Raw genomic sequence first — 56,593 nt, forward strand, 5'->3', positions numbered from 1 at the left:
GTCAAGACCAGCAGGCTGCGGGTGAGCCACGCGTTCCACTCCGCCTTGCTGGATCCGATGCTGGCCGAGTTCGCGGAGATCGCCGCGGGCCTGACCTACCACGAGCCACGGATACCGTTGTGCTCCACGGTTTCCGGCGCCTTCGACGGCGGTTCGGTGGCGACGCCCGGGTACTGGGTCCGGCAGGTGCGCGAGGCGGTGCGCTTCGCCCCGGCGGTGCGGGCCCTGCTCGATTCGGGCGTGCGCCTGTTCGTCGAGCTGGGCCCGGACGCGGTGCTGACGGCGATGACCCGCGCCACGCTGGCGGCGGATCCCGCGGCGAGCGCAGCGGTGGTCGCGGGCTCCCGGCGCACGGTCGACGAACCCGAGCAGCTGGTCACCGCGCTGGCGACCGCGCACTGCGCGGGCCGTCCGGTGCGGTGGGCCGACTACTTCGGAGCCCGGCCGCAGGCCCGGATCCCCTTGCCCGCCTATCCCTTCCAGCACGAACGGTTCTGGCTGCGGCCCGCGGAGACCGCGGCGCCGCTCGCCGGTGCCGACTCCGCCGGCCACCCGCTGCTGCACGCCCAGGTGCACCTCGCCGGCAAGGACGAGTGGCTGTTCACCGGCCGGCTCTCGCTGCACACGCACCCGTGGCTCGCCGACCACGTCGTCTCCGGCGCGGTCCTGGTGCCGGGTACCGGATTCGTGGAACTGGCGCTGGCCGCCGGCGCCCGGCTCGACGTGCCGCGCCTGGCGGAACTGGTGCTCGCGGCGCCGCTGGTCCTCACGGCCGAGGGTGCCGCGGACATCCAGCTCGCCGTGGGCGAGCCCGATGCCGACGGGCACCGGACCGTGACCGTCCACGCCCGCACCGCCGACGCCTGGGTGCCGCACGCCCGTGGCTTGCTCACGCCTGCCGTGCCGGCCGCGGCACCGGGCTGGGCGACGACGTGGCCCCCGCTTGCGGGCGAGGGAGTCGACGGGCCGCAGGTGTACCGCGCGCTCGGCGACCTCGGCTTCGGGTACGGCCCGGTGTTCCAGGGTGTGCGCGCGGCGTGGTCGCGTGGCGAGGAAGTGTTCGCCGACCTGGCGCTCGACTCCGAAACCGCGGCGCGCGCCACCGCCTTCGGCGTGCATCCGGCACTGCTGGACGCGGTGTTCCACGCGGCGGTCGGCCGGCTCACCGAGGACGGGCCCGACGGCCGGGTGCCCCTGCCGTTCGCCTTCGGCGGTGTCCAGCTGGCACAGTCCGGCGCGGGTGCCTTGCGCGCCCGCATCGCCCGCGTCGCACCGGACACCTTCCGCGTGGACGCGGTCGACGCGGCCGGTGCCCTGGTGCTGAGCGTGGAGTCGGTGCGGGTCCGCCCGATCGAGCCGCAGGCGCTGGCCCGGCTGCGGGGCGCGGCACCGTTGTTCGACCTCGAGTGGGTCGCCGTGCCCACTGTCTCCCATGCGGGCGCCGGGCGCGTCGTCGTGCTCGGCGACCCGGCGGCCGTCGAGGCCCCCGAGCCACTGGCAAGCTGCGCCGGGCTCGCGGAACTCGCTGTGCTGCCGGAGGTTCCCGACACGGTGGTGTGGCCCGCGCCCCGCGGCACCGGCGCGGCGGACGTCCACGCCGGCGTGCTGGCGACGCTCGCGCTGCTGCAGGGCTGGATCGGCGCCGAACACCCCGGCCGGCTCGCGATCGTGACGCGCACGGCCGCCGGTCTGCCCGGCGAGGAACCCGAGCTGGCCGGCGCTGCCGTGGCGGGCCTGGTGCGCAGCGCCCAGTCCGAGCACCCGGGCCGGTTCCTGCTCATCGACCACGACGGCGACGCCCTGGCGAGCACGTCGCTCGCCGAGGCCGTGGCCCAGGACGAACCGCACCTGGCCGTCCGCGACGGCCGGCTCCTGGCACCGCGGTTGCGGCCGCTGCCCGCCACCGAACCGGGCGGGCCGCGGCCGTTCGGCCACGGCACGGTGCTCATCACCGGCGGCACCGGCGGCATCGGCGCGATCGCCGCCCGGCACCTGGTGACCGCACACGGCGTCCGACGGCTGCTGCTGGCATCGCGGCGCGGTGCCGCCGCGGAGGGCGCCGCCGAACTGGCCGCCGAGCTGACCGGGCTCGGCGCCGACGTCCGGGTCGTGGCGTGCGACGTCACCGAACGTGCGGCAGTCCGGGATCTGCTGGCCGGCATCGACGGCGACGCGCCGCTGAGCGCCGTCATCCACGCGGCGGGCGTCCTGGACGACGGCATGCTCGACACCCTCACCCCCGCGCAGACGACCCGGGTGCTGGCCCCGAAAGCCGACGCGGCACTGCACCTGCACGAGCTGACCCGCGACCTGGACCTCTCGGCGTTCGTGCTGTTCTCGTCCGCGGCCCCGCTGCTCGGCGGGCAGGGACAGGGCAACTACGCCGCCGCGAACAGCGTGCTGGACGCGCTGGCTCGCGTGCGCCGCAGCGCGGGCCTGCCCGCGCACTCGCTGGCCTGGGGGCTGTGGACCGTCGGCATGGCCGGGGTGCTCGGCGGGGACGACGGCGGGCAGCACGCCCGCCGGATCCGGACCCGGCTGGGCCTGGTCCCGATCGACCCGGAGTCCGGGATGGCGTTGTTCGACAACGCACTCGCGACCGATCGGCCGGCCCCGGTGACGGCCCTGCTGGACACCGCGGCGCTCGCCGACCTGGCGCGCGGCGGCACCCTGCCCGCGGTCCTGCGCGGCATGATCCGGGTTCCCACGGCCGTCGCGGGGGCCGGCGTCAGCTTGGCCCAGCAGTTGGCCGCACTGCCCGACGCCGATCGCGACGGGCTGATCGTGCGCGAGGTGCGCACCGTCGCCGCGGCGGTCCTCGGGCACCGGTCCGGCGACGCGATCGATCCGGACGCGCCGTTCACCGAGCTCGGTTTCGACTCCCTCGGTGCCGTCGAATTCCGGAACCGGCTCGCGCGGCTGACCGGGCTGGCGTTGCCGTCGACGCTGATCTTCGACCACCCGACCGCCGCCGACGTGGCGAAACTGGTGCGCTCACGGATCGAGGAATCCGGAACCGGCGTGGCCGAGCAGGCATCGGCCGGGGTGCGCGGCACGATCACCGACCTGGTGTCGGGGGCGCATCGCCGCGGCGACCTGGCCGGGGCGCTGCCCCTGCTGATCGCGAGTTCGGCGCTGATGACCACCTACCCGGCCGGCGAGGCTGCCGCACAACGCCCCGCTGTGCAGCTCCTGGCCCGCGGTGCCACGGCACCGGCGCTGCTCTGCCTCCCGTCGTTCCTGGCAGGATCGGGCCCGCACCAGTTCGCCCGCCTGGCCCGCGAACTGGGCGGTGAGCGGCAGGTGGGCGCGGTGCGGCTGCCCGGCCTGCGCGCCGGCGACGACCTGCCGGCGACCTGGGCGGCGGCGATCGAGAGCCTCGCCGCGGCCGTCGCCTCGGAACTCGAGCGAAGCCCGGTGGCGCTCATCGGTTATTCGGCCGGCGGTGCGCTCGCCCACGCGGTCGCCCGGCGGCTCGAAGACGACGGCGTCGAGCTCGCGGGCGTCGCGATGATCGACACCTACGCCCCGGAAGACCTCGAACTCAACCGTCTCGTGCTCACCGACGCGCTGGGGCAGATCCTGTCCCGCGACAACGCACTGACCCCCGTCGACGACCACGGCCTGGTCGCCATGGGCGGCTACGTGCGGATATTCCCCGAGCGCGCGGCCGAGCCGATCGCCGCGCCGACGCTGAACCTGCGGGCCACCGTGACGTTGAGCGGCTTCGGAGCCACCGACCCCGTCCCCGCCTGGCAACACCGGGGACCGGTCGAGCGCATCGAGGCCGATCACTTCTCGATCATCGAGGAACAGGTGGCCGAGACCGCCGCACACCTCCGGCGCTGGCTCGACGCACTCGGCGCCCGGTAACAGCCCGCTGCCGCTCTGCCGCTCTGCCGCACCTGGTCGTGAGTGGTAATTCGGGTTAGAACCCTACTTACCACTCACGACCAGGTGTCTGCGCCGGCAGGGGACGCACCGGCCTCCTCAGCCCATCAGCAACACCGCCCACAACCTCCCCCGGGCGGCCAACTCACCACCCGGAACGGCCAACTCACCACCCGGAGCGGCCAACTCACCACGTGCCGGTGAGTTGGCCGTTCCGGTGTGTGAGTTGGCCGCTGCGAGCGGTGAGTTGGCCGTTCCTGCCCCGGTGACAACATAGGTCGACAGAACCCGACCCCCGGCCACGGCAGGACCGTGTGCTTCTTCGGTCAGCGGAACAGCAGCCGTTGCCGGTAGCCGGGGGTGGTGCGGTCGTAGTAGCGGGGGACCCAGCTGTCGTCGGGCGCGAGGTAGGCGACGTCGCGCGGGTCGTCGCGGAGTTTCTGCTGGAGGTAGCGGAAGTAGAAGTGGGTGAACAGCCGCATGAACTCGCCGAGGTAGATGTCGGCGACCCGGGTGTCGCCGCGGATGACGAGCATGTTCTCGTCGTTTTCGTGGACCGAGGCGTCGCTGAAGTTGCCCGAGCCGGTGATGACCAGCGGGTCGTCGCCGAGCGGGTCGACGAGCATGAACTTCGTGTGGGTGTAGCGGACGTGGAAGTTCAGGCCGGTCAGCTGTTCCTTGGTCCAGCGGTCGAGGATGTCGGTGCTCAGCAGTGAGCCGACGGCGACCTTGACGTCGTTGTCGCGGGTGAATTCGACGTCGCCGCTGTCGGGTGGTTCTTCGAGGACCAGGTAGCGCAGCACGTCGGACTCGGCGGCGATGGCGTCGGCGATCTTGTCGTGCACGCCGAACGCCGCGGTCATGAAGAACGACTTCCCGGCGCGCCCGGCAACGCCGGCGTACCAGTCGATCAGGTCGAGGGTGGTCCTCGGGCTGACCACGAGCGAGACCCCGGCGGTTGGTGGCGTGGCCGGGGTGGGCGTGGCGCCGGTGTTGGCGGCCCGGATCCCGGCGTAGTCCGGGTCGGCGGACAGGCGGGTCCAGTAGTCGAGGTACCGGGCGGCGACCGCGGGGTCGCGGACGAGGTGCCCGACGTTGGACTGGCCGAACAGGCCGCCCCAGGTGACGTTGGTCGAGCCGGTCCAGACGGCCTGCGGTGCGCCGTCGTGCAGCAGGATCAGGAACTTGTTGTGCGAGATGGCGCTGCCGGTCTTGCGGGGGACCATGCACGCTTCGAGCCCGGCGGAGGCGATGGCCGGCTCGGACTGCTGCCAGACCTTGGCGCGTTTCGGATCCGTGCTCGCCCGGCCACGACGGTCGTAGATGATCTTGACGTCGGCCCCGCGGTCGGCGGCGGCCTTCAGCGCGTCGAGGACGGGCGGGTAGGAGAATTCGTAGACCGAGCCGCGCAACGCATACCCGGGCCCGGCGGCCGAGCCGATGAACTCCAGCAGTGCTTCTTCGAGGCCCCGGGACAGCCAGTCGTAGGCGGGGTCGGTGCGATCGCCCGCACGCGGTGGCCGCCCGAACTCCTGCGCGTAGGCCTGGCTGGCGGCGACCCCGCGGTTGAAGTGGACCGCGTGGGTGCCGGTGCCGGCGGGTTCGGTGTGGACGGTGATCGTGACCTCGCGGCGGACCACCAGGTTCTTCGGCGTCCCGTAGAGGGCGACGACGCGGTACTCGTAGTCGTGATCGGGCTCGGCGGTGTAGTCGCCCCACTGGAAGGACTGCAGCGGGTGGTCGCGCAGGCTGACCGAGGTGCCGGGCGGGATCCCGCGTGAGGTCGCCTCGAACACTTTGCGGCCGCGCAGCCAGTAGCGTTCCCGCTTGGCGTGATCGGTGCGTTCGATGGCGAACCCGAGGAGGTTCCTGGTGGCCCGTTTCGGCAGGTCGATCCCGAACAGCACGACGTAGGATCCGGCCACGGCATGGACTTGCAACGAATCGGCAGTAGAGCGGCTCCGCATGGTCGTGCCTCCACCCCCGCCGGTCCCGGGAGGGCCACGGCGCACTTCGTGCCGGTGCCTCCGGAAGGCGGCGAATCCATCCCGGCACTCAAGGGTCGCCAGGGGCATGGCGGTCGTTACGCCCTGACCCCGGATTGCCGGGCGAGCCGGCCGGAGATTGATTGCGGGAGCGGGCTTTTCGCGGGCGCGGCGTCGATCAATTGTTCGATTTTGGGATCGTCTCATCAGGACGCTCGTGGTGTCGGGCACACTCGCTGCTTGTCCTTTGAGGACCTTCGGGGCCCGGTTCGGGCGCCATGCCGGAGGAAAATCTGCAGGTCAGCGCTTCGGGTTGCGGGCGGGTGCCGGTGGTTCCCGCCGGCCCGGACCGGAATTCCGCACGACACAAGAGAGTTAAGCTGTGTCCGCTGTTTGGATTTGTGCGGCTTTGGTAATACTCTGTGCGCTGTCGGCCGTGATGGGCCTGACTGGAGTTCCGCTACGGAGGACTGGAATGACGAACAAGGCCCAGCTGATCGAGGCGCTGTCGGAGCGTCTGGGCGATGACAAGAAGGTGGCTGCGCAGGCCGTTGACGGTCTGGTGGACATCATCATCCGGACGGTCAACAAGGGCGAGAAGGTCAACATCACCGGTTTCGGTGTGTTCGAGAAGCGCGCTCGCGCGGCTCGTACGGCGCGCAATCCGCGTACTGGTGAGGCCGTGAAGGTGAAGAAGACCAACGTGCCCGCGTTCCGTGCCGGCACGACGTTCAAGGACGTCATCTCCGGTTCGAAGAAGCTGCCGAAGGCGACTCCGGTCAAGCGCGCCACCGCCGCCGCCGGCACGCGGGCGACGGCCACCAAGACCGCCGCGGCTGCCGCGCCGGCCAAGGCGACGACGACCCGCGCCACCCGGGCGGCGGCGGCCAAGCCGGCCGCGACCCGTCCGGCGACCACGCGGACCCGCGCCACCGCGGCGAAGCCGGCTGCCAAGGCCACCGCGACGGCCACCAAGGCGCCTGCTGCCAAGGTGGCCCCGAAGGCCGCGGCGGCGAAGCCGGCCGCCAAGGCCGCTGCGACCACGGCGAAGGCGACCACCACGCGGGCGAAGACCGCCGCCGCCAAGCCGGCTGCTGCCGCTGCCAAGCCGGCCGCGACCAAGACCGCCGCGGCGAAGAAGCCGGCCGCTGCCAAGGCCCCGGCCAAGCGCACCTCCGCGGCCAAGAAGTAGTACCCGGGTTTCTCCCGAAAGGGCTCCGCACCGATCCGGTGCGGGGCCCTTTCGGCATCCTCCGGCGAGCACGTCCCGACGGACGCAGACCACCGCGGCGTTGCCGACCACGACCACCACGAGCAGCGGGAACACGGCAACCAGCACGCCGTCCACAGTGGAATTGGCGACCACCGCCCGCATGTCTGGGGGCCGGCCGAGAAGATCTTCTCCAGGCTTGCCGTGAACTTCACCGGAACCGGCGCGACCTGGTGCCGGCCCTGCCGGCCGCGGTTGACGTGCGGTCGTTCCGCGCCCTTCGGAAAACCGCGTGTCCGGTTGGCGCCGGGCCCTCGATCGGCCGACACTGGCCGTGGTTCATGCCGCCGGGGTGGAGGGTCGTCCGTTGAGTTCCGAGTACACCGTGATCAAGGCGATCCTCGTGCTCGAGGTGCGGTCCACCGGCGGCGGAGCCACGTCGCTGCGGGCGGACCTCGGGTACGACAGCCGGGAGCCCTACGCGGTCGCTCTGACCCTCCACACCGGACGCGGGCCCGTCGAGTGGCTCGTCGCGCGGGACCTGCTCGTCGACGGCCTCCGGGAACCGGCCGGGCTGGGCGACGTCCGGGTCGCGCCGGGTGCCGATCCCGCCGTGACCGTGGTCGAGCTGCGGTCGCCGAGCGGGCACGTCGTGCTCGACGCGGACACCGCCGAGCTCGTCGACTTCCTCTACCGCACCTGCGAGGCCCTGCCGCGCGGGCAGGAAAGCCGGGCGTTCGACTTCGACCGGGAGCTGGCGAAGCTGATCCACGCCCCGGAATGAGGCGGCCCGGCGCGGGCCGCAGGACCGGATCCGTGGGTCTTCGTGGTCACCGTCCGGAACGGTCCCTTCGTGCACGCTCGCGACCACCAAGGCCGCTGAGCCCCTCTTCCGACCGGCGCACGGGCCGCTCCGCGCGTCCGGACAGGGCGGCGAGGACGAAGTCGGCCACGGCCTCGGGTTCCGGCGTGCCGGGCAGCTCGGCGACGACCAGGGCGGACCCGGACGGTCCGGCCTCCGCCGCCAGTTCCCAGCCTTCGCCGGGTGTCCAGCGCAGCAGGTAGGCACTCGGTTTGCGGTCGCCGGACGCGCCCGCGAAGAGGATCTGACCACCCGCGAAGTCGCCGGTGTGCGAGCGGGTGTCCTCCGGCTGCAGCCCCAGCTCCGCGGCCATCGCCTGCATGCGCGCGGCCGTGGACGGTTCGTCGTCGGTCATGATCCACCCTTCCGTCGCAGCCGGTGACTTACCCGCGCGCGAAGCGGGAAATGCCGGGGCCCGCGGAACCGCACGGGTAGCGAAACGATTCGGCGAGGCTGGCGCGAAGGTCTGCCGGGTCCGTGATCAGGAGCGGAGCGAGGGCTCAGGGCGAACCGGCGACGACGGACAGCATGAAACCTCACTGCAAGGTGTTAACGTTAACATTCGTGCGAGAAAGAGCTTGGACGGCGAGTCCGGAATTGGCAACCGACGTCGATCGACCACGTTCGATGTTATGCGGAAATCTCCGGCGAACCGGTTGCGATCGTCCATTGTGGACGTCGAGGGGGGCTTGACACCCGCCGGTGGTCATTCATACATTCGGTGTCTGTTTGTATGAATGACGGGAGTTGATCCGCATGCGGCTCGGCAAGACCGCCGTCGTCCTCGGAGGCAGTGCCGCCGGTCTGTGCGCGGCCGGAGCGCTGGCCCCGCACTTCGACCGCGTGCTGGTGCTGGAACGCGACGAGCTGCCCGACGGTGCCGAGCACCGCCGCGGCGTACCGCAGAGCAAGCACCCGCACTTCCTGCTCAACTCGGGCCGGCGCGCGATCGGCGCGCTGTTCCCCGGGTTCGAGGACGACCTCATCGCGGCGGGCGGGCTGCTGCTGATGCCGTCCATGGACGCCGCCTACCTCGACGGGCCGGGCTGGTCGGCCCGCAAGAGCAGTGCCATGACGATGGTCTACGGCTCGCGGATCCTCATCGAGCGCGTGCTGCGGGACAAGGTCAGAGAACTGGCCAACGTCGTCGTCCGCGAGGGCGTCGCGGTAGGCGGCCTGACCACCGCGGACGGGGAGATCACCGGTGTCGGCTTCACCGCCGCCGACGGCGAGGAGCACGTCGACGCCGACTTCGTCGTGGACGCGATGGGCCGTGGGTCCCCGGTCTCCGGCTGGCTGGCGGCGGCCGGCTGGCCCGAGCCGGAGGTGCAGACGCTCGACGCCAAGGTCACCTACACCTCGCGCTGGTACGACCTGCCGGCCGAGCGTCCCGCGTCCTGGTGGTGGCGGCACCTGGTGATCATGCCGACGCCGGACAAGGGCGAACACCCCGCCGAGCACGAGTTCCTGGTCAACTTCTTCCCGATCGAAGGCAACCGCGTCATCGCGTGCATGGGGTCGTGGGGGCTGGAGATGCCCAGCACCACCGACGCTTTCGTCGAAACCGCGCGCCGGGTGCGGACGCCGTTGTTCGCCGACGCCATGGACCACTGCGCCCCCGCCTCGCCGGTCCACCTCACGCGCTCGACCGGCAACAAGTGGCGGCGCTACGACCGCCTGCGCACCCCGCCGCGGCGGCTGGTCTTCGTCGGGGACTCGATCTGCGCGTTCAACCCCTTCTACGCCCAGGGCATCAGTTCCGCGTCGGCTTCGGCCCTGCTGCTGCGCGAGCACCTGTCCCGCGCCGGGCGGCTCGACGCGAAGTTCTCCGCGCGTTTCTTCGCCGCGCAACGCGGATTGCTGCGCGTGCCGTGGAGCCTGGCGATGGCACGCGACCAGGGCTACGCGTGCGCGGTGGGCACCGAACAGCTGCCGGAGTGGCGGCGGCGCATCATCGCGGCGATGTCGGCCCCGGCGTTCAGCCTCGTCGTCGGCGCGGCGCGTGAGGACGCCGTGGTCGACGAGCACTTCGCGAAGGTGTTCAACCTGGACGAGTCGCTGGGACAGATGATGCGCAACCCGCGGGTGCTCGCGGGCCTGGTGCGCTACCGCGTCCGCGCGGCGCTGGGCCGCCACCGGGTCCCGTTCGGGTTCGATCCCCAGGCGGAGCCGCCGGCCACGGACTACTCGACGGCGACGGCGAACGCGCGATGAGCACGGCGTGCGGGCCGGACGCCGAAGCCCTCACCCGCGGTCTCGGCTTCGACTGCCACGACGTCTCGCCGGTGGTTTCGGTCCGGCCGCCGTGGGCGCTCGCCCACTGGACGATGCCGCTGCTGGAAGTGCTGATCGTCGGCGGCGCGGTGTTCGCTCTGGTGCACGCGCTGCGCCGCCGCCGCGAGGGCGATCCGGTGAACCTGGCGCTGTGGTGGACTTCGCTGGTCTACCTCTTCGTCACCGAGCCGCCGCTGTACTTCCCCGAGTGGTTCGGGCTCGACCGGCTGTACGGCTTCATCTTCGCCCACAACCTCTTCACCGTGCAGTTCATGGGGGACCGGCTGCCGCTCTACATCGTGGCGTTCTACCCGGTGATCAGCCAGCTCGCCTACGAGCTCGTGCGCTCGCTCGGCCTCTTCCGGCGCGGTGCGCTGCGGGGTTCGGTGGCCGTGGCCTTCGTCTGCCAGGTGTTCTACGAAGTCTTCGACCACCTCGGCCCGCAGCTGAAGTGGTGGGCCTGGAACCCGGCGAACGCGATCGTCAACCACCCGGCGCTGGCGTCGGTGCCGCTGAACAGCATGCTGCTGTTCGCTTCCGTTTCGATGGCCGCCATGACCTACCTCGTGGTGCGCCTGACGGGCGGCCCGCCGCGGCGCGGGCTGACCTGGCGCATCCTGCTGGCCGGCGTCCTGACGCCGCCGACCATGGCGATCGCGGGGATCCCGTCGGGCTTCGCCGGTGACGACATCACCGCGCGTGCCTGGATCCTCGGTGTCGAACTGGGCCTGCTGTGGGTGGCCGGTGGCTGGATCATCGTGGCGCACCTGCGTTCCGGGGAGCGAGGCGAGCCCCTGCAGCCCTTCGCGCGGTTCTACCCGGCCCTTTACCTGGGCGGGATGGCGGTGTGCTGGCTCGGGGCCCTTCCGGCTTACCTGGCCGCGAAGGACGGCGTCACCACGGACGGCACCCCGACCGGAAGCGGGCTGTACGCGCTCGCCTGCTTCGCCGCGGCCGGCCTGCTGCTGGTCGCGCTGTACCGGAAGGATCGCGCCCCTGTCCCGGGCTGATCTCTCTCTCGGGGAAGATGGGTGGCATGGGGCACCACGGATGGCAGGGCAACCCGCCCGGCACCGAAGACGAGGCACGCCGCCGGATCGTCGACGCGGCGACGGCGTGCCTCGACCGGGCCGGCCTGGCCAAGACGAGCCTCTCCGACGTCGCCGCCGAGGCGGGCGTCACCCGGCAGACCGTCTACCGCTACTTCCCGGGGCTGAAGGACATCCTGCGCGCCGTCGCGCTGGCCGGCGTCGAAGAGTTCGCCGGGCGGATGGAGCGGCACCTGGCCGCGTTCGGCACCGCCGCCGAAGCCGCGGTGGAGTCGGTGGTGTTCGCCGTGCGCACCCTTCCCGGGGAGCCCCACATGGGGCTGCTCCTGCAGGCGGGCGAAGCGGACTACTTCACCGACGGCGTCATTTCGCCGCTGGCGTTTTCCTACGGCGCGCGGATCCTCCGCAACCTGCCGGTGGACTGGGCGGGCGCCGGGATCGCGACCGACGAGGAGCTCCAGGGCCTCGCCGAAGTCCTGATGCGGCTGTTCCTGTCGTTCCTGCAGTACCCCTCGAAGCCGCCGCTCACCGAAGACGAGCTGCGCGCCGTGGTCGGCCGCTGGATCGGACCGGCGCTGCGCGGGTGAGTCCGGGAAACGGTGCGCGGAATGCGCTGACAATTCCTGACAACGCGGAGTGTGTGATGCCTCCCACGTTCGGCTCTTCTCAAGCCGACGGCGGTGGCGGGGACGTTCAGCCCCCGCCACCGCCGCTGCGGTGATCTCTCCCCAGTGATCTCCCGGCCACCGGGGTTACTTCTTGGCGGCGGCGACCTTCTTGCGCGGGGCACGCTTGCGCGGCGGGGCGGCGGGCGCCTCGGCCTCTTCGACCTGGGCCTGCTCGTAGGCGGCGATCACCTCGGAGGACAGGCGTCCCCGCTCGGAGACCTCGTAGCCGTTCGCGTTGGCCCAGGCGCGGATCTGCTGGTTGCGCTCGCGGTCGGTGGTGCTCGTGGTGGTCGACTGCCCGGTGGCGACCCGGACCTTGCGGCCGCCGATGCGCCGGCCGGCCCCGACGTAGCGGGCCAGTTCGTCGCGCAGGGCGGTGGCGTTCTCGTCCGAAAGGTCGATTTCGTAGGTGACGCCGTCGAGGCCGAACTGAACGGTCTGGGCGGCGGCGGTGCCGTCGATGTCGTCCAGGATCTCGACGAGGACTTTCTGGGCCACGGGAATGCTCCTCAGCTGGATGTGCGTCCGGGGGAACGCGACGTGTGACAAGTTGCACAATGGTCGGCGTTCTTCGGTGGAGTGTATCCACCCGAGGAGACGTACGGCAATTTCCTCCCGGTAACGCGGAACGGTGGCGGTCCGGGGTGGTCCTGATAGGACCGGCCACCGCCGTTCCGGCCGGGTCGCGGCTTTCGGCCGGCAGCGGCGGCGAAGGCGGCAATACCGGCGCAAATGCGGCCGGGAATCTACGTTCCGGAGGGCGTGGAGCCCTGCTCGCCGTGCTGGTGGGGCGGATCCGTCGCGAGCGCCTCGTCGGCGGCCCCTTCGCCGGGATCGGCCAGGTGCGCCTCCGCGGCGGCTTCTTTCGCCTCTTTGATGAGCTGCCGGCTGTGGGCGAGGTCCGCTTCGGGCCGGTTTTCGTTCTCCGTCATCGCGACTCCCTGCGATCGATTGCGTTCCCTGCGGGACGGCTACCCGCGAAGGCCCGAACGCAACCACCGGCGCTTCGAGGCCGTTCACCCCAACGTGTGGCCCCGGTGAATTCTTCGGCGGCCATCGGCGGATCGGGTGAGCCGGTGTCCGGGACCGGTTCCGGGGCGGGAATCTGCGGCGGGAATCGCCGCTGAAGGGGCGGCGGCCGGTTCCTTTGCCGATGTCCTGTGGGGTGGCTTCGGTGCGCGCCGGGCGAGGATCCGCTTTCGGACCGTGGCCGGCGGACGGCGCTCAAGCCGCCGGAGAGTGGTTCGAAGTCGATCGACGTTCGGTGGGGCCGGGTCGGCCCGGCAAGCCGTGAGGGGCGATCTCAGCCTGCTGTTGCCGGTGTCTTGAATGACTCATTCAGGGCGTCGGAGGTCCTGAATGAGTCATTCAAGGCCTTCGGGCACGCCGCCGCAGCCGGCTGACAGCGGCGGCGCGACCACCCCGCCCGCCCCCAACCAGCCCCGGAAATGCCGGAAGAGCCCCGCACCAGGCAGGTGCGGGGCCCTTCCGATGTCGCCAGAGGGTGTTACTTCTTCTTGGCGGCCGACGTGCGCTTGGCCGGGGCCTTGGCGGCGGCCGGCTTCTTCGCCGCGGCGGTCTTGGTCGCGGCGGCCGGCTTGGCGGCGGCGGCCTTGGCCCGCGTGGTGGTCGCCTTCGCGGTGGTGGGCTTGGCTGCCGTGGTCTTCGCCGCGGCGGCCTTCGGGGCCGCCTTCGTGGCGGGGGCCTTGGTGGCGGTGGCCTTGGCGGCCGGCTTGGCCGCGGTGGCGCGGGTCCGCGTGGTCGCCGGGCGCGTGGCGGCCGGCTTGGCGGCTGCCGCGCGGGTGGTGCGGGTCGTGGTGGCCTTGGCCGGCGCGGCAGCCGCGGCGGTCTTGGTGGCCGTCGTCCGCGTGCTGGTGGCGGCGGCGGTGGCGCGCTTGACCGGGGTCGCCTTCGGGAGCTTCTTGGTGCCGGAGATGACGTCCTTGAAGGTGGTGCCGGCGCGGAAGGCGGGCACGTTGGTCTTCTTGACGCGGACGGCCTCACCGGTGCGCGGGTTGCGGGCGGTGCGAGCCGCGCGGGCACGCTTCTCGAACACACCGAAGCCGGTGATGTTGACCTTTTCGCCCTTGTTGACCGTCCGGATGATGATGTCCACCAGACCGTCAACGGCCTGCGAAGCCACCTTCTTGTCGCCCAGACGCTCCGACAGCGCCTCGATCAGCTGGGCCTTGTTCGTCATTCCAGTCCTCCATAGTGGAACTTAGTCACGGCCCATCTCGGCCGACACTGCACACGGTATTACCAATACCGCACAAAATCCAACCGGGGGTCGAAATATTTCCTTGTACGGGGGCGAGTTCCGCCTCCGAAAGGCCCGTCGCCGGACGCGGACCGGTGTGCGACCCGGACTTCCGCCATGCCTCTGAGCAGGCAAAACCCGGTGCCGGTGCCGTCCACAGTGGTCGTCCATATAGGACCCGAGGCCCTTCCGGAGAACTTTTCCCGCGACACGCCGGGAGCGGGGTCCCGCGGCGGGTGGCCGAGCCCACCCGGGCCCGATCCCGCGCGGCGGCCGGGGATCGCGGGCCCCTCCCGGCGCCGCTTCGCCGTGGTTCCAGGCGGAACCGGAGCGGCCCCACGGGCACGGCGTTGCGGCGCAACCGGTACGCCCCCGGAATGCCTGCGGCGGGTACGAAAGATCCTCCCCGAAGGGTGAACTCACTCGTTCGGCGCAGTCCCGGCCTGCGGCGACGCCGGTGCGGCAACGCCGTGTTGGGCGCGGGACTGTCGGTCCGGCGGGCTAGTCTGCCGCGGTGGAAGACCCCGGCCGGACAGGGAGAACCGTGGACCAGGAGACGCTCACCACCGTGGTCGGACGGGTGGCAGGCACCGAGGACTCGACGCCGCTGCAGTTCTGCGTGGCCATCGATCAGGACGCCTATCTGCAGCTCGACGACGTCGTCGTGACCCGGCGGGAACTGCCCGGGCTCGGCGAAGTCACCTCCTACGGCGTCGTGACGCAGGTGAGCGCGCGGCACGAGGGCGCCAGCTTCGGCAGTGACGTCTTCCTGATCTCCGACGGGGTCCTGCCCGCCCAGGTGCAGGAGATCGCCGAGATCGCCACCACCCGCGTCGAGCCCGAATGCTACGTGCCGCCGCGGCCGGGGGCCGTCGTGTCCCGTGCCGTGGGAGAGGATCGCGCGCAGGCGCTGTACTTCGACAACATGACCCGCCAGGTGGCGGTCGGCCTGGGCCGGGACGGCGAACCGGTCTACCTCAACATGGACTTCCTCGACGGCACCCGCGGCGCGCACGTCAGCATCAGCGGCGTCTCCGGCGTGGCCACCAAGACGTCGTTCGCGTTGTTCCTGCTGCACTCGATCTTCCGCGGGGGCGCCCTGCCCAACGCCCACAACGCCAAGGCCCTCGTCTTCTCGGTCAAGGGCGAGGACCTGCTGTTCCTCGACACCCCGAACGTCCACCTCGACGAAAAGCTCAAGGTCGAGTACGCCAAGCTGGGCCTGCCCGCCGAGCCCTTCGCGTCGACCGGGTTCTTCGCGCCGCCGACGCCGTCGGACACCACGGGGAAGCCTTACGTGACCGGGCGGACCTCGGGTGTCGGCGCGTTCTGGTGGACCATCGCGGAGTTCTGCGCCAACGACCTGCTGCCCTATGTCTTCGCCGACGCCGAAGACGAGCGCAACCAGTACACGATGGTCATCCACCAGGTCGCGAACCGCCTGCGCCTGGACAGCACCCCGGCGGGCAAGGACGGCGCGGCGAACGTCGACGGCGTCCTGTGCCGCACCTACGCCGAGCTCGTCGACGTCATCTGCGAGCGCGTCACCGACGAGGAAACCCGGGCGAGCTGGGCGGGTGCGGTCACCGGCGCGGGCACGGTCAACGCCTTCATCCGCCGCCTCCGGTCCAGCCAGCGCGCGCTGAACGGCCTCATCCGCGGCGACCTCGCCGATCATCCGGCGCGCCGGTTGTCCACGGAGAACCAGCAGGTGACCGTGGTGGACATCCACAACCTCGTCGAGCGCGCACAGCGGTTCGTCGTCGGTGTCACGCTGGCGACGGAGACCGCGCGCAAGGAAGCGGCCGGCCCCGGCGGGCTGCTGTTCACCATGCTGGACGAGCTCAACAAGTACGCGCCGCGGGAAGGCAGCAGCCCGATCAAGGAGGTGCTGCTGGACATCGCCGAACGCGGCCGCTCCCTGGGCGTCATCCTGATCGGCGCGCAGCAGACCGCCAGCGAGGTCGAGCGCCGGATCGTCAGCAACAGCTCGGTCCGCATCGTCGGCCGCCTCGACGCCGCCGAGGCATCGCGGCCCGAGTACGGCTTCCTCCCGGCCAGCCAGCGGGTCCGCGCGACGCTGGCCACGCCGGGCACGATGTTCGTGAGCCAGCCGGAGATCCCGGTGCCGATCGCCGTCGGCTTCCCGTTCCCCGCCTGGGCCACGCGGCTTTCCGAAGCCGGGACGATCCCGGCGGCCACGGGCACGTCGAAGAAAAGCGATCCCTTCGCCGGTCTCCCTTCGCGCGGCAGTGATCCCTTCGGTGACGACCCGCCGCCGTTCTGAGCCCAACCGCGAGCCCACCGCCCACCATCCGAACGGAAGGACGAAGTGTGAAGTTCCTGCACACCTCCGACTGGCACATCGGCAAGACGCTCAAGGGGCGCAACCGCCTCGACGAGCAGCGGGCCGTGCTCGGCGAGATCGTCCGGATCGCGCGGGACGAGCAGTTCGACGCGATCCTCGTCGCGGGTGACCTCTACGAGACGTCGGCGCCGTCGGCGGCCGCGCAGGAACTCGTGGTGCGGGCGCTGATGGCGCTGCGCGAAACCGGTGCCGAGGTGCTCGCCATCGCCGGGAACCACGACCACGCCGCCACGTTCGAGGCGTACCGGCCGCTGCTGCTGGCCGCGGGCATCCAGCTCACCGGCGATCCCCGCCCGGTCCACGACGGCGGGGTCTGCTCGTTCGACGCGCGTTCGACGGGCGAGCGCGTCAACGTCGCCGTGCTGCCCTTCCTTTCCCAGCGCTACGCGGTCCGCGCCGCGGAACTGCTCGCCGGGACCCCGGCGGACAACGTCGGCGAGTACGACCAGCGCGTGCGCGACATCCTGGAGCACCTCAAGACGGGCTTCACGCCCGGCGCGGTCAACCTCGTCATGGCGCACCTGACGGTGACCGGCGGGACGATGGGCGGCGGGGAACGCGCGGCGCAGTCCATCTTCGAGTACCACGTGCCCGCGACGGCGTTCGGCGCCGATCCGCACTACGTCGCCCTCGGCCACCTGCACCGCCGCCAGTCGCTGCCCGCCGCGTGCCCGGTGCACTACAGCGGTTCCCCGCTCGCCGTCGACTTCGGCGAGCAGGACAACACCAGCGTCGTGCTGTCGGTGGAGGTGAGTCCTGCGACGCCGGCGAAGATCACCGACATCCCGCTGACCGCGGGGCGGAAGCTGCGGACGGTCCACGGCACGGTGGCGGAACTGACCGGCCGGGCCGAGGAGTTCGGCGACGACTACCTGCGCGTCTACGTCCGCGAAGCGACCAGGGCCGGGCTGCGGGAGGAGATCCAGGAAGCCCTGCCCAACGCCCTGGAAATCCGCATCGACCCGGAGTTCGCCGCGCCGGTGACGACCTCGAACGGCGACCGCGCGGTCGCGGACCGTTCGCCGGGGGAGCTGTTCGCGAGCTACTGCGCGGAACGCACGGTCGAGGACAAGCGCGTGCAGGCGCTCTTCGCGCGGCTGCACGACGAAGAGACGAGCGGGGTGTGACATGCGGCCAGTGCTGCTGGAGATGACCGGCTTCGCGTCCTTCCGCGAGAAGACCGAAGTCAGCTTCGAGGACACGGACTACTTCGCGCTCGTCGGGCCCACCGGCGCGGGCAAGAGCACGGTCATCGACGCCCTTACATTTGCGCTGTACGGCTCCGTCGCCCGCTGGGACCACGAAGGTCTCGTCGCGCCCGCGCTCGCCCCGACGGTGAACCGCGCGACCGTGCGGCTGGTCTTCGACGCCGGCGGCGCGCGCTACCACGTCGTGCGCGAAGTCCGGCGCAGCGGCGGCAAGAAGCCCACGGTCAGCGTCAAGAACGTCCGTCTGGAGCGGCTGATCGACCCGGCCGCGCCCGGCGGCCCCGAGGACGACGCCGAGGCCGTCGCCGCGGACTCCGAGGTGACCCCGGCGGTCGAACGCCTGCTCGGGTTGACGTTCAAGCACTTCTGCACCTGCGTGGCGCTGCCCCAGGGCGACTTCGCGGAGTTCCTGCACGCGAAGGCCGCCGACCGGCAGAAGATCCTCATCAAGCTGCTGGGCCTGGAGGTCTACGAGCGGATCGGCCGCCGGGCCGGCGTGACGGCGGAGCAGCAGAAGCAGCGCGCCGCCGTCCTCACCGAACAGCTCGGCGGCTACGCCGACGCCACCGAGGAAGCCGTCACCGAATACGCCGCCCGCATGACCGCCCTGGCGGAGCTGGACGCGCGGGTGACCGCGGCCCTGCCGGGGTTGAACGACGCCATCCGCGCGCACGACGAAGCCCGGCACCTCGTCGCCACGCTCACGGCGGAGCTGAAAGTCCTCGACGCGGTAACAATTCCGGCCGGCGTCGAAAACCTCGAAACCCGGCGTCGCGAGACGGCGGACGCGGTCACGACGGCCCGGACCGCGTTGGAGACGGCGGAAACGGCGGACGAAGCGGCCCGCACCGCGCTCGCCGCGGCGCCCGCACGCAGCGAACTGGAACGGATCCGCGCCGAGCGCGCCGAGCTCGAGACGACCGAGAAAGCCCTCCCGCGGCTCGAAGAAGCGGCGAAAACGGCGTTGCGGGCGAAAGACGCCGACGCCGTCGCGGTCACCGAAGCCCTGTCCGTCGTCGAGACGGCCCGGCGCACCCGGGACTCGACGGCCCGTGCCGCGGAGGACGCCGCCGCCGAAGCCGGCCGGGCCCGCCAGGACCGCGACCGGCTGGCCGGGCTGCGGCCGCCCGCGGATCTCGGGGACCTGTCGGCGGATGCGGCGCGCGTGGCGAAGCGCACCGCGGACGCCGCTGCCCGCCTGAGCGCGGCCGAGGCCACCGACGCCGGAGCGCGGGCGGCGCTGGCCGCGCAGCCGGACGTCGCCCCGCTCGCCGCGGCCCGCTCCGACGCCCGCACGCTGTATGCGTTGTGCGAGGCGCAACGGAAGGCCGCGCCCGAGCAGGCCGCGCGGCGGACGGAACTCGAAACGGCGCGAAGCACCTTCGCCCGCGTGGACGCCGAAGTGACGGCGGCGAAGACCGCCGTGACCGCCGCCGAACGGGCCGGGCAGGCGCTGAGCCTGCGCGCCGGGCTCGCCGTCGGGCACCCGTGCCCGGTGTGCGAGCAGGAAGTCACGGCGCTGCCCGACTCCGGCGGCCACGCCCACCTGGCCGAGGCCCGCGAGCGCCTCGAGCGCGCCGAACGGGACCGCACGGCCGCGGAGTCCGCGCTGCGCAAGCTCGAACGCGCGGTGGACCGCGACGCCGACTCGGCCGCGTCGGCGGCCGCTCAGGCGGAGGAACTGCGCGCGGCGCTGGTCGACGGCTCCGGCAGCCAGGACTCCGACATCCGAGGCTTCGCCCCGGGCCGGGGGCGCGGTGATTCGGATCTTCGGGAAGCCGGTGTGGTCGGCTCGCCGGAGTCGGCGCTGCGGCAGGACGAGCCGGACTTCCGAAAGGCGGGCCCGCCGGAGTCGGCGGCGCTGCGGCGGCCGGTCGAGGCCTCCTTCTCCGAGCAGGACTTCGCGGACCTCGTCGCCGCCGTGCGCGAGCGCGGCGAGTGGCTGTCGAAGACGATCGAGGGCCGCGACCGCGTTGCCGAGGCCGCGAACGCCGCGGACGAAGAACTGGCCGCGGCCCGCACCGAACGCGCGGCGGCGCAGCACGAGGCCGACGTCGTCGAAAGGTCCTTCGCGGCGGCCAGGGAAGCGTTGCGGGCCGCGCGCGACCCCCTGGTGGAGCTGGGCGCGCCGGCGGTCGGCGGCGAGGACGTCCCGGCGGGCTGGCAGCGGCTCACCGCGTGGGCGGCGGCCACCCTGGCGGACCGGCGCACCGCGCTGGCTGCCCTCGAAGCGGCCGCCGAAGCCGCGGGCAAGGAAGCCGCCGTCGCGGCGGACGACCTCGCCTCCGCCGAGCGGAACGCCGAGGAGCGGCGGAAGCGGGCCGTCGACGCGGGCCTGGCCGAGCAGGCGGCGGGCACCGAGCTCGCCACCGCCCGGCGCCGGCACGGCGAACTCGTCGCGACGCTCGCCGGCGCACCGTCCGCCGCCGTCGTCACCGAGGAGCTGGCGAAGGTCGCTTCTCTCGAAGCAGCCGCGAAGAAGGCGGACACGGATCTGCGGACCGCCCGGGCGGCCGCGAAACGCGCCACCGAAGCCCAGGCGGGCATCGGCGCCGAGGTCGACGCCGAGCGGCAGCGGCTGTCCCGGGCCCGCGACCCGCTGGTCAGCCTCGGCTCGCCGCCGATCGACGGCGAGAGCCTCCTCGAAGCCTGGACCGCGCTCACGGATTGGGCTGCCGGCCAGGCGAACGACCACCGCGAACGGCTGGCCGTCGCGAAGACCGCCGAGGGCGAAGCCGCCGAAGCGTTGCAGGCGGCCGAACGTGCGGTCGCCGGTGCCGTCACCGCACTCGGGGTCGCGCTGCCGGAGGGCCCGGTGCGCGATCGCGTCCCGGTCGCCGTCGCGGCCGCGCGGGCGCGCGCCGAAGCCGACCACGCCGACCTGAAGCGGCGCGTGGCCCGGGTGGCCGGCCTGCGCGAGGACATCGCGGCCGCGGAGTCCGACAGCCAGGTCGCGCGGTTGCTCGCGGACCTGCTGCGCTCGGACAAGTTCCCGCGCTGGCTGATCGCCGGGGCGCTCGACACGCTGGTCGCCGAGGCGTCGGCGTCGCTGCTGGAACTGTCCGGCGGCCAGTTCGAGCTGACCCACGACAAGGGCGACTTCCTGGTGGTGGACCACAACGAGGCCGACGCCCGGCGCCCGGTGAAGACGCTGTCCGGCGGCGAGACGTTCCAGGCGTCGCTCGCCCTGGCCCTCGCGCTGTCTTCGCAGCTGGGGGCCATGGCGGCCGAAGGCGCGACCCGGCTGGAGTCGATCTTCCTCGACGAGGGCTTCGGGACGCTCGACGAAGCTACCCTCGACGTCGTGGCGTCCACTTTGGAGAACCTCGCCGCGTCCGGCTCCCGGATGGTCGGGGTGATCACGCACGTGCCGGCGCTCGCCGAGCGCGTCCCGGTGCGGTTCCTGGTCACCCGGGACGGCACCGGCTCGCACATCGCCAGGGAGGGCGCATGACGGCGGTGGCCGGGATGAACTTCAGCATCGACGCCTGGGACCCGGGCTACGGCAGCTCGATGGAGGCCGAGGAGCTCGCCAAGTCACAGGCCGAGGTCGAGCTCGACGTCGAGGTCCCGGCGGCCGAGTGGGCGCCGATCGACCCATCGCCGGTGCCGTCGCCGCCGGACGCGGTGCTGTTCGTCGACGGCGTCCGCCGCATCGACGCCCGCGTCTGGATCGACGACCCGGCCGGAGCGAACTCCGCGTCCATCGGGATCTGCGCGTCCTATGCGGCCGGAGTGGTGTGCTGCTGCGAGGGCCGGGCGCACGTGGTCGGCACCGACATCCGGCGAGGGCTGTTCACCGTCGCCTCCGAAGCTTCCGGGATCGCCACCTCGGCGGGGCGGTACGAGGCGTTCCACGCGACAGCCAAGGACGACAAGCCGCTGGCGGTGGTGCTGTCGTCCGCGTTGCAGGAGCAGCTGGCCGAAACCGAGCTGGCCACGGCCACGGAGGCGCGCCGGGCGATCGACGGCCACGTCGGCCGTGACCTGCTCGTCGTCGACGGCCCGCTGAGCGGCCGCACGCACCTGCCCCGGGCCGTCGGGTTCATCAAGAGCCACCAGACGACGTACCTGCCCGGCGAGCTCAACGCGATGGTCGGCCGGCTCGGCCCGCACCAGCGCACGCCGGTGTTCCTGATGGGCACGACCTGGGTCCGGCACTCGTGGTACCTGCGGCTGCCGTCCGCGGGCGGGCCGCCGTGGGAGGGCGTGGTGCGGGTGGAGGCGGCGCCGCACCTCGCGCGCGAAGAGGTGACGGACCTGGCGAACGTCACCCAGTCGGTGCTGGGGCGGTTCGCGTCGGTCCCCTACAAGGACTCGCGCGCGCCGCAGAACCTCTACCCGATCGCCGGCCTGGAGCGCGACCTGCGCCACCGCCTCGGCGACCAGCAGTTCGTCTATCGGGCGCTGCGGCTGGCCGCGGCCCGCTGAAGCACCTTTCCCGGGTCTGCCGCGGCCGGTCGTGAGTGGTAATTCGGGTTCTAACCCGAATTACCACTCACGACCAGCTGCGGCAGACCGGCAGACCGGCGTCCAGGATTGTCCTGGCAGGCTGTCTTCGGCCGCACCGAACAAAGATCTCGCCTTGCAGTACTAGACGTCGAACACGGTGTCGTAGGGATCGTCGTCGGCCGCCGGGGCCTGCCCACGCGGCGGTGGCGGTGCCTGCCGAGGCGGCGCGGCCGGCTGCGGCACCGTCGGCCGATTGGCCGGCCGTCCCCCGGCGGCGACGGCTTCCCGGATGGCCGCGGTGATGGTCCGGCTCAGCGTGACGGCGTCGTACCGCATGGCTTCGGGCGCCAGCCGCACCTCGCTGACCACCCCGCCCGGCCCGGCCAGCACGGTGACACTCCGATCCGGCGAGACGACGGTCGTGTGGTCGCTCCCGGCGATCCCGGCGAGGAGGCGCTGGTTCTCGGCCTTGCGGTCTTCGATCTGCTTGAGCTGCCAGCGCAGTTCCTCGATGAGCTGTGCGTTGTCGCTCACGCGATTCTCCCCGGTTGGTGCGGCGTGAAGACGAACTCGTAGTACTTCCCGACTCGATGGTCGATCAGCGAGTAGCCCCGGCTGTGCAAGACCCGTAGCAGGTCCTCCCGGGACAACCCGATTTCCATCTTCCGGATGTACACCTGGTTCCGGCCGTCGAGCTGTGCGGCCAAGCGCGCCATTTGCTCCTCGCGCGGCTTCGTCGAACGAAGTGCACGGACGATCGTCAAGGTCAGACCGGCGATGACCACCACGCCCATCAAGACGAGGAAGGCCGTACGCATGGCAGGCGACTCGGTCGAACCGGCCGCCACCGTGCTGATCACGACGTTTCCCCGCTCCGGAGACTCCACGCCACCTTGGCCGTCGCTTCGGCCACTGCGGGCCAGGCGTCTTCCGACTCCGCCACCACCGCCAGGATCACCACGGACCGGCCGTCCGGTAAGGGGATCTGGTACTCCGCCTTGATCTGGGTGCGCACATCCCGTTCGGGCAGGTGGAACTCGCCGCCGCTGATCGCCACGATGGCCGGGCCGATCGGGAGGCGCACGGGCTGTACCACCGCGCGCTTGTGGCGGCCCCGGTACTGCTCGGCCATCGCCGCCACCACCGCGTCCCGGTTGCCGGGCGCCGCCTCCGGCCACTGCGCCACGCCGAGCGTCAGGGTCGCGACGTCACCCTTCCGAGGTCCGACGGCGAACTTGCCGAAGACCCGGATGCCATTGGCCTGCATGGCCGGGACCAGCGCCATCAGGTAGCTGCCGAACTCCTCGACCGTCTTCCCGGCGCCGGCTGCCACGTTTTCGGCGACGGTCCAGGCGTGGCCGCGGTTCATCTTGTCGTCGGTCCCCACCGGCATCCCGGCGAACCCGGGCGGCAGGTCGATCTGCAGAGGCATCAGTTCCACACCTCGTCTTCCGCGCGCTCACGACGATGCTCCGGCGCGTTGTCGGCCTGCTCTCCGGCATCGGCCGCGTTCCAAGCCGCGACGCCCACCCACGAGAGCCCCATCCCCCCTACCTGCTCGGCAGTCTTCGGCACCCAGTAATTCTGGAAGTCGTCCCAGGGGCTCTCGAAGTTCTTGCGACCCGCGAGCTCGCCGACCCCCTGGTCCACGAGAAAGCCATAGGTCGCGACCTTGATCGCGGCGTCGGGAAGCACCTTTGCGGCCCCGGCCAACGACGTGACCGCGCCCGCCACGTCGAAGAGCAGCGTCTCGGTCGACACGTCGGCTCCGGCCTCCTTGGCCAGAGCATGACCGCTGAGCGCCGTGAGCCCCAGCCCGGTGGCGATGCCGCTCATCACCGTGCCAGCCGGGGGTGGCACGAGATCGCTCAGCACACCGAGGCCATTGCCCATGTCGCCCACGACGTCCGACAGCTTCGAGAGCACCTCAGCGTGGTCCTGGATGAAGTCCCACGCGTCGTCGACCCCGTCCGCGAGGGTGTTCGACAAGTCGACAAGGGCCCCGCCGACCGCGTCACCCAGCTTGTCGAGCAGGTCCGGTTCGTCCGGCGCCAGCTCCTTCGCCTGCCGCAGCTGCTCGGCGACGCGGGCCGCGGCGTCCGCGTGCTCCTGCTGGAGCTGTTTGGCCGCGTCCTGGACGTTCTGGCAGCCGTCGATGGCGTTCTGGAGTTGCCGGCCCGCGTTGTCCAAGAGGCGCTCGGCGATCTGCAGGGACTGCTGGTCCGGGAACGTCCGGTTGGCCAGCGCCAGGTCCGGGTTCGCCCGCGCCTGCTCGGCCGCCCGGGCCGCCGCTTCCGCGCGGGCCTCCAGGTCGGCCGCGCGTTTCTGCAGGTCACCGAGGGTGTGGACCCAGCCGTCGAGCGCGTCGGCAGCGCGGCTCATCGACTTGGCGGCATCGTCGAGGTACTCCGGCAGCGGGCCGACGCGGCGGGCGAAGGCTTCGCTCGCCTCGCCCTGCCAGATGCCCTGCTTCCGGACGATCCGGCGGAGCGAATCGTCGGCCTCGGTGAGGTCGGCGCCGACCGCGCGGTACTTGCCGGCCAGGTCGGTGCAGCCGTCGAGGTCGCCGGGCGCCGGGTCGAAGCCCAGGGCCGGGAAGTCGCGGGCGCTCACCGGTCGAGGCCGTTCAGGATGTCGGTGATCCCGCCGGTCGCGCCGCCGCCGACCATCCCGCCGCCCGGGTCAGCACCCGGCTCGGCCTTCGACGCGAGGTCGTCGATTCCCGGCACCCCACCGGTGTAGCCACCACCCACCGGGCCTTCGGCCGGCTGCCCGATCCGTGGGTGGTTCCCCTTTACCGCACCCGCGGGTTCACCACCGACGGGACCGTCACCCAGCACCGCCGAACCGAACTTCCCCAGCTCACCGCCGAACTGGGCCTCGATCCGCTCGTACTTCTGCTTCGCCGCCTTCAGCCGCTCCGTCACCTCCGAAGCCGCCTCGCCCAGGCGGCCGATGCCGTATCCCCAGGCCTCCTCGAACTCGACGCCGGCCTTGCCCAGCTCCGCGGTGCCCAGGGACCCGAACGCCCCACCGCCGCCGAGCTTCTTGTTGGCGTCGGCCATCCTGCCCGCCGCCGTGTCGAGGTCGCCGATGAGCTTGCCCAGCTCGTCGACCTTCACCGCGTACCCGTCCACGCCACCCCTCCCCTTGTGGTCCCGTCCACCGTATGACGGCCGTCAACGCTCCGCGGTTCCCTTGTCACCCAAAGGAGTCACACACGAGCAAGGCCACCCCCGGGCGATCCCCGGAAGTGGCCTTGTCGCAGCGGAAACTACTTGCCGAAGACCTGCTCCAGCCAGTCGAGGAAGTCGTAAATCCCGTCCTCGATCGGGTTGCCTGCGCTCGGCCGGAACCGGATCACCTGCGGGTCGTGGTCGCTGGCCTGGTCGGCGAACTCCGCGTTGATGTGGACGACGTCGTAGTCGACCCCGCGCGGCGCCCGCGACGCCAGGATGTGGTCCAGCACCTGGGACTGGCCCTCGAACACGTAGCTGTACCGCTCGGCATCCGGCACCGACGCGATCAGGTCCTTCAGCACGCCACCCGCGGTGAGCGTCTGGACCGCCGGCGAGAACGGGTAGTCGTTCAGGTCACCCGCCACCACGATGTTCGCGTTGCGATCGGCCGCCAGCAGCGAATCGACGAACCCGCGCAGCACCGTCGCCTGCTTCGCCCGCTGCACCTCGGAGCTGCGCACCGGCGGCTGGAACCGGCCGTGCGTCGGCTGGTCGCCGCCCTTGGAGTTGAAGTGGTTGGCGATGACGAACACCGTGCGGCCCTTGAAGACGAACTCGCCGGCCAGGGGCTTCCGGCTGGTCGTCCACGCCTCGTTCGCGGGGTCGACGCGGCCCGGCGACGCGGTCAGGTGCGCCTTGCCGTGCTCGCGCACCACGCCCACCGCCGTCGTCGACGTCCCACCCGGACGGTCCACGAAGGACACGCGCGCCGGGTTGAACAGGAACGCCACGCGGATGTTGCCGCCCGGCTGGCCGCCGTCCTGGTCGTTCACCGGGTCGATCTCGCGCCACTGGTAGCGCGGGCCACCCTTGGCCACGATCGCGTCGGTGAACTTCTGCAGCGTCTGATCGGCCGCGACGGTGCCGTCGTCGGTCGCGCCCGTGTTGTCCTGGATCTCCTCCAGGTTCACGATGTCCGGCGTCGCCAGGTGCGTCACGATCGCCTCGCCGAGCCGGTCGTACTTCGCCTGCGGGTCGCCCGGCGCGAGGTTCTCGACGTTGTAGGTCGCGACCGCGAGCTCGCCGGTCCGCTGCCTGCGCGTGGTCTCGCCCTGCAGCCCGTTGTCCTTTTCGGTCCCCAGCACGCCGGCGAACAGCGTGTAGCCACCGAAGTTGCTGTACTCGACCGGCCCGGACGTGGTGCCGGTCAGCACGTCACCGACGTTGAGCTTCGGGAACGGCCGCTCGGCGAACGGGATCAGCGACGAAACCTTCATGACGCCGCTGTTGAGCTGGTCGTACCCCAGGTAGACGCTGCCGCCGCGCACCGACTTGTGCTGGTCCGGCTTGCTGGTCACGTACAGCTCGTTGAACGAGTTCGTCGGGCCGACGACCCGCGCGTCGGTGACCGAAACGATCTCGCTCTCGTGCGCCTCCCAGAAGTCCAGCGCGTACTTCGCCGGCTCCAGGGCGAGCGGCTCGATGTTGCCGCCGGGCGACGGCGCGTACGTCGTCGGCACGGTGTCCGGGTTCAGCACGGTCGGCGCCGGCAGGGCGTTTCCGTGCGAGTCGACCGTCCACTGTGCACTGCTCAGCTCGGTCAGCGACTGGTAGTTCGACGTCGCGGGCGCGTCCGGGTAGAACTCGCGGACGGTACCGATCGCGGTCACCGCGTCGCCGACCGCGACGGCCGGGCTCGTCGAGCCGGTGAAGACGAACAGGCCCTCGCTGGTGCGCGGGTCGTTGTCCGGATTCGGGTCGGTCAGCCAGAACCCGCGCTGCGAGCCGAACGTCCGGGTCGCGGTGACGACGCCGGTGACGCCGGAGACCTTCTTGTCCTTGAAGGGCGAAATGCGCGTGGTGCCCTGGATGTCGTGGATCTTCGCCGGGGTCGGCGCCGGGCCGGGGTCGCCGCCGGTCGACTCGCCCGCGGTGTTGGTCGGGCTCGGGTCGCCGACGGTGAAGTCGGCGGCGTTGTCGTCGGTGTCGGCGAGCGCCGTGCCACGCGCGACGGACGTCGTGTTCGACGGCGCCGCGGTCGGGTTGCCCTCGCGCACGGTCGCCGTGCCGAACCCGACAAGGTCCTTGATCCGTGCGTCGGCGGCGCAGTCGGCCGCGGTCTTGCAGGTCAGCGCGGTGGTGCCGGAGACGAGGGCGATCGTGCCGGCGGTGGCCGACATCGCGATCGCGCCGGTCGCGTCCGGCGTGGGCAGCGCGACGGTGCCGCCGGAGCCCTTGCCTTCGGCCACGAGGTAGCGCCCGCCCGGCGCGACGCTGCCCGCCAGCGGCGTCACCTGCCAGGCGCTCGACGGGCTCGCCGAACCGGGCAGGTACTGAACGCTGAAGCCGGCCAGGCTCGCGGCCGCGCCCCCGCGGTTGCCGAGCTCGACGAAGTCGCTGGTGAGCGTCGCGCCGGAGTTGCCACCACCGCCGTAGACCTCGGCGATGACCGCGTCGGCGCTCGGCGCGGCGAGCGCGGCCGGTGCCGCCACGCCGCCGAGCACCAGGCCCGACGCGACGGCCACCGTGAAGGCAGCCTTGGATCTGTGGGTCTTGGTCACCCTGAGTCCCCTTTGTGCTTGAACAGTCGTGGCATAGTCCCCCGAGCAGGTGAGGAGGAGGAAGACAAAGATGCAACGATTCGTAACAACTACTTTCGTCGTCACTCATTCGGCAGAGCAGGTTTCGTGATCACGCTCGTTCTCGGCGGAGACGTCGACCTCCCGGCCCGCACCACCCCCTCGGCCGCCTTCGACCGGTTGAATCCGCTGCTCGAAGGGGCCGATCTCCGGTTCGTGAACCTCGCCGGCCCCGTCGACGCGGCGGCGGCCGAGGCGCTGAAGTCGACCGGCATCGACGTCGTCTCGGTCGCCAACGACGCGCCCCACCCGCCGGCGAGCCTCGCGGTCCTCGAGCACGCCGGAATCGCGTACTGCGGCGCGGGCGCGAACCTCGACGCCGCGCACGCGCCCGCGTCGGTCGAGCGATCCGGGAAAAAGGTCGCATTCCTCGCGTACACGTCGCTTCGCCGCCCTTTCGCCGCGCAGCCGGATCTCCCGGTCCTCGCGCAAGCGTTTGCGACGACGGCGTACCAGCCGGATCCGCACGTCGCGGAGATTCCGGGCCGCCCACCGCTCGTCCGCACCATGCCGGTGCCCGAGCACCTGGACCGGCTGGGTGCCGACATCGAACGGGCGAAGAGCGACCACGACCACGTCGTCGTCTCGATGCACTGGGGCCTGCCCGGCGCCGAGCTCACCGAGTACCAGGTCACCTACGGGCGTGCGGCGATCGACGCCGGAGCCGACCTGGTCGCCGGGCACGGGCCGCGCACCATCCAGGCCGTCGAGGTGTACCGCGGCCGGCCGATCCTCTACAGCCTCGGCAACCTCGTCGCCGACCGGCCGGACGGACTGCTGGCCGGGTGCATGTTCGGCGACGAACCGCGGGTCGAGCTCATCCCGGTGCGGCGGACTGCCGGCAACGAGTGCGAGCCGCTCGCCGGGGACGAAGCGGACAAGGTGCTGCGGTACGTCGCGGAGGTTTCGGCGCTGCGCTCCACGACGGTGACCGTCCAGAGCGGAATTGCATCGGTATCCGTTGGCGCGTAACGGATTGCGCCCGTCCTGTGACAGTCGGAGACCGGCGTGTCACCCATCCGGCGCATCTGCCTTAAATGAAGGTCAAGGGCCGGAACAACCTGCGTGAAGCGGCGGTACGGTCTGCGTGAGCCGCCGGAAAAGTGGCACAGACCACTCCCCGACAGCTCTCGGTCGGCACGACACGGGGGGAGGGAGAACGATCATGTGGGGGCTGATTGTTCTCAGCAGCGTGTTCGTGCTGGTGCTGGGGATAGCCGCGGTCGTGGACCTTCGGGACCACGACCGCGGCGAACACCGGGTCTAGCGCACCGCCTGCCTCCCCTGGTAGCGGCCGAGGAGCGTGCGCGCGCCGGCGAGCGCGACCCGCCCGGCACCCTTCGCGCTCGCGGCCAGCACCGTCGTCCAGTCGAAGTAGTCGCGCCAGAGCACGATCCGGCCCGCCTCGACCTCGAACGTGCCGCACACCCAGAATTCCGCCTCCCACGCGCCGCGGCGCAGCACGTCCGTGCGTTCGGTGAGCACGACGTTGCCGTCCGCGGCGATGTGGTGGGTTCGCGCCTCGAACCCGGAGCCGTACTTGGCCATGATGCGCAGCTGCTTCTCGACCGCCGCGACGCCGCGGGCGGGCGGCAACGGCACGTTCTGGTACACGATGTCGCTCGCCGCGAACGTCAGCGCGCGGTCGATGTCGAGGTCTTCGAGAGCCTTGAGGAAACCGGTCACCACTACCTGGGGTTCATCGGTCATGACCCCAGGCTACGGCTCAGAACGGCCGGTCGCCCGCGATGGCGACGCGCTCCGCGATCCGGCCGTGCGGGTGGTAGTCGTTGACCGCGTAGTGCTGCGTCGCGCGGTTGTCCCAGAACGCGACCGAGTTCGGCCGCCAGCTGAACCGGACCTGGAATTCAGGCGTGTGAGCCTGCAGGAACAGGTACCTCAGCAGCCGGTCGCTCTCGGCCCGGTCCAGGCCGACGACGTGCGTGGTGAACGCCTGGTTGACGAACAGGGTGCGCCGCCCGGTCTCCGGGTGCGTCCGGACCACCGGGTGTTCCACCGGCGGGAAACGGTCCTGCCACTGCGCCAGCAGCGCGGGATCGGAGAACCGGTCGAAGCCGGGGAGGTAGTCGTGCACCGCGGTGAGCCCGTCGATGCGGTCGCGGACGTCCGCGGGCAGGTTGTCGTAGGCCGCGGCCATGTCGGCCCACATCGTGTCGCCGCCGACGGGCGGCACCTCGATCAGCCGCAGCACCGAACCCAGCGCCGGTTCGGGCCGCCAGGTGACGTCGGTGTGCCAGACGTTCTCGTACCCGGGCATGGCCGCCGTGCGCTCGAAGCGCGTGACCGCGGCGTCGTCGCCCTGCGGGATGAACGGGTTGGTCTCCAGCTCGCCCCAGTTCGCGGCGAACGCACGCTGCTGCGCCGAGGTGATCCGCTGGTCGCGGAAGAAGAGCACCTTCCACTCGAGCAGCGCGCGGTTGAGCTCTTCGCGCAGGCCAGAACCCACCTCGGCACCGAGGTCGACGCCGTCGATCTCGGCACCGATCACCCGGCCCAGCGGGCGGAGGGTGAACAGCTCGTACTGCTTCCGCTGCGGTTCCCGGAGGATCCGGGGGCCTTCGACGATGCCATCCGCGGGCGTGACGGCCGCACGCAGCTGAATCCGGGCCGGAAGATCTACGGACATGGTTGTGCTCCAAGGGTTTTCGGGAAATCGGACGCCGGGTTCGCGTCAGGCGGGCGGCGAACCCAGGCGGCCGCGGCGCAGCAGGAGCTCCACGACGCCCTCCCCCATCGACCGCGCGAAGGCCCGGATCGGCGTGGTTTCCGAGGTGGCGGACATATGACCATGGTCGCTGTCTTCCCGACGCGCGGTCAAGACGTCCACTTGGTGGAACGCTTACAACGCCGCAGGTCACCGCGATGCGAGCGGCTCGGGAGCATGAGGCAAGATCTTCCACGATCGGGTGAGCGCCCTTGATGACGGAGGTCCCCATGCCGGAAGGCAGAGGCTCGCGGATCGACAGCAGCAACCCGGAGCCTCGCCCCGGGTCCGGGAGCTTCGCCACCCGGAACCCCCCGAAGCGGCCCGACCGGCTGCGTGCCGCCGCCGACCTGCTCGACCAGGCCGCGGCCGCCGACGACAAGGCAGCGGGGCGGTTCGCCGAAGCCCGCGTCGATTCGACGCCGTTCGGCATCTCGCCGCAGGCCCGCGAGCTGGCCGCGCGCTGGGCCACGGCGCTGGCGGCGCGGGAGGCGGACGCGCGCGTCCTCGGCGACGCGACGTCGGACCTGGCGGGCCGGCTGCGGATGGCCGCGGTGAGCACCCGGAGCACGGGTTTCCGGGGGCGGTTAGCGGTGGCACCGTGACCGTCGAGGTCTTCGAACACCCGGCCCTGTCGTCGGCCGCGGCCCAGCTGTCCGCGTTGCGCGCGGCAGCCGGCCGGCTCGGCGTCGCGGACCCGGTGGCGGCGCTGCGGCACCTCGACTGCGCGCCGGCGTCGATCCGCACGTCCGCCTCGGCGGTCGACACCGGCGCGCTGGTGGTGACCTCGGCGCAGGCCGAGTTCCGCGCCGGCGTCGAGCACGCCGAAAACGGCGGCAGCGCGGAGACTTTCGGCACCTGGGCGGACACAGTGGACGGTCAGTACGCCGCGGCGGCGCGGGCGGCCGCGGCCACGGCGGCGCTGGGCGCCCGCATCGCCGACCGGCTGGACGAACTGGCGGAGGCCGCGTCCGAAGAGGTGTGCGCGCTGGCGTCCGCCGCGGCGGCCTCGGTGTCGGCGGTCCTGGCCGGCGACCGCTCGGCCGAAGTGGTGAGCGAGGTCAGCGCGACGTGCTCGGCAGTGATCCGGGCCGTGCAGGAAAAGGTCGCGGCGCTGACCGCGCTGGCGGCCGAGCTGGAGCCGGTGACGGCCCCGGTCGTCGAACTCAGCTGAAGTGCTCGCGGGCCCACTCCTCGAAAGGCCGCGCGGGATGCCCGGTGACCTGGGCGACGTCCAGCGAGACGGGTTCCGGGTCCTCGACGAGTGATGCCCAGTGGTTCACCGCGCTGGCTGCGAATTCCGCGCCCAGGTAAGCACTGAGCTCTGCTTTCGCTTCCTCCGGCGGCTGTTCTTCCCACCTGACGGGCGTGCCGAGCACCTCCCCGATGAGCCGCACCTGTTCGGCGTGCGCGAGGGATTCCGGGCCGGTGACGAGGTAGATCCGCTTCGCGTGGTCCCCGGTGAGCGCTTCGACGGCCATGTCGGCGACATCGCGTTCGTGGACGACCGACCGTTTCGCCTGCCCGTAAGCCGCCCGGACCACGCCGGTGCCGACTTGCTGCGCCCAAGCGAGCGCGTTGGTGGCGAGGCCCGTGACGCGGAGGAAGGTCCAGTCGTCGGTCACCTTCTCGACGGCGGCTTCGACGTCTCCCCAGACGCCGCCGTCTTCGGCGGACATGGCGGAGAGGTAGACGATTTTCTTGCCCCGGAAGGGTTCCACGGCCCGCTCGATACCGTCGGCGGTGAAGAAGGGCCAGAGCAGGTAGACGGCGTCGACCCCGGCGGCGGCTTCGGCGGGATCGGTGATGTCGCCTTGGACGACGTCGACGCCGTCGGGGGCCTTCGCGAGGTCCCGGACGAGGACTCTGGTGTCCACGCCGGCGGCCTTCAGGCCGGCGACGACGTGCCGGCCGGTGTGGCCGGTGGCCCCGGTGACGAGAACGTTCATGGTGCGCTCCTGGTGATCAGCTGGTGCCGACCACGGTCACACTTCAAGAGCCCTTCAAGTCAAGCACGGCTCAGCTCGTCCCGCGCCGCATCGAGGAACGCGACCTTCGGTCCCCGGAGGTGATCCCACAGCGAGCCGTCCTCGAGTTCCTGCCAGAGAACGTGATCCAGCGCCTTCACGTAGGCGCGGGCCAGGCCGTGCAGGTTCGAGGCGAACAGGACGTGGATCATCCGTTCGCAGACCCACAACTCGTCGAGCGCATCCAAGGCCGTCGTCTGCCGCGACGGCGTCTTCTTGCGGTTCTCGGCAGCGCGTTCGGCCTCCTGGGCGACGCGGATGAACTGGCGCAACAGATCCAGCTGCTCCTCGCGCCGCGTCTCGGCACGCGCGGCGGCCAGCCGCCGTTGCTCGCTGCGCTCGTTCCGACGTTGCACGCTGGTCTGCACCAGGTACGACAGGCCACCACCGAGCAGCACCCCGGTCAAGGACAGGACCGCGAGCCACACCTGCGTCTGCATGCCGCACTTCATACCAAAGGACAGCAAACGCCCGGCGCCTTCGAGAGGATCGCCGGGCGTTTGCCGGTAAGAGCGGAACAACGGGGATGTCTTTCAAGCCCGGCACCCACCGAGGTGACCACCATCGGGGGTCCGGGGGCGAAGCCCTCCGGGCGGGGTCTGGGGGTTGCACCCCCGGAAAACACGGCGAGCGAGGTATGTCGACGTTTCCGTCGACATACCTCGCCCACTCGAGAGCGGTGGCGGTGGGATTTGAACCCACGGACGGGGATTAGCCGTCACACGATTTCGAGTCGTGCTCCTTCGGCCGCTCGGACACGCCACCGCCGAGAACAGTACCCGAGCGCCGACGCGGGTCTCACCTGGGGTCGGCGGGCCGGCTGCCGCGCAGCCTGACCTGGGCCTCGCGAACCGCGCGGCGAGCTCGGTGGCGGACGTCCGCCGCCGTCGAACGGAACTGGGCCGACCTTCGCTGGGCGCGGCCCGACGCCTCCAGACGGCGGTTGCCGGTCACCTCGCCGGCCTTCTCGCGAGCGCTGCCCACTGCCTGCTTGATCCGGTGCTTCATCGTCATACCGGAGGAGTACCCAAAAATCAGCGACGCGTCGCGAAGTACGTCTCCAGGAGCCCGGCGCACTCGTCCACCAGGACGCCGCCGTGCACCTCCGGGCGGTGGTTGAGCCGCCGGTCGCGCACGACGTCCCACAACGACCCCACCGCGCCCGTCTTGGGCTCCCACGCCCCGAACACCAGCCGGGTGATGCGGGCCAGCACCAGCGCGCCCGCGCACATCGTGCACGGCTCCAGCGTCACCGCCAGCGTGCAGCCCTCGAGCCGCCAGCCGTCGCCCACCACCTGGGCCGCCGCGCGCAGGGCGAGGATCTCGGCGTGCGCCGTGGGGTCGCCCAGCTCGACGCGCGCGTTGCGGGCCGCGGCCAGCGGGATGCCGTCGGGGCCGAACACCACCGCCCCGATCGGCACGTCCGAGCCCGGGGCGCGCGCCGCTTCCAGCGCCGCCTCCACGGCCTCGGTGTCGGACGGGCGTCTCAGAGCTCGTCCAGGAGCTTGGCGAACTCGCTGCCGAACCCGCAGCGCTGCGCCACCATCTGCAGCTGCTCGTCCGGGTACAGGTCGACCTCGCCGACGATGACCTCCAGTTCCGGCCCGGGCAGCCCGAGGTCGGCCAGGATCCCCAGGTCGCCCTCGGGCCAGACGGAGTCGTCCTCCTCGTCCGGCGGGTCGACGCGCAGGACGTCGAGGACGTCCGCCGCGATGTCGTAGTCCAGCGCCGCCGCCGCGTCCGAGAGCAGCAACGACGGCCCCCGTGGACTCGGCCGGACGATCACGAAGAACTCGTCGTCGACCGCCAGCAGCCCGAAGCTCGCGCCGGTGGAACGTAGTTTGCCCAGTTCAGTGATCGCTGCGTCCAGCTCGGTCAACGCTCCTGGATCGAGCGCACTGCACCGCCACCGACCGTCTTCCCGGACCACAGCCACCGCGAAGCCCGTGACCGGCTCTTCCACCGCCATGCGCACACCGTATTCCGCCGGTCGATCCGGCGCACGCACGGTGCGCCCGAAGCGCCGCATGCGGCACTATCGGGACCATGACCGGCCCCACTGACCTGCCCACCTTGCCCGGCACGCCGTTCGCCGGGCTCCTCGACGACGCGCGGGCCCTGCAGGACCGCACGGTCGCCCTCCGGCGGGCCGTGCACCGCCACCCGGAACAGGGCCTCCAGCTGCCGCGGACGCAGGCGGCGATCCGGGAATCCCTGGCCGACCTGCCGCTGGAGATCATCGAAGGCAAGGCCACGACGTCGCTGACGGCTGTCCTGCGCGGCGGGCGGCCCGGTCCGGCGGTGCTGCTGCGCGGCGACATGGACGCGCTGCCGCTGACCGAGGAGACCGGTCTCGACTTCGCGTCGGAGGACCCGGAGTCGATGCACGCGTGCGGGCACGACACGCACGTCGCGATGCTGGCTTCGGCGGCGCGGCTGCTCGCCGAGCGCCGGGACCAGCTCGCCGGGTCGGTCGTGTTCATGTTCCAGCCGGGTGAGGAAGGTCACCACGGCGCCCGGTTCATGATCCACGAGGGCGTGCTCGACGCGGCCGGGACGCGGGTCGAGCGCGCGTTCGGCGTGCACATCCTGGCCAACGCGCGCAGCGGGCTGCTGCAGCTGCGGCCCGGCCCGCTGATGGCGTCGGCGGACTCGTTCCACGTGCGCGTCACCGGCAAGGGCGGCCACGGCTCCGCGCCGCAGCACGCGATCGACCCGGTGCCGGCCGCCGCGGCGATGGTCGGGGCGCTGCACACGATGATCACGCGCCGGGTCAGCGTGTTTGACCCCGCGGTGCTCTCGGTGACCCGGATCCAGGCCGGCACGACGTCGAACATCATCCCGGAGACCGCCGAGCTCGAAGGCACGATCCGCACGCTGTCCGAGCCGACGCGCGCGCTGGTCCGCGCCGAGCTGCCGAAGGTGTGCGAGCAGGTCGGCGCGGCCTACGGCTGCCGCGTGGTCGCCGACGTCGAACCGGGCTACCCGGTGACGGTGAACGACGACCGGATCGCCGCCGAGGTGCTGGAGCTGGGCGCGGCCGTGCTGGGTCGGGACAACGTCGAACTGCTCGCCGACCCGCTGATGGGTGCCGAGGACTTTTCCTACGTTCTGCAACGCGTGCCCGGCGCGTACGCGTTCCTCGGCGCGTGCCCGCCCGGCGTCGAGCCCGCCGAAGCGGCGGCGAACCACTCCAACCGCGTGCTCTTCGACGAGGACGCGATGCCGAACGGCGTCGCGATGCTCGCCGCCTTCGCGCTCGACGCCCTCCGTCAGGGCCCGGTCCGCGACGGGCGGCCGTCCTCCAAGTGACCGGCGAAGCGGCGACGCCAGCCCGGCGTCTCGAACGTGATGTCGTACCAGCCGTTGCGCGCCGGCACCGGGAAGTCGTGCGCGCCACCGGGCGGGAGGGTGACGTCGTTCAGCGTGACCGGTGACGGTCCGCGGTTGGTCACCGTGACCCGCAGCGCGGGCGTGCCGGCGAAGGTGACGGCCGCCTCGAGGTCCAAGCCGCCCGAAGCCTCGACGACGAAGCCGTTCGGGCCGTGGACGGCGACGTCGTAGGTCCCGCCGTGCGCGACTTCGCCCGTCGTCTCGCTCTTCGGGCCGACGTCGAAGCGTTGCGACGTCCCGCCCGCGTGGTAGGCGTACGCGGCCAGCTGCAGCGCCTGCGTCCCGTGGTTGGCCAGGTGCAGCGTCAAGACACCCGCCTCGGCCGCGACCCAGGCGACCGGCTGGTACGGCAGCGGACGCGCCTTCGCCGTGCCGGGGTCCTGCACCAGCGCGCCCGGCCCCAGCCCGGGCTTCGGCAGCCGCCGCTGCGTCCGGTCGGCTTCGGCGCGCAACGCGTTCGCGTCGGGCAGCAGCGGGATGGTCGTGTCGGGCGCCCGGAAGTCGAAACAGCTGGTCAGATCACCGCAGATGGCCCGGCGCCAGGCCGAGATGTTCGGCTCGCGCACGCCGGTCCACGTCTCCAGGAACCGCAGCACCGACGTGTGGTCGAAGACCTGCGAGTTCACCCAGCCACCGCGGCTCCACGGCGAAACGACGGTCATCGGCACGCGCGGGCCCAGCCCGATCGGGACAGGCGGCCCGGACGGCTCGCCCTTCTCCGGCCGGTTGCCCGGCAGGTACTCGCCGGGTGTGCCGGGCGGCGGCGTCGGCGGGACGACGTGGTCGAAGAAGCCGTCGTTTTCGTCGTAGTTGATCAAGACGACGGTCGATTCCCACAGCGACGGGTTGTCCCACAACGCTTTCAGCATGCGCTGGATGTAGGCGGCGCCGTCGACCGGCCGCGCCGCCGGGTGCTCGCAGTAGCCGTACGGGGCCACGACCCACGAGACCGCGGGCAGTGTCCCGGCCGCGCAGTCGGCGATGAACTCGGCCAGCACGTGGTCGAGGTCCTTCCCCTTCCCGGAGTCGGGCAGGAGCTTCTTGCGCAGGTTCCCGCGTTCGGCCAGCCGGCGCTTCACCGGGTCCATCGAGTACAGCGCGTCGTGGAAGTTCTGGAACAGCCAGAGCGGGTTGTCGCCGTAGTCGCCGACGAAGTGCTCGGGGACGCCGCGCTCCTCGTCGTTCGCGTAGATCCGCCACGAGATGCCCGCGGCCTCGAGCCGCTCGGGGTACGTCGGCCAGCGGAACGAAGGTTCGTAGTCGGGCGCGTTGTGCGTCGCGGGGCCGCCGGCGACGCCGTCCGGGTCGATCGTGCCGGTCCAGTGGTACAGCCGGTTCGGGTGCGTCGGGCCCTGGATCGAGCAGAAGTAGTTGTCGCACAAGGTGAACGCGCCCGCCAGCGCGTGCTGGAACGGCAGGTCGTCGCGCGTGAAGTACCCCATCGTCATCGGGCTCTTCGCCGCGACCCAGCGGTCGTATCCGCCGCCGTTCCACGCGCGGTGCGTGCTGTTCCAGTCGTGCGGCAGCTCGCCGAGGTCCTGACCGTCCACAACGGACGTGTCGACCCGGAACGGCAGCACCGGCCCACCCCGGTCGCCGCGCTGGCGGAAGACGTCGCGCAGGGCCGCGCGGTCGCCGAAGCCGCGGACGCCGGCCATGGTGCCGTAGTACTGGTCGAACGACCGGTTCTCCTGCATCAGGACGACGACGTGGCGGACGTCGTCGATCGTGCCCTTCCTCGGCACGGGGGCACAGGCCGCGGACAGCGCACCGGCAGCCGTGGCCGCGGCCGCGCCGCCGAGCACGGTGCGACGACGGATCCGGCCCATTCCCACCTCCTCGCGGCAGCTTTTCCCACGTCAGCGCTCCGGAACGAGGAGTACCTTCACCGGAGAGAGGTGGTGGCCCCCATGCTCGGCTCCGCGGATCTGGTCGCCTTCGCACCGTCGACCGACCTCGAGCGTTCACGTGCCTTCTACACGGATGTCGCCGGGCTCGAGTTCATCGAGCAGACCCCCTTCGCGTGCGTGTTCCGCAGTGGCGCGACCATGCTGCGCGTCACCGCCGTCGCCGGATTCACGCCGCAGCCGTTCACGGTGCTCGGCTGGGCGGTCGCCGACATCCGGGCTGCGGTGGCCGAGCTGCGTGGCCGTGGCGTGGAGTTCCTCACCTTCGACACGCTGCCACAGGACACCGACAAAATCTGGACCACGCCGGGCGGCCGGATCGCGTGGTTCACCGATCCGGACGGCAACATTCTGTCCCTGACCGAGTTCACTGGTAATTAAACAACAGTGTTGATTTAATGCGTCCATGACCGAAGTCGACCGCCTCGCCCAGCTCGCCGAGCAGGAGGAACGCCTCCAGTTCACGAAGTTCGACAACGAGACCGCCCTCGCCCTCGGCCAGCAGATGCTGACGATCGCCCGGGACCGCGGGCTCGCCGTGACGATCTCGATCCGGCGCAACGGCCAGCGGCTCTTCCACGCCGCACTGCCCGGAACCTCGGCCGACAACGACGCCTGGATCGACCGCAAGAGCCGCGTCGTCGACCGCTACGGGCACAGCTCGTTCCTGATCGGCACGCAGTTCCGCGCGAAGGGCGGCTCGTTCGAGGAGCACTCCCGCCTCGACCTGGACCTCTACGCGGCCCACGGCGGCGTGTTCCCGGTGCTGGTGCGCGGAGTCGGACCGGTCGGCACGGTCGGTGTGTCCGGGCTCCCGCAGGCCGAGGACCACGCCTTCGTCGTCGAGCAGCTGGAGTGGTTCCTGGAGGCCTGAAAAGGGCTGGCGGCCGCTGCTACCGTCGGTTCCATGAAGCGCGCTGCACTGACGACGACGCCGGAGAGTGTCCCGGCGCGCTGAACGACGTTCGAGCCCGGGGCGGGTGCCCCGGGCTTCGTCTTGTGGTCTCCCGCCTCGCCGTCCACGAGGGAGTCCACCATGCACGACCACCGCAAGCTCGGCCGCGAACTCGGCCTGTTCGGCACCGACCCGCTGATCGGCGCCGGCCTGCCCTACTGGCTGCCCGACGGCGCGATCATCCGCCACAGCCTCGAGGAGTACGTCCACGACCTCGAACGCCGCGCGGGGTACCGGCACGTCCATTCGCCGGCGCTCGGCAAACGCGAGCTGTACGAGATCTCCGGGCACTGGTCGCACTACCGCGACGACATGTACCCGCCGATGGACGTCGGCGGCGAGCAGCTCGTGCTGCGGCCGAGCCTGTGCCCGCACCACGCGCTGATCTACCGTTCGCGCGGCCGCAGCCACCGCGAGCTGCCGCTGCGGATGGCCGAGATCGGCGGGATGTACCGCGCCGAGCTGTCCGGTGTGCTCGGCGGGCTGAGCCGGGTGCGCGCGATCCAGCTCAACGACGCGCACATCTTCTGCACCCCCGACCAGGTCGAAGCCGAGGCGAGCGCCGCGCTGGCCCTGATCCGGCGGGCGTACGACGCACTCGGCATCAGCCCGGCGCGCTACCGGCTTTCCCTGCCCGGTCCGGGCGGGAAGTACGTGCCCGGCGACTGGGCGGCCGCGGTGGAGCTCCTGCGTGCGGCCCTCGGCGACCTCCCGTACGACGCGGTCGAGGGCGAAGCGGCGTTCTACGGACCGAAGATCGACGTCCAGATCGCCGACGGAGCGGGCCGCGAATCGACCCTGTCCACCGTCCAGGTCGACTTCCACCAGCCCGCGCGGTTCGGCCTCGAGTACGTCGGCGCGGACGGCGCGAAGCACCGGCCGGTGCTGGTGCACCGGAGCATCATCGGCAGCGTCGAACGCGCGGTGGCCCAGCTGATCGAGGTCCACGGCGGCGCGTTCCCGGCCTGGCTGGCGCCGGTGCAGCTGCGGCTGCTGCCGGTGTCCGCCGCCGAAGTGCCGTACGCACGGGAGGTCCTGGACCGGTGCGGTGAGGTGCGGGCGGAGATCGCGTCGGAAGGCAGCCTCGGCGCGCGGATCCGGGACGGGCGGCTGGTGCCGTTCCAGGCGGTGGTCGGGCCGCAGGAGGTCGCCGCGGGGCAGCTTTCCGTGCGGTTGCGCGACGGACGCCGTCTGGACGCGGCGCCTGCGGCGGAGGTGCTGGCGCGGATCGGGGCTGAGGTCAGACGGCCGTAGCGGCGGTCAGCCGGAGCCTCTCCGGGCTGCCCGGTGCAGGTCAGGCGACCGTAGCCGCCGCCTGCCGCACGACACTCTCCGGCGAAAGTCAGGAAGCCGTAGCCGCGGCCAGCCAGTCGAGCGCCGGCGCCAAGCTCTCCGGGGCCGCCCAGCCGTTGATCACCGCGAGCAGCTCCAGGTACCGCTCGCGGCGGGGATCGTGGACGGCGCCGAGCCAGTTCCGCAGCTCGGCGGGGTCGCGGCCGAGTGCGTCGACGATCGCCGCCGCCTGCGGGGAACCCGGGTCGACTCCGGCCGCCAGTGCCGGCGTGACGGCGGCGCGCACCTCGGCGGCCAGGTCACGGCGCAGGCCGCCGCCATGCCGGTCCGCGAGCCGGCGCACGAGAGCGCGGAAGCCGGCGTCCTGAGTCAGCTCGGCCAGCTCGATCCAGGCGTCGAGCTGGCCGGGGCTCGGGTCCTCAGGGAGTTCCGGGGTCAGCGTGCGGGCGATCCCGGCGAGCTCGGGACGGTCGCCCAGCGCGTCGGCGAGGAAGTCGCCGATCAGGCGCCGGCGCTCCACTTCGGACAGTCGGGCCAGCTGGTGCACGAGTTTCGTCTCCTCGGTGGTCGAGCCGCGGGCGGCGATGGCCGTCCACACCGCCTGCCGCAGGCGCAGCACGCGGATCTCCGTTTCCAGGGCCGCGGCGTGCCTCGCCGCGACGTCGGCGACGGTCGCTTCGCCGTCGACGATCCGGCGGATCGCGGCGAGGCCGAGCCCCAGTTCGCGGAGCGTGCGGACGAGGACGAGGCGGCGGAGCGCGGCCTCGTCGTATTGGCGGTGACCTGCGGTGTTGCGGCCGGACGGCGGCACGAGGCCGTGGTCGGAGTAGTAGCGCACGGCCTTGATCGTCAGCCCGGTCCGGCGGGCCAGGTCGCCGATCGAATAGCGCATGCCGTCAGCGTGGCACCTCCCCTCGGGGGAGGCGCAAGGCTCAGGTTCGCCCGATCGTGTCGATCATGCGTTCGACTTTTCGCGGTAAAGTCGAACGCATGAGCGAACGGACTAGGTCTCCTCCCGGATCCGGGTCACCAGCTGGGTCGGGTTCACGAACCGCAGCGCGACAAGAAGGAGCACGAGCATGGACGCGGTGTAGATGGTCGCCATGGCGTCGACGGACTGGTTGGCGCGGATCCCCGCGGCGAACACGGAGTTGTAGAGCGCCACCACGAGGGTCGTCGAGTCCGGGCCGGCGGTGAGGAACGTCAGCTCGAACATGCCGACCGTGCGCACCAGCACCAGGATCGACGCGGCCAGGATGCCCGGCAGCAGCAGCGGGCCGAGGATGCGGGTGAACACCGAGACGGTCCGCGCGCCGGACATGCGGGCCGCGGCCTCGATCTTCGGGTCGATCTGCTCGATGAACGGCGTCATCGTCAGCACGACGAACGGCACCGACGGCACGAGGTTGGCCAGGATGACGCCGGTGATCGTGCCGGCCAGGTGGAACTTGTACAGCACGGTGGCCAGCGGGATGCCGTAGGTGATCGGAGGGATCAGGATCGGCAGCACGAACAGCAGCATCACCAGGCGCTTGCCGGGGAACGAGCGGCGGGCCAGCGCGTAGGCGGCCGGGACGCCGACCGCCACCGACACGGCGATCACCACGAGCGCGACGATCGCCGTCGTGAGGAGGACGTCCGACAGGCCGAACTCGCGCCAGGCGTCGGCGTACCAGTGGGTGGTGAAGCCGTCCGGGAGCCAGGTGCCGAACCACTGCGTGCCGAACGAGTCGACGACCACCGAGAGCACCACACCCGCGAGGTTGACGAAGAAGAACGCGACGATCGCCCAGACGACCCAACGTCCGGGACGCGTGACCCAGCCGGTCATCCCTTGCCTCCGGTCGCTCCGCGGTACAGCGTGCCGCGCCACGCCATGACCAGGCCGATCACGATCAGCATGACCACCGCCATGAGCATCGCGACGGCCGAGCCCATCGAGTAGTCGTACTCCTCGAACGCGGCGTGGTAGGCGGCGATCGAGATGACGCGGGTTTCGTTCGCGGGGTCGCCGACGAGTTGCGCGCTCGGGAAGACCGAGAACGCCATCACGAACGAGAGGCAGAAGGTGATCGCCAGGCCAGGGGCCAGCAGAGGCAGCGTGATCCGCCGGAAGCGCTGGACGCCGTTGGCGCCGAGCGTCGCGGCCGCCTTCTCCAGAGAGGGGTCGATGCCCGAGAGATAGGACAACGTCAGCAGGAAGGAGAACGGGAAGCCGGTGATCACCAGGGAGAGCAGCACGCCGGTGTAGTTGTGGATCAGCGGCAGCGGCTCATCGGTCACGCCGAGGACGGTGAGCACCTTGTTCAGCCAGCCCGCCGGCCCGCCGTACATGATCAGGCCCTGCGCGGTGAGCACCGTGCCGAGCGTGATCGGCACGACCAGGATCGTGGTCAGGAGGCGCTTGCCGCGGACGCGGCCGCGCATCACGTAGGCGATCGGGATGCTGGCGAGCACGTTGATGAACGTCGCGGGCAGCGCGATGCCGAGCGTCGTCCAGATGGTGTCGCGCAGGTAGGGGTCGCCGAAGAACCGCGCGTAGTTCGCGAAGACCCCGCCCTTGCGCGGTGCGAACGACAGCTGGAGACCGTAGAGGAAGGGGTACAGGAACAGGCAGGCCGTCACCAGCAGGCCGGGCACCAGGAGCAGCAGGGTGCGATCGATGCCGCGTTCGGCAAGGCGGTGCCGCAGCGCCGGTCGCGCGGTGGCCACGGCGGTCATGGCGCGAACACCAAGACCCGCTCGGCCGGGACGCTGATCTTCGCCGTGTCACCGGGGGCGAGGCGCTTGTCCGTCCGGAAGTAGACCGGCACCCCGGTCCCCAGCCGGGCGGAGACCGACAGCTCGCGGCCGTGGTACTCGACGATCTCGACCGTGACGTCGAGGGCGTTCTCCGTTCCGTCGCCGACCACGAAGTCCTCCGGGCGGATCGCCACCTTCGCCGGGCCCTCGGCGAGCGAGCCGCGGCCGGTGAGGCGGACTCCCACGCCCTCCACGGTGATCGAGGTGCCGGCGGTTCCGGTCACCGTCAGGTCCAGGAGGTTGCGGTAGCCCATGAAGGACGCGACGTAGCTGTTCACCGGCTGCGCGTACACCTCCTCGGGCGTGCCGATCTGCTGGACCGCGCCCTCCCGCAACACCACCAGGCGGTCGGCCAGCGACAGGGCCTCCTCCTGGTCGTGGGTGACGTACACCGTGGTCAGGCCGAGCGTCTGGTGGAGGCGGCGGATCTCCATCCGCATCTCGAGCCGGAGCTTGGCGTCCAAATTGGACAGCGGCTCGTCCATCAGGACGACCGGGGGCTCCAGCACGACGGCGCGGGCGATGGCGACGCGTTGCTGTTGCCCGCCGGAAAGCTGCGCGGGGAACTTCGCCGCGTGCTCGGTCAGCTGCACCAGGCGGAGCGCTTCGTCGACCCTTCGCCGGGCCTCGGCGCGGCCGACCTTGCGCATCTTGAGGCCGAAGCCGACGTTCGCGCGGACGGACATGTGCGGGAACAGGGCGTAGTTCTGGAACACCATCCCGAACCCGCGCTGTTCCGGCGGCTGCCCGTCGATGCGGGTGTCGTCGAGCCAGATGCTGCCCGCGGTCAGGGGCAGCAGGCCGGCCAGGCAGTTCAGCGCCGTCGACTTGCCGCAGCCGGACGGCCCGAGCAGGGCCACGAACTCGCCGTGGGTGATGGCGAGGTCGAGGCCGCGCAGGGCGTTCGCGGTGCCGAAGCTGCGCGAGACGCCGTCCAGCCGCAGCTGCCCGAACGTCACTTCTTGCCGACCTTCGAGCCGCCGACCAGCTGGTTCCACTTGTCGAACGCCTTGACCTGCTGCTCAGCGGGCAGGGACGTCTCCTTGGGGTACTGGGCGATCCACTGGTCGTACTCCGGACGCCCGAACTGCTTGATGGTGTCCTGGCTCTTCTGCGGCGCCATCTGCAGCGTGACGTCCTTGACCGCGGGACCGGGGTAGAAGTACCCGTCGTCGTAGGCGATCGCCTGCTGGTCCGGCTTGAGCATCCACGCGATCAGCTGCAGGATCGCCGACTCCTGGTCGGGCGAAAGCCCCTTGGGGATGAGGGCGTACTGGGCGTCGGTGACCCAGTGCATCGGCTGCATCATCGCCGTCTTCACGGTGTTGGGCACCGTACCGAGCTTGCGCGGGTTGAGATCCCAGCCGGTCATCGACGTGACCATGTCCACCGAGCCGGACGCCAGGTTCTTCATCGTCTCGGTCGTGCCGGACGGGTAGTACTTCACGTACTTGCCCAGTTCCTGCAGGAACGCCCAGGTCTTGTCCCAGCCCTTGTCCGGGTCCTTCGGGTCCTTGTCGCCGAGCAGGTACGGCAGACCCATCAGGAACGTCCGGCCGGGGCCGGAGTTCGACGGCTGCGCGTACTGGAACCGTTCCGGATGCGCCTTCGCCCAGTCGAGCAGCTCTTGCGGGGAAGCGGGCGCGGCGGGCACGGCAGCGGGGTTGAACTCCAGCAGCGGGCCGGCCGGAGAGTAGACGAGCTCGATGCCGTAACCGTTGGCCAGCTCCTGCATCTTCGCCGCGGGTTCCTGGTAGTTCTGCACCAGGTTCGGGAACCGGCCGGAGAAGTCCGGGAGGATCTTGGCGAGGGTGCCGTTGGCGATGCCGGCGGAGAGGCCGTCCGTACCGCTCAGCACCAGGTGGGTCTGGGCGACGCCGCCGTCCTGCTCGGCTTTCAGCTTGCCCGCCATGCTCGGCGCGGGCGCCGTCGAATAGGTGACCTTCGCGAGGACTTCCGGGTGCGCGGTCTTGAAGTTCTCGATCATCTGCTTGGTCAGCTGCAGGTTGCCCGCGACGTCGAGGATGTTCAGCTCGACCGGCTTGCCCGGCTTGTCGGGCACGGCTTGGGGATTTGCCGCCTGGCCGCCGTCGCCGCCGGGTGCGCCACAGGCCACCAGACCGGCGGCGAGGCTCACCGCCAGCAACACTCGTCGGAATCGGAAGCCGGTGCAACGGTGCATGGCTGCTCCCTAGGTCCGTGATAATGTTGTATGTCGCATCGTATATCAGATCGGACATGCCAGTGGCGAGCACTTCTTCGGCCCGGAGGCCGCCGCCGCCCGTCTCGCGGACCGATTTCGTCCGCGACGCGATCAAAGAAGCGATCTTGAGCGGGGAGTTCGGGCCGGGGGAAACGCTCGTCGAAGCCGAGGTCGGCGCCCTGCTCGGGGTGTCGAAGACGCCGGTGCGCGAGGCGCTCCGGATCCTGGCCGGTTCCGGTTTGGTCACGATGAGCACGTACAAGGGGGCGGCGGTCCGGGTCATGGACGCCGAGAGCGCGTACGCGGTGTACGACCTGCGCGCGCTGCTGGAGCCCGAAGCGGTCCGGCGGGCCGTCGAGCGGGGTGCGGATTTCGGCGACGCGCGGCAGGTGCTGGCCGGCGTCGAGACCGGCACGGCGGCCGGCGACCGGGCGAAGGCCAGCCTGACCAACCGGCTGTTCCACCGCGCGCTCTACGCCGGGTGCGGCAACCCGCTGCTGGTCGAAGTCCTGGACGGGCTGCGAGACCAGGCCGCGCTGATCACCGTCACCGGCTGGGGCATCAGCCCCACCTGGCAGGGCGAAGCGGCCGAACACCGGGCGATCCTGAACGCCGCCGAGAGCGGCAACGCCCGGCAGACCGAACACCTGCTGCGCAAGCACATCACCGATTTCATCGACCGGGTCGCCTTCGGGCTGCCCGGCGAACGCACCACCGAGACCGGCGATCCGAAGGGGGCCCGATGACGTTCGAGGAGCAGAGGCGGCGGCTGTCCGGGGTGGTGGCCATCCCGGTCACGCCGTTCGACGCCGAGGGCGCCGTCGACGGCCAGACGTACGCGAAGCTGGTGGACCGGCTGATCACCGGCGGCATCGAGGTCGTGACGCCGAACGGCAACACCGGCGAGTTCTACGCGCTCGACGCGGACGAAGCGCGGCAGTGCCTGGAGGTCACCGTCGAGGCCGCGGCGGGCCGGGCGAGCGTGCTCGCCGGGATCGGCCACGACGTCGCGTCGGCGACGCGGGCCGCGGTGCACGCACGGGACGCCGGCGCCGACATGATCATGATCCACCAGCCGGTGCACCCGTACATCTCCGGCGACGGCTGGGTCGACTACCACGCGGCGATCGCCGCGGCGGTGCCGGAACTGGGCGTCGTGCTCTACGTCCGCAACCCGGCGATCGCCGGCGCGCAGCTGCGCGCGCTCGGCGAGGTGGCGCCGAACGTCATCGGCGTGAAGTACGCGGTGCCGGACCCGGTTCGCTTCGGCTCGGTCGCCCGGGACGCGGGCTTCGGCCGGTTCGTGTGGATCGCGGGGCTGGCGGAGCTCTCGGCACCCGGCTACTTCGCCGTCGGCGCCACCGGCTTCACGTCCGGGCTGGTGAACGTCGACCCGGCGATCTCCCTGGAGATGTTCCACGCACTATCCACAGTGGACTACCCGGCGGCGATGGCCGTCTGGGAGCGGATCCGGCCGTTCGAGGAACTCCGCGCCGCCAACGGGAACGCCAACAACGTCAGTGTGGTCAAAGATGCGCTCGGCCAGCTCGGCCTGTGCCGCCCGGACGTCCGCCCGCCGAGCCGGCTGCTGACCGGGGCCGAGCGGGCGCAGCTTTCCGGGCTGCTTTCGTCGTGGGGGCTCTCGTAAATGGCGGCTCGCCGGCGGGTCGGGGCTCGGCGAGGCCGAACCCCGGCTCGTCGACGAGCCACCGATGACAGGAGTTTCCCGGACACGAACCGCGTTGTAGCAACCTGATCGGGCGCCCCGGGCGTCACTCTGCGCGACTGCGGGCGGCTGCTCGCCGGTCGAATGGCCGGCACGGCTGCAAGACGAACGGGTTACGAACCCGGGGTTCAACTCCTGTTCCCCGGCCGGGCGAACCAGCCGGAAGGCCTCGGGTGTGGGGTAGATCACCGTCATCCCGATGTGGCCGACTGTACACCTCTTCGGTGATCAGCGGGGAATTGCCAACGGGAGCGCCGGGTGGGAGGCTGTGAACAGGACGCGGTACCACCGCGACCAGGCCCCAGTGCCCTTTCCCGAACCGGACCCAGACCCCGTCAGGGCTGGAAACCGTTGCTGGACAAGCCTTTACGACTTAGCCAGAGCGGTGCGTTGATGACTTCCACGCAAATTTCGGATACTCCTGCGATGCCCGGCAGCGATTTCGCCGAGTTGTCCCGGCTGATCAAGGACGCGGGCCTCCTCCGGCGTCGGCGCGCCTACTACGCGGCGCGGATCGGCCTCAACCTCGCCGCGTTCGGCGGCGGCTGGGTCGCCTTCGCCTACCTCGGCGACTCGTGGTGGCAGCTGTTCCTCGCCGCCTTCTTCGCGATGGTGTTCGCGCAGCTGGCGTTCATCGGCCACGACGCCGGGCACAAGCAGATCTTCCGCAGCCGCAAGGCGAACGACGCCACCGGCTTGGTCCACGGTGGACTCACCGGGTTGAGCTACGGCTGGTGGATCGGCACGCACGCGCGGCACCACGCCAATCCCAACAACGAAGACGAGGACCCGGACGTCGACATCGCCGCGCTCGCGTTCAGCAAGGCGCAGAGCTCGCGGAAGCGCGGTTTCCTGCGCTGGGTGGCGAAGTACCAGGCGTTCCTGTTCTTCCCGCTGCTCCTGCTCGAAGGCCTCAACCTGCACGTCTCGAGCGTGAAGGCGGTGTGGCGCGGGGATATCCGCAAGCACCGGCTGGAGTCGGCGCTGCTGATCGGACACCTGGTGGCCTACCTCGCCGCGGTGTTCGTCGTGCTGTCGCCGCTGACCGGGATCATCTTCGTCCTGGTGCACCAGTTCCTGTGGGGGCTGTACATGGGCTGTTCGTTCGCGCCCAACCACAAGGGCATGGAAATGCTGTCGGCCGGCCACAAGCTGGACTTCCTGCGCAAGCAGGTACTGACCTCGCGCAACATCCGCGGCGGACGGCTGACCGACTTCGCCCTCGGCGGGCTGAACTACCAGATCGAGCACCACTTGTTCCCGAGCATGGCACGGCCGAACCTGAAGCACGCCCAGGTGATCGTCCGCGACTTCTGCGTCCGGCACGACATCTCCTACGCCGAGTGCGGCTGGGCCCGCTCGTACGGGTACGTGCTGCAGCACCTCCACGCGGTGAGCGCACCCCTGCGGACCGCGAAGGTGACACTGTGACGGCGCCGATGCCCGACGCGCCGGAGGTGCCCCGCTCCGGCACGCAGTGCCCGAACTGCCCCCACCCGCTCGGCACACACGACGCGATCGCCCGCCGCTACTGCACCGCGACCGCGGCCGGCCAGGCAACCGACCGCGGCTGCGTGTGCGGGACCGCTCCTGGCAAAGCCCGCTGAAGCCCGAGCAGGTCAGGCCGCTGTGGCCGAAGTTACTCACGCGTTAACAAGGAGTAAGCGGACAAACCAACGCCGTCAGGACGGCGTTCACGGGTGATCTCCGGGCCCGTCCGCGGGAGTGTCCTGACGGGGTCCGATCCGCCGTGATGCCCGGAGGCACCCGTGACGCTCAGCGAGCTTCTTCCCAGCCTCGGCTGCGAAGCCGCCGATCACCTCGAGCCAGGAGTCTGGCCGCGAAGCACCCGACTCGGCGAAGACGGCGAACTGCTCTTCGCCGGCGCGCCCGTCAGCCACCTCGCCGCCCGCTTCGGGACGCCGTCCTACCTCATCGACGAACAGCAGGTCCGCGACACCGCGCGCGAGTACCGCGAAGCGCTGCCGGACGTCGAAGTCGCGTACGCAAGCAAGGCGCTCTGTACGCGGGCCGTACTGCGTTGGGTCGCCGAAGAGGGGTTGTCGCTCGACGCCTGCTCCGCGGGCGAGATCGCCGTCGCGCGCTCGGTCGGCTTCCCCGCGGAACGCATGCTGCTGCACGGCAACGCGAAGACGCCCGAGGACCTCAAGGCCGCGCTCGGCTACGGCGTCCGGCGGATCGTGGTCGACTCGCTCGACGAGATCGAGCAGCTCGGCGCGCTCGCCCACGGTGCTCAGCAGGTGATGATCCGGGTGACGCCGGGGGTCGCCGCCGGGGCGCACGCCGCCATCAGCACCGGCGCCGAAGGCCAGAAGTTCGGCTTCTCGCTCCTCGACGGCGTTCCCGACAACGTCGACGCCGCCGTCGCAGCCGTGCGAACACAACCCGGGTTGCGGCTCCAAGGCCTGCACTGCCACATCGGCTCGCAGGTGACCGGAATCGACCGGTACGAGGCGGCCGCGCGGCGGATGGCCGAAGTGCTCGTCCGGGTCCGCGACACCCACGGCGTCACGCTGCGGGAACTCGATCTCGGCGGCGGGCACGCGGTGCCGTACGTCGGCGGTGAGCCCGCGTTCGACCTCGGCGGCTACTCGCGGCGCCTGCGGGTGGCCCTCGCCTACGAATGCGCGGCGCACGGCTTTCCCCTGCCCCGCCTGACGATCGAGCCCGGCCGGGCGCTCGTCGGGCCGGCCGGGATCACGGTCTACCGGGTGTGCGCGGTCAAGCGCGGCAGCCGCACGTTCGTCGCGGTCGACGGCGGCATGAGCGACAACGCGCGGCCGTCCCTCTACGGCGCGCGGTACACGACACGCCTGGTCGGACGGCGGTCGAAGGCGAAGCGGGTCCCGATGACCGTGGTCGGCCGGCACTGCGAAGCGGGCGACGTCCTCGCCGACGGCATCAGCCTGCCCGCCGACCTGCACGCGGGCGACCTCCTGGCCGTGCCGTGCACCGGCGCGTACCACCACTCGCTGGCTTCGAACTACAACCAGGTCGGCCGTCCGCCGCTGGTCGGCGTGCGGGGCGGCGTCGCGACGCTGCTGGTGCGCCGCGAGACCGAAGAAGACCTCAGCCGACGCGATCTGGGCTAATGATGCTGTCGCCGCCGCGCGGCACGAACCCGCGCGGCAGGCGGCGGCCGGCGAAGAACTCCCGGCAGGCCCGGTGGACCGCGAACATCAGCGGCACCCCGAGCACGATCGACACCACGCCGATCACCGCGACGCCGCCGATGCCGAACACCGTCGTCTCGCCCGCGTCCGGCCGCGCGTACTCGATCAGCGCGAACACCAGCACGGCCAGGAAGAACACCCCGCCGGTGAACGGCAGCAGCCCGCGCAGCACGAAGTTGCGCACGCTCGCGAAGAGCGTCCGGCGGAACACCCAGACGCAGGCCAGCGCCGTCATCGTGTACTCGATGGCGATGGTCAGCCCGACCGCGTCGACCGAGTCGGCCAGCACGTTGTCGCTGATCAGGGCCAGCAGCACGTACCCGGCCAGCGAGACCAGCCCGAACGCCCAGGTCGCCACGGTGGGCGTCCGGAACCGCGGGTGCACCCGCCCGAAGACCCGCGGCAGGGCGCCGTGACTGGCCATCGACAACGTCGTGCGCGCCGCCGGCATGATCGTCGCCTGGCTGGTGGCCGCACCGCTGGTCAGCACGGAGACGATCAGCAGCACGCCCAGGACCTTGCCCGTCGTTCCGTCGCCGAACACCGCGCCGCCCAGCCCGGCCAGGACGTCCTCGGAGCCGGCCTCGTTCGCCAACCCGATTCCGTCCTCGCCCACCCCGGCGAAGGCCAGCGCGGCGACCGTCACGAGCAGGTAGTTCAGCACCAGCAACACCGTCGACAGCACGGCCGCGCGCCCCGGTGCGTGCCGCGGATCGGCCGACTCCTCGTTGACCGACAGCGAGCTTTCCCAGCCCCAGTAGATGAACACGGCCAGCAGCACCGCCGAAACCGCGGTGCCGGCCGAGACCCCGCCCGGCCACAGCCAGTCCAGCCGCGGCAGCGACGCCTGCGGCCCGGCCGTGCCTTCGAAGACGCGGACCAGCGCGACGACCGAGAAGAGCACCAGGACGGCGAGCTCCACCCCGAGCAGGATCCACTGCACCCGCGCGGACACCTCGATCCCGCGGTGGCAGAGCCAGCACAGCGCCAGCAGCCAGCCCGCGCCGATCGCCGTCGTCACCCACCGGTTGCCCGCCGCGTCGGAGGCACCGAACAGCAGCAGCGTGTACCGGCCGGTGAGCGCGGACTGGCTGCTCATCACCAGCAGCTGCGCGACCGTGACGACCCAGCCGGTGAACCACCCGGCGTGCGAGCCGAACGCGCGCGCCGCCCAGGTGAAGTTGGTGCCGCAGTCGGGTTCCGCGGTGTTCAGCTCGCGGAAGGCGAAGGCGACGAACAGCACGGGAACGAACGAGAGCAGCACGAACGCGGCCGCCTTGAACCCGGTGCCGGCCAGCACGATCAGCCCGAGCGTGGCCGCGATGGAGTACGCCGGCGCGGTCGACGACATCCCGATGACCATCGACGACACCATGCCCAGCGCGCCGCTGCGCAGTCCCTTCGCGGGAACGGCGGGGGCGGCACCGAACGCCACAGCCTCCGACATGCGTTGGTCCTCCTGGGGTTGCCGGGCACAACAGAGCCGCCAGACGGTACCCGGCGTGACCCGGTGTGCGCGTCCGGCTGTGCGCGGGCGCACAAAACCGCCTCGGAAAGCCTCGTCAGGTTCGCCTCTGGCCACCGATTCCTCGGCTGAGCGCAGCGTGCACGTCGAATCGCGCGAAGGTGGCGCGGAGGGCTCGCTTTCTCGGCTGGGGTCGATACGCTGCGCACTTGACAAATCACATGCCGAAACACAGGGAGGGACGGCATGGGTGACGAAACACGTGCGCGCGCGCTGGACAATACGGACAGATCACTGATCGACCTGCTGCAGAAAGATGGCCGGGCCTCGTTCACCGCGCTCGCCAAGGCGGTCGGGCTTTCGGAGGGAGCGGTCCGCCAGCGCGTGCAGCGGCTGCTGCGTGACGACCTGATGCAGATCGTCGCGGTGACCGACCCCGCCAACGTGGACCTGACGCGCCAGGCCATGGTCGGCATCAACGTCGACGGCGTCGATCCCCGCGAGGTCGCGGACAAGCTGTCCGAACTGACGAACGTGCACTACGTCGTGCTGTGCGCCGGGCGCTACGACCTGCTGGCCGAACTGGTCTGCCGGGACGACGACCACATGCTCGACGTGCTCGGCGAAGAGATCCGGAAGATCCCGGGTGTGTCCGGGACCGAGTTGTTCGTGTACCTGAAGCTGGCCAAGCAGAACTACTCCTGGGGCCGGCTCACGGCGTAGCGGTGCGGGGATGACGGGCGCCGCCGCCCGCCACCCCCTCCGTTCGCTACAGGAGTCGCCGGTGCCCGGACCTCACGGGCACCCCGGCCTCGGCGAGGCCGGTCAGCGCCGCCGGGAGCGGATCCCGGTGCAGCACCCCGAGGCGCTGCGTGGCGCGCGTGAGCGCGACGTAGAGCTCGGCCGCGCCGCGCGGGCCCGCGGCCAGGATCCGCTCCGGTTCGACGACGAGCACGGCGTCGAACTCCAGTCCTTTGGCCGCCGCGGCCGGGATCGTTCCCGGCACCCCCGGCGGACCGAGCACGACGCTGGTGCCTTCGCGGCCGGCCTCCTCGCGGACGAAGTCTTCGACGGCACCGGGCAGCTCGTCGCCGGTCACTCGTCTGGACCACGGCCGGACCCCGCACGCACGCACCGATTCCGGCGGCCGCACGGCCGGCGCGAACCGCGCCAGCAGTGCGTTCGCGACGGTCATGATCTCCGCCGGCGTCCGGTAGTTCACGGTCAGCTCCCGGTACAGCCAGCGGTCGCCGACATACGGGTCGAGCACCGCGCCCCACGCCGTCACCCCGGCCGCCGAGCGGCGTTGAGCGAGGTCGCCGACGATCGTGAACGACCTGCTGGGGCACCGCCGCATCAGCACTCGCCAGTCCATTTCGGACAGTTCCTGGGCCTCGTCGACGACGACGTGCCCGTACGTCCAGTCGCGGTCCGCGGCCGCCCGCTCGGCCAGGTCGCGGGGGTCGCGCTCGGTGAACCGGCCGGCCAGGTCTTCGGCGTCGAGGAGGTTCTCGGCCACCAGCGCCACGTCCTCGTCCAGCTCTTCGGCGTCCAGCTTCATCAGCTCCATGACGCCGGAGGCGTACTCGGCCTCCGCTTCCGCCCGCCGGCGCGCGGCCGCACGTTCCTCGGTGTCGTCCCGGCCGAGCAGGTCGACCAGCTCATCGAGCAGCGGCACGTCCGACACGGTCCAGGCCGTGCCGTCCGCGCGGAACAGCGCCGGATCGGCCCCGGCGGCCTCGAGGCGACGCGGAGACCCGTACAGCGGCGCCAGCAGCGTCTCCGGTGTCAGGTACGGCCACAGCGCGTCGAGCGCGGCACCGAAAGTTTCGTCCTCGGCGAGCTCGTCGAGGACGCCGGCGCGCAGATCCGCCCACAGCCCGCGATCCTCCCGCGTCAGCCAGCCTTCGCCGGTCTTCGCCACGGCCCGCTCGGCGACGAGCGCCGCGGCGTGCTCGCGGAAGACCGGGCGGGCTTCGTTGTGCGGCAGCCCGGTCTCGCGTGCTGCGAGCCGGGCCTCGGCCACGAGCTCGGCGTCGAGCGCCACCGTGACGTCGCCCAGGTCGATCGGCACCGGTTCCCCGGGCACCCGCTGGCGGTCGGCGATCGCGGCGGCCAGCACGTCGATGATCCGCCGCGAACCCTTGAGCCGTGCCACCTCCGGCCGGTCCTCGGCCGTGACGCGCAGCCCGGGCACCAGGTCGCCGGTGGTCCGGAAGACGACGTCCGACTCGCCGAGCGACGGCAGCACGCGGCCGATGTGGTCGAGGAACAGCGGGCTCGGCCCGACCACGAGCACGCCGCTGCGGGACATCCGCTCGCGCCGGGTGTAGAGCAGGTACGCCACCCGGTGCAGGGCGACGGCCGTCTTGCCGGTGCCGGGGCCGCCTTCGACCACCAGCACCCCGGTGTGCCCGAGGCGGATGATCTCGTCCTGCTCGGCCTGGATGGTCGCGACGATGTCCCGCATGCCCTCGCCGCGGGGTGCGTTGACGGCGGCGAGCAAGGCCGCGTCCCCGCGTTCGCTGAGACATTGCAGGGGGGACGACCCCCCAGGCCCCCCGAAGTCGTCCGAGCCTGGGCGCCCCAGAACCTCATCGGTGAAATCGAGGACCCGGCGGCCCATCGTGCGGAACTGACGACGGCGACGCATGTTTTCCGGCCGCGCCGCCGTGGCGACGTAGAACGGCCGCGCCGCCGGTGCCCGCCAATCCAGCAGGAACGGTTCGTAGTCGTTTTCCGCGTCGAACAGGCCGACCCGGCCGATATAGCTGGTTTCGCCCGAAAGGGCGTCCAACCGGCCGAAGCACAGACCGTTGTCGGCGACGTCCAGCCGGGCCGCCTCCCGCGACCGGCAGCGGACGTCGGTCTCCCGTTCTCCCGGCGTCACCCCGGTTTGCCCGAGTGCACCGTGGTAGCGGGCCTGCGCCGCCGCGCGCTCGCGGTCGAGCCGCTCGTACAGCGCGGCGACGTAGGCCCGTTCTTCCCGCAATTCCTCGTCGTACCCCTGGTTTGACAAGTTCCCCTCACAGCGGTTAGACTCTTATCAGGTTCGGCGGTTCTTCTGCTTTCTCGAAGAACACGCCGATTTTTTATTGTCCACCCGCTGTCAAGAGGCTCAGCCCAGCATGAATTCACGCGGGTTCAGCGGCCGGTCCACCACCCGCACGTCACCCAGCAGCCCCGCAAAACTCCGGTCGACCTTCCCCTCGTAGGACGACGCACCGACCAGCCACGGCCCACCCGGATCGGCGAGCCCGACCGCGGGCGTGGCCGGGTTCCGGACCACCGGGCAGCCGTCGACGTACATCGTCGTGCGCCGGCCGTCGTTGACCACGGCGACGTGCCACCACTTCTCCACCGGCAGCTCGTGCCCCCAGTTCGTCGAGGTCCGGTCCTGGTTCAGCGGGTACACCGCCCACTGCAGCTCACCACCGTCCGAAAGGGACAGTGTGGCCGCCGACTCCCGCGGGTCGTCGCCGGTCTTGCCCGCGGCCGCGCCGCTGCCCTGCCGGGCGAACAGGCCGCACCAGCCGTGGTGGCCGTCCTTGAAGTTCGCCGGCAGCCGGAAGAACGCCTCGACCGTGTAACCGCGTTCGAACTCGAGCTTGTTGATCGGCGCCGCGTCGACCGTGCGCAGGTACGCGCCCCGGCTGGGATCGCGGCTGCCGTCGAACCGCAGGCTCGCCCGTGACGGCTGCCGCGGCGAGAACTCGTTCGAGTACTTCAAGGCGTCCGGCCCGCTCCCGGGCGCGGTGACGCGCGTGAGGTCGTTGCCGCGGCCGGTCTGATCGCGCACGACGACGTCGTCCGGCACCACCTTGCCGTCCTGGCCGCCTTCGAAACGCCAGTACGCGACAGTTCCGGGGATCAGCAGCTGCCTCGCCGGCCGTCCGGGCGGGACCGGCACCGGTGCGAAGCCACCGAAGCGCTCGGCGAAGTCGATCTCCAGGCTGAAGTAGTCGGCCGATCCGCTGCGCTCGACCTCGACTTGCTGCATTTCGCTCAGGTGGTCCTGCGCGGCGAGCCACGGCGAGACCGTCCGGACGTCGATCACGCCGCGCGCCAGGTCGAACCGGTAGAGCCGGATCATCGCGCTGCCGCCGTAGTAGCGGTCCTGGTAGTTGGCGATGTGGACGTGCACGTCGTGCCCGGCGGCGTTCTTCCGGACGGTCCGCCCGGTCGGCCAGTAGTGGCCGTTGAGCGTGAGGAAGATCTGGTCGTTGCCCTCGACGAGTTCCTGCCACACGTGCTCGCCGAACGTCGAGAACTGCGCCTGGGCGTTGTCGTCGGCCCAGACCAGCTCGTGGATGGTGAGGATCGCCGGCAACCCCGGGTGCTGCGCGAGGACCTGCTTGGCCCAGTTCAGGCCGCCCGCCGACGGGCGCCAGTCGAGAGCGAGCAGCAGCCACTCGCGGCCGCCGCCGCGGAAGACGTGGTAGCTGTTGTAGCCGTCCTTCGTCGCGCCGCGGAACGTCGGCGAGGTGCGCTGACGCTGGGGGCCGAACGCGTCGAGGTACGGCGACGGGCCGCGCTGGTCGTCCTTCGAGCCGTCGATGTCGTGGTTGCCCGCGAGGGTGCTGTACGGGAACCGGCGGCGGTCGAGCGCCTGGAACGACCGGCTGACGCGGGCGAACTCGTCCGCGCGGCCGTTCTGGGTGAGGTCCCCGAGGTGGGCGAGGAAGACAACGTTGTCGTCCGCCTCTTCGAGGACGTATCGCAGCGAGGCGTCCAGCGGGGCCGCGTCGCCGCGGTCCTCGTCGAACAGGTACTGCGTGTCGGGCATGACCACGAGCGTGAAGCGCGGATCTTCGGTGTCCGGGCGGTGCCGCCCGGCGGCTTGGGCGGCCGGCGCGCC

The 56,593-nt window shown here is 71.4% G+C and carries 49 protein-coding genes, 1 tRNA gene and 1 pseudogene (2 of these 51 only partly in view); 23 read left to right on the plus strand and 28 right to left on the minus strand.

All coding sequences use genetic code 11. The features are described from left to right. Nucleotides 1–3,873 (plus strand): annotated as a pseudogene (locus ACLJQF_RS12310) (type I polyketide synthase) (its annotated part extends 7,419 nt beyond the left edge of the window); the annotation flags it as partial. A gap of 344 nt (nucleotides 3,874–4,217) precedes the next feature. Here ACLJQF_RS12310 and ACLJQF_RS12315 read toward each other — a convergent pair. Further along, nucleotides 4,218–5,816 carry a phospholipase D-like domain-containing protein gene (locus ACLJQF_RS12315; RefSeq protein ID WP_410608409.1) on the minus strand — a complete coding sequence of 533 codons (1,599 nt, stop codon included), beginning with the start codon at nucleotides 5,814–5,816 and terminating at the stop codon, nucleotides 4,218–4,220. 535 nt (nucleotides 5,817–6,351) lie between these two features. On the opposite strand from ACLJQF_RS12315, the gene ACLJQF_RS12320 reads away from it, so the two are divergent. Continuing rightward, nucleotides 6,352–7,068 carry an HU family DNA-binding protein gene (locus tag ACLJQF_RS12320; RefSeq protein ID WP_410608410.1) on the plus strand — a complete coding sequence of 239 codons (717 nt, stop codon included), beginning with the start codon at nucleotides 6,352–6,354 and terminating at the stop codon, nucleotides 7,066–7,068. A 385-nt stretch (nucleotides 7,069–7,453) separates the two neighbouring features. Then, on the plus strand, nucleotides 7,454–7,870 hold the full coding sequence (locus ACLJQF_RS12325) for an SsgA family sporulation/cell division regulator (RefSeq protein ID WP_410608411.1): 417 nt from the start codon (nucleotides 7,454–7,456) through the stop codon (nucleotides 7,868–7,870). 46 nt (nucleotides 7,871–7,916) lie between these two features. Here ACLJQF_RS12325 and ACLJQF_RS12330 read toward each other — a convergent pair whose 3' ends face one another. Next, nucleotides 7,917–8,303, minus strand: a complete 387-nt coding sequence (locus ACLJQF_RS12330; protein ID WP_410608412.1) for a DUF6292 family protein — start codon at nucleotides 8,301–8,303, stop codon at nucleotides 7,917–7,919. Nucleotides 8,304–8,704: 401 nt separating this feature from the next. On the opposite strand from ACLJQF_RS12330, the gene ACLJQF_RS12335 reads away from it, so the two are divergent. From ACLJQF_RS12335 to ACLJQF_RS12345, 3 genes are read left to right on the plus strand one after another with little or no spacing between them, the layout of a single operon-like run. After that, entirely contained in the window at nucleotides 8,705–10,162 is a 1,458-nt protein-coding gene (locus tag ACLJQF_RS12335; protein WP_410608413.1) for an NAD(P)/FAD-dependent oxidoreductase, read from the plus strand. After that, the gene (locus ACLJQF_RS12340; protein ID WP_410608414.1) at nucleotides 10,159–11,232 is read left to right on the plus strand and encodes a hypothetical protein; all 1,074 of its coding nucleotides are present in this window, start codon (nucleotides 10,159–10,161) and stop codon (nucleotides 11,230–11,232) included. Before ACLJQF_RS12335 ends, ACLJQF_RS12340 begins: the two co-directional genes overlap by 4 nt. A 26-nt stretch (nucleotides 11,233–11,258) precedes the next feature. Further along, a complete protein-coding gene (locus tag ACLJQF_RS12345; protein WP_410608415.1) occupies nucleotides 11,259–11,858 on the plus strand; it encodes a TetR/AcrR family transcriptional regulator in 600 nt (199 codons plus the stop codon). 165 nt (nucleotides 11,859–12,023) lie between these two features. Here ACLJQF_RS12345 and ACLJQF_RS12350 read toward each other — a convergent pair whose 3' ends face one another. From ACLJQF_RS12350 to ACLJQF_RS12360, 3 genes are all read right to left on the minus strand, one after another. After that, complete coding sequence (locus tag ACLJQF_RS12350) at nucleotides 12,024–12,437, minus strand: histone-like nucleoid-structuring protein Lsr2 (RefSeq protein ID WP_410608416.1); 414 nt, start codon at nucleotides 12,435–12,437, stop codon at nucleotides 12,024–12,026. A 248-nt stretch (nucleotides 12,438–12,685) separates the two neighbouring features. Next, entirely contained in the window at nucleotides 12,686–12,871 is a 186-nt protein-coding gene (locus tag ACLJQF_RS12355) for a hypothetical protein (RefSeq protein ID WP_410608417.1), read from the minus strand. 575 nt (nucleotides 12,872–13,446) lie between these two features. Continuing rightward, nucleotides 13,447–14,139, minus strand: coding sequence for an HU family DNA-binding protein (locus ACLJQF_RS12360; RefSeq protein ID WP_410608418.1), 693 nt, complete (start codon nucleotides 14,137–14,139; stop codon nucleotides 13,447–13,449). 604 nt (nucleotides 14,140–14,743) lie between these two features. Here ACLJQF_RS12360 and ACLJQF_RS12365 point away from each other — a divergent pair. The 4 genes from ACLJQF_RS12365 to ACLJQF_RS12380 are packed head-to-tail and all read left to right on the plus strand — an operon-like array spanning nucleotide 14,744 to nucleotide 22,206. Continuing rightward, nucleotides 14,744–16,486: an ATP-binding protein gene (locus ACLJQF_RS12365; protein ID WP_410608419.1), complete on the plus strand. Its 1,743-nt coding sequence runs from the start codon at nucleotides 14,744–14,746 to the stop codon at nucleotides 16,484–16,486. Nucleotides 16,487–16,533: 47 nt separating this feature from the next. After that, complete coding sequence (locus ACLJQF_RS12370; protein WP_410608420.1) at nucleotides 16,534–17,694, plus strand: exonuclease SbcCD subunit D; 1,161 nt, start codon at nucleotides 16,534–16,536, stop codon at nucleotides 17,692–17,694. Between the two features lies 1 nt (nucleotide 17,695). Then, entirely contained in the window at nucleotides 17,696–21,229 is a 3,534-nt protein-coding gene (locus tag ACLJQF_RS12375; protein ID WP_410608421.1) for an AAA family ATPase, read from the plus strand. Beyond that, entirely contained in the window at nucleotides 21,226–22,206 is a 981-nt protein-coding gene (locus ACLJQF_RS12380) for a hypothetical protein (RefSeq protein WP_410608422.1), read from the plus strand. Before ACLJQF_RS12375 ends, ACLJQF_RS12380 begins: the two co-directional genes overlap by 4 nt. A 162-nt stretch (nucleotides 22,207–22,368) precedes the next feature. On the opposite strand, the gene ACLJQF_RS12385 is transcribed toward ACLJQF_RS12380, so the two are convergent. The 6 genes from ACLJQF_RS12385 to ACLJQF_RS12410 all read right to left on the minus strand — a co-directional run bounded on the left by ACLJQF_RS12385 (nucleotide 22,369) and on the right by ACLJQF_RS12410 (nucleotide 27,967). Then, nucleotides 22,369–22,761 (minus strand): YbaB/EbfC family DNA-binding protein, encoded by a 393-nt coding sequence (locus ACLJQF_RS12385; RefSeq protein ID WP_410608423.1) that lies wholly within the window; start codon nucleotides 22,759–22,761, stop codon nucleotides 22,369–22,371. Next, nucleotides 22,758–23,087, minus strand: coding sequence for a hypothetical protein (locus tag ACLJQF_RS12390; RefSeq protein WP_410608424.1), 330 nt, complete (start codon nucleotides 23,085–23,087; stop codon nucleotides 22,758–22,760). Before ACLJQF_RS12390 ends, ACLJQF_RS12385 begins: the two co-directional genes overlap by 4 nt. After that, nucleotides 23,084–23,659, minus strand: coding sequence for a hypothetical protein (locus tag ACLJQF_RS12395; protein ID WP_410608425.1), 576 nt, complete (start codon nucleotides 23,657–23,659; stop codon nucleotides 23,084–23,086). The genes ACLJQF_RS12390 and ACLJQF_RS12395 overlap by 4 nt, the downstream gene beginning before the upstream one ends. After that, nucleotides 23,659–24,840: a putative T7SS-secreted protein gene (locus tag ACLJQF_RS12400; protein ID WP_410608426.1), complete on the minus strand. Its 1,182-nt coding sequence runs from the start codon at nucleotides 24,838–24,840 to the stop codon at nucleotides 23,659–23,661. The genes ACLJQF_RS12395 and ACLJQF_RS12400 overlap by 1 nt, the downstream gene beginning before the upstream one ends. Continuing rightward, nucleotides 24,837–25,364: a hypothetical protein gene (locus ACLJQF_RS12405; RefSeq protein ID WP_410608427.1), complete on the minus strand. Its 528-nt coding sequence runs from the start codon at nucleotides 25,362–25,364 to the stop codon at nucleotides 24,837–24,839. Before ACLJQF_RS12405 ends, ACLJQF_RS12400 begins: the two co-directional genes overlap by 4 nt. 137 nt (nucleotides 25,365–25,501) lie before the next feature. Then, a complete protein-coding gene (locus ACLJQF_RS12410) occupies nucleotides 25,502–27,967 on the minus strand; it encodes an endonuclease/exonuclease/phosphatase family protein (RefSeq protein ID WP_410608428.1) in 2,466 nt (821 codons plus the stop codon). A 126-nt stretch (nucleotides 27,968–28,093) separates the two neighbouring features. Here ACLJQF_RS12410 and ACLJQF_RS12415 point away from each other — a divergent pair, with 126 nt between their 5' ends. After that, nucleotides 28,094–29,017, plus strand: coding sequence for a CapA family protein (locus ACLJQF_RS12415; protein WP_410608429.1), 924 nt, complete (start codon nucleotides 28,094–28,096; stop codon nucleotides 29,015–29,017). A gap of 291 nt (nucleotides 29,018–29,308) precedes the next feature. On the opposite strand, the gene ACLJQF_RS12420 is transcribed toward ACLJQF_RS12415, so the two are convergent. After that, on the minus strand, nucleotides 29,309–29,755 hold the full coding sequence (locus ACLJQF_RS12420) for a limonene-1,2-epoxide hydrolase family protein (protein ID WP_410608430.1): 447 nt from the start codon (nucleotides 29,753–29,755) through the stop codon (nucleotides 29,309–29,311). A gap of 16 nt (nucleotides 29,756–29,771) precedes the next feature. Continuing rightward, the gene (locus tag ACLJQF_RS12425; protein WP_410608431.1) at nucleotides 29,772–30,692 is read right to left on the minus strand and encodes a TauD/TfdA dioxygenase family protein; all 921 of its coding nucleotides are present in this window, start codon (nucleotides 30,690–30,692) and stop codon (nucleotides 29,772–29,774) included. Between the two features lie 308 nt (nucleotides 30,693–31,000). On the opposite strand from ACLJQF_RS12425, the gene ACLJQF_RS12430 reads away from it, so the two are divergent. Together ACLJQF_RS12430 and ACLJQF_RS12435 are read left to right on the plus strand one after the other, a co-directional pair. Continuing rightward, nucleotides 31,001–31,375, plus strand: coding sequence for a hypothetical protein (locus ACLJQF_RS12430; protein WP_410608432.1), 375 nt, complete (start codon nucleotides 31,001–31,003; stop codon nucleotides 31,373–31,375). Continuing rightward, nucleotides 31,372–31,944, plus strand: coding sequence for a hypothetical protein (locus ACLJQF_RS12435; protein WP_410608433.1), 573 nt, complete (start codon nucleotides 31,372–31,374; stop codon nucleotides 31,942–31,944). Before ACLJQF_RS12430 ends, ACLJQF_RS12435 begins: the two co-directional genes overlap by 4 nt. Here ACLJQF_RS12435 and ACLJQF_RS12440 read toward each other — a convergent pair. The 6 genes from ACLJQF_RS12440 to ACLJQF_RS12465 all read right to left on the minus strand — a co-directional run bounded on the left by ACLJQF_RS12440 (nucleotide 31,937) and on the right by ACLJQF_RS12465 (nucleotide 34,766). Beyond that, entirely contained in the window at nucleotides 31,937–32,719 is a 783-nt protein-coding gene (locus tag ACLJQF_RS12440; RefSeq protein ID WP_410608434.1) for an SDR family oxidoreductase, read from the minus strand. The genes ACLJQF_RS12435 and ACLJQF_RS12440 overlap by 8 nt on opposite strands. A 59-nt stretch (nucleotides 32,720–32,778) precedes the next feature. Further along, entirely contained in the window at nucleotides 32,779–33,237 is a 459-nt protein-coding gene (locus tag ACLJQF_RS12445) for a hypothetical protein (RefSeq protein WP_410608435.1), read from the minus strand. A gap of 237 nt (nucleotides 33,238–33,474) precedes the next feature. Beyond that, nucleotides 33,475–33,562: transfer RNA gene (locus tag ACLJQF_RS12450), tRNA-Ser, on the minus strand. Nucleotides 33,563–33,595: 33 nt separating this feature from the next. Then, nucleotides 33,596–33,811: a CsbD family protein gene (locus ACLJQF_RS12455; RefSeq protein WP_410608436.1), complete on the minus strand. Its 216-nt coding sequence runs from the start codon at nucleotides 33,809–33,811 to the stop codon at nucleotides 33,596–33,598. Nucleotides 33,812–33,831: 20 nt separating this feature from the next. Beyond that, nucleotides 33,832–34,260, minus strand: coding sequence for a nucleoside deaminase (locus ACLJQF_RS12460; RefSeq protein ID WP_410608437.1), 429 nt, complete (start codon nucleotides 34,258–34,260; stop codon nucleotides 33,832–33,834). A 23-nt stretch (nucleotides 34,261–34,283) separates the two neighbouring features. Beyond that, the gene (locus tag ACLJQF_RS12465; protein ID WP_205624177.1) at nucleotides 34,284–34,766 is read right to left on the minus strand and encodes a tRNA adenosine deaminase-associated protein; all 483 of its coding nucleotides are present in this window, start codon (nucleotides 34,764–34,766) and stop codon (nucleotides 34,284–34,286) included. 77 nt (nucleotides 34,767–34,843) lie between these two features. Between ACLJQF_RS12465 and ACLJQF_RS12470 the strand changes: the two genes are divergently transcribed. Then, entirely contained in the window at nucleotides 34,844–36,109 is a 1,266-nt protein-coding gene (locus ACLJQF_RS12470) for a M20 metallopeptidase family protein (RefSeq protein ID WP_410608438.1), read from the plus strand. On the opposite strand, the gene ACLJQF_RS12475 is transcribed toward ACLJQF_RS12470, so the two are convergent. Further along, the gene (locus ACLJQF_RS12475) at nucleotides 36,070–38,019 is read right to left on the minus strand and encodes a phosphocholine-specific phospholipase C (RefSeq protein ID WP_410608439.1); all 1,950 of its coding nucleotides are present in this window, start codon (nucleotides 38,017–38,019) and stop codon (nucleotides 36,070–36,072) included. The genes ACLJQF_RS12470 and ACLJQF_RS12475 overlap by 40 nt on opposite strands. Nucleotides 38,020–38,100: 81 nt before the next feature. Here ACLJQF_RS12475 and ACLJQF_RS12480 point away from each other — a divergent pair, with 81 nt between their 5' ends. The 3 genes from ACLJQF_RS12480 (at nucleotide 38,101) to thrS (ending at nucleotide 40,306) form a co-directional block, all read left to right on the plus strand. Next, on the plus strand, nucleotides 38,101–38,478 hold the full coding sequence (locus tag ACLJQF_RS12480) for a VOC family protein (protein WP_410608440.1): 378 nt from the start codon (nucleotides 38,101–38,103) through the stop codon (nucleotides 38,476–38,478). Between the two features lie 25 nt (nucleotides 38,479–38,503). Continuing rightward, a complete protein-coding gene (locus ACLJQF_RS12485) occupies nucleotides 38,504–38,971 on the plus strand; it encodes a heme-degrading domain-containing protein (protein WP_410608441.1) in 468 nt (155 codons plus the stop codon). Nucleotides 38,972–39,094: 123 nt separating this feature from the next. Continuing rightward, on the plus strand, nucleotides 39,095–40,306 hold the full coding sequence (gene thrS, locus ACLJQF_RS12490; protein ID WP_410608442.1) for a threonine--tRNA ligase: 1,212 nt from the start codon (nucleotides 39,095–39,097) through the stop codon (nucleotides 40,304–40,306). A gap of 88 nt (nucleotides 40,307–40,394) precedes the next feature. On the opposite strand, the gene ACLJQF_RS12495 is transcribed toward thrS, so the two are convergent. The 5 genes from ACLJQF_RS12495 to ACLJQF_RS12515 form a co-directional block, all read right to left on the minus strand. Further along, nucleotides 40,395–41,237 carry a MerR family transcriptional regulator gene (locus tag ACLJQF_RS12495; protein WP_410608443.1) on the minus strand — a complete coding sequence of 281 codons (843 nt, stop codon included), beginning with the start codon at nucleotides 41,235–41,237 and terminating at the stop codon, nucleotides 40,395–40,397. 111 nt (nucleotides 41,238–41,348) lie between these two features. After that, complete coding sequence (locus ACLJQF_RS12500) at nucleotides 41,349–42,176, minus strand: ABC transporter permease (protein WP_410608444.1); 828 nt, start codon at nucleotides 42,174–42,176, stop codon at nucleotides 41,349–41,351. Then, nucleotides 42,173–43,066: an ABC transporter permease gene (locus tag ACLJQF_RS12505; protein ID WP_410608445.1), complete on the minus strand. Its 894-nt coding sequence runs from the start codon at nucleotides 43,064–43,066 to the stop codon at nucleotides 42,173–42,175. The genes ACLJQF_RS12500 and ACLJQF_RS12505 overlap by 4 nt, the downstream gene beginning before the upstream one ends. Further along, on the minus strand, nucleotides 43,063–44,106 hold the full coding sequence (locus ACLJQF_RS12510) for an ABC transporter ATP-binding protein (protein WP_410608446.1): 1,044 nt from the start codon (nucleotides 44,104–44,106) through the stop codon (nucleotides 43,063–43,065). The genes ACLJQF_RS12505 and ACLJQF_RS12510 overlap by 4 nt, the downstream gene beginning before the upstream one ends. After that, a complete protein-coding gene (locus ACLJQF_RS12515) occupies nucleotides 44,103–45,329 on the minus strand; it encodes an extracellular solute-binding protein (protein ID WP_410608447.1) in 1,227 nt (408 codons plus the stop codon). The genes ACLJQF_RS12510 and ACLJQF_RS12515 overlap by 4 nt, the downstream gene beginning before the upstream one ends. 62 nt (nucleotides 45,330–45,391) lie before the next feature. Between ACLJQF_RS12515 and ACLJQF_RS12520 the strand changes: the two genes are divergently transcribed. The 5 genes from ACLJQF_RS12520 to lysA all read left to right on the plus strand — a co-directional run bounded on the left by ACLJQF_RS12520 (nucleotide 45,392) and on the right by lysA (nucleotide 50,189). After that, on the plus strand, nucleotides 45,392–46,096 hold the full coding sequence (locus tag ACLJQF_RS12520; RefSeq protein ID WP_410609007.1) for a GntR family transcriptional regulator: 705 nt from the start codon (nucleotides 45,392–45,394) through the stop codon (nucleotides 46,094–46,096). Then, a complete protein-coding gene (locus ACLJQF_RS12525) occupies nucleotides 46,093–46,998 on the plus strand; it encodes a dihydrodipicolinate synthase family protein (RefSeq protein ID WP_410608448.1) in 906 nt (301 codons plus the stop codon). Before ACLJQF_RS12520 ends, ACLJQF_RS12525 begins: the two co-directional genes overlap by 4 nt. Before the next feature lie 504 nt (nucleotides 46,999–47,502). After that, entirely contained in the window at nucleotides 47,503–48,507 is a 1,005-nt protein-coding gene (locus ACLJQF_RS12530; protein ID WP_410608449.1) for a fatty acid desaturase family protein, read from the plus strand. Continuing rightward, the gene (locus ACLJQF_RS12535; protein WP_410608450.1) at nucleotides 48,504–48,683 is read left to right on the plus strand and encodes an RGCVC family protein; all 180 of its coding nucleotides are present in this window, start codon (nucleotides 48,504–48,506) and stop codon (nucleotides 48,681–48,683) included. The genes ACLJQF_RS12530 and ACLJQF_RS12535 overlap by 4 nt, the downstream gene beginning before the upstream one ends. A gap of 162 nt (nucleotides 48,684–48,845) precedes the next feature. Further along, nucleotides 48,846–50,189, plus strand: coding sequence for a diaminopimelate decarboxylase (gene lysA / locus ACLJQF_RS12540; RefSeq protein WP_410608451.1), 1,344 nt, complete (start codon nucleotides 48,846–48,848; stop codon nucleotides 50,187–50,189). Here the strand turns inward: lysA and ACLJQF_RS12545 are convergent. Continuing rightward, nucleotides 50,167–51,717: an APC family permease gene (locus ACLJQF_RS12545; RefSeq protein ID WP_410608452.1), complete on the minus strand. Its 1,551-nt coding sequence runs from the start codon at nucleotides 51,715–51,717 to the stop codon at nucleotides 50,167–50,169. The two genes, lysA and ACLJQF_RS12545, sit on opposite strands and share 23 nt — an antisense overlap. A 264-nt stretch (nucleotides 51,718–51,981) precedes the next feature. On the opposite strand from ACLJQF_RS12545, the gene ACLJQF_RS12550 reads away from it, so the two are divergent. Next, nucleotides 51,982–52,458, plus strand: a complete 477-nt coding sequence (locus ACLJQF_RS12550; protein WP_086845095.1) for an Lrp/AsnC family transcriptional regulator — start codon at nucleotides 51,982–51,984, stop codon at nucleotides 52,456–52,458. A 46-nt stretch (nucleotides 52,459–52,504) separates the two neighbouring features. Here ACLJQF_RS12550 and helR read toward each other — a convergent pair whose 3' ends face one another. Beyond that, on the minus strand, nucleotides 52,505–54,754 hold the full coding sequence (gene helR, locus ACLJQF_RS12555) for an RNA polymerase recycling motor ATPase HelR (RefSeq protein ID WP_410608453.1): 2,250 nt from the start codon (nucleotides 54,752–54,754) through the stop codon (nucleotides 52,505–52,507). Between the two features lie 99 nt (nucleotides 54,755–54,853). Then, a protein-coding gene (locus ACLJQF_RS12560) for a LamG-like jellyroll fold domain-containing protein (RefSeq protein WP_410608454.1) crosses the window boundary here: on the minus strand, nucleotides 54,854–56,593 show its 3' portion. 78 nt of this gene lie beyond the right edge of the window; only the last 1,740 of its 1,818 coding nucleotides appear in the window; its start codon lies off the right edge, out of view — the gene reads right to left on this strand; it ends in the stop codon at nucleotides 54,854–54,856.

It is taken from the genome of Amycolatopsis sp. lyj-109, assembly GCF_046548995.1.
GTDB lineage: Bacteria > Actinomycetota > Actinomycetes > Mycobacteriales > Pseudonocardiaceae > Amycolatopsis.

Bases quoted from the DNA above. Each gene is read 5' to 3' on its own strand.
- ACLJQF_RS12360 (WP_410608418.1), bottom strand. From the start codon at position 14,139: ATGACGAACAAGGCCCAGCTGATCGAGGCGCTGTCGGAGCGTCTGGGC.
- ACLJQF_RS12330 (WP_410608412.1), bottom strand. From the start codon at position 8,303: ATGACCGACGACGAACCGTCCACGGCCGCGCGCATGCAGGCGATGGCC.
- ACLJQF_RS12485 (WP_410608441.1), top strand. From the start codon at position 38,504: ATGACCGAAGTCGACCGCCTCGCCCAGCTCGCCGAGCAGGAGGAACGC.
- ACLJQF_RS12455 (WP_410608436.1), bottom strand. From the start codon at position 33,811: ATGACGATGAAGCACCGGATCAAGCAGGCAGTGGGCAGCGCTCGCGAG.
- ACLJQF_RS12465 (WP_205624177.1), bottom strand. From the start codon at position 34,766: ATGGCGGTGGAAGAGCCGGTCACGGGCTTCGCGGTGGCTGTGGTCCGG.
- ACLJQF_RS12320 (WP_410608410.1), top strand. From the start codon at position 6,352: ATGACGAACAAGGCCCAGCTGATCGAGGCGCTGTCGGAGCGTCTGGGC.
- ACLJQF_RS12515 (WP_410608447.1), bottom strand. From the start codon at position 45,329: ATGCACCGTTGCACCGGCTTCCGATTCCGACGAGTGTTGCTGGCGGTG.
- ACLJQF_RS12340 (WP_410608414.1), top strand. From the start codon at position 10,159: ATGAGCACGGCGTGCGGGCCGGACGCCGAAGCCCTCACCCGCGGTCTC.
- ACLJQF_RS12425 (WP_410608431.1), bottom strand. From the start codon at position 30,692: ATGTCCGTAGATCTTCCGGCCCGGATTCAGCTGCGTGCGGCCGTCACG.
- ACLJQF_RS12470 (WP_410608438.1), top strand. From the start codon at position 34,844: ATGACCGGCCCCACTGACCTGCCCACCTTGCCCGGCACGCCGTTCGCC.
- ACLJQF_RS12380 (WP_410608422.1), top strand. From the start codon at position 21,226: ATGACGGCGGTGGCCGGGATGAACTTCAGCATCGACGCCTGGGACCCG.
- ACLJQF_RS12495 (WP_410608443.1), bottom strand. From the start codon at position 41,237: ATGCGCTATTCGATCGGCGACCTGGCCCGCCGGACCGGGCTGACGATC.
- ACLJQF_RS12335 (WP_410608413.1), top strand. From the start codon at position 8,705: ATGCGGCTCGGCAAGACCGCCGTCGTCCTCGGAGGCAGTGCCGCCGGT.
- ACLJQF_RS12345 (WP_410608415.1), top strand. From the start codon at position 11,259: ATGGGGCACCACGGATGGCAGGGCAACCCGCCCGGCACCGAAGACGAG.
- ACLJQF_RS12440 (WP_410608434.1), bottom strand. From the start codon at position 32,719: ATGAACGTTCTCGTCACCGGGGCCACCGGCCACACCGGCCGGCACGTC.
- ACLJQF_RS12475 (WP_410608439.1), bottom strand. From the start codon at position 38,019: ATGGGCCGGATCCGTCGTCGCACCGTGCTCGGCGGCGCGGCCGCGGCC.
- ACLJQF_RS12525 (WP_410608448.1), top strand. From the start codon at position 46,093: ATGACGTTCGAGGAGCAGAGGCGGCGGCTGTCCGGGGTGGTGGCCATC.
- ACLJQF_RS12445 (WP_410608435.1), bottom strand. From the start codon at position 33,237: ATGCAGACGCAGGTGTGGCTCGCGGTCCTGTCCTTGACCGGGGTGCTG.
- ACLJQF_RS12550 (WP_086845095.1), top strand. From the start codon at position 51,982: ATGGGTGACGAAACACGTGCGCGCGCGCTGGACAATACGGACAGATCA.
- ACLJQF_RS12355 (WP_410608417.1), bottom strand. From the start codon at position 12,871: ATGACGGAGAACGAAAACCGGCCCGAAGCGGACCTCGCCCACAGCCGG.
- ACLJQF_RS12505 (WP_410608445.1), bottom strand. From the start codon at position 43,066: ATGACCGCCGTGGCCACCGCGCGACCGGCGCTGCGGCACCGCCTTGCC.
- ACLJQF_RS12430 (WP_410608432.1), top strand. From the start codon at position 31,001: ATGCCGGAAGGCAGAGGCTCGCGGATCGACAGCAGCAACCCGGAGCCT.
- ACLJQF_RS12480 (WP_410608440.1), top strand. From the start codon at position 38,101: ATGCTCGGCTCCGCGGATCTGGTCGCCTTCGCACCGTCGACCGACCTC.
- ACLJQF_RS12375 (WP_410608421.1), top strand. From the start codon at position 17,696: ATGCGGCCAGTGCTGCTGGAGATGACCGGCTTCGCGTCCTTCCGCGAG.
- ACLJQF_RS12530 (WP_410608449.1), top strand. From the start codon at position 47,503: ATGCCCGGCAGCGATTTCGCCGAGTTGTCCCGGCTGATCAAGGACGCG.
- ACLJQF_RS12420 (WP_410608430.1), bottom strand. From the start codon at position 29,755: ATGACCGATGAACCCCAGGTAGTGGTGACCGGTTTCCTCAAGGCTCTC.
- ACLJQF_RS12395 (WP_410608425.1), bottom strand. From the start codon at position 23,659: ATGCCTCTGCAGATCGACCTGCCGCCCGGGTTCGCCGGGATGCCGGTG.
- ACLJQF_RS12500 (WP_410608444.1), bottom strand. From the start codon at position 42,176: ATGACCGGCTGGGTCACGCGTCCCGGACGTTGGGTCGTCTGGGCGATC.
- ACLJQF_RS12545 (WP_410608452.1), bottom strand. From the start codon at position 51,717: ATGTCGGAGGCTGTGGCGTTCGGTGCCGCCCCCGCCGTTCCCGCGAAG.